This window comes from Exiguobacterium sp. RIT594, assembly GCF_003339585.1.
Classification (GTDB): domain Bacteria; phylum Bacillota; class Bacilli; order Exiguobacteriales; family Exiguobacteriaceae; genus Exiguobacterium_A.
Map to the genome: position 1 here is coordinate 519,045 of NZ_QPKF01000001.1, position 57,671 is coordinate 576,715.

The following is a 57,671-nucleotide window of genomic DNA, read 5'->3' on the forward strand; positions in this document are numbered from 1 at the left end:
TATCCTTTCGTCTTGTCACTCAGCTAAAAATATGCCAAACTTATTGTCAAGTCAATAGTAAATATTTAAGTATAGAGGTGTTTGTCATATGTCTTTACATAATGTAAAGGAAGTTGATGTCTTAATCATCGGCACAGGATTAGCAGCCGTTTCAGCTGCCCTGCATCTCCCGGCTCACTTGAACGTTGTCCTCGTCTCAAAAGGGTCAAAGACAGAAACGAATTCGATGCGGGCACAAGGCGGGATTGCGTCGGCATATCTGGAGGAGAACCATTTCAGTCATCAAGCTGACACGGAGCAGGCCGCGAAGGGACGGACAGATGAAACGATGATTTCATTCATCACCGCGACCGGCAGGCAGGTCATTCAAGAACTTGAAGCATTTGGTGTCTTGTTTGACCGTGAAGTGACGGGCGAATATGCCTTAGGTCAGGAAGGGGCGCACTCAAGACCCCGTATTTTTCACAGTGGAGGCGACCGGACGGGTGAACGAATGATGACACAACTGCTTCAGCAATTGGATCATCCTGTCATCGAGGATACCGTCATTACGGAATTGTTGATGAACAGACAACAGGTCGTCGGCGCACGCGGGTATCGCGGTCAAACGCCGGTCGTCTTTTCCGCCCGGGCTGTCATCCTGGCGACAGGCGGAATCGGCGGTTTGTTCACGGCTTCGACGAACGAACCGGACCTGACGGGTGACGGTCTGGCACTCGCGGCGCAGGTCGGAGCACGTCTATCCGATTTAGGGTACATCCAGCATCATCCGACCGTGCTTCTTCACGACGGTGTCAGTCAAGGCTTGATTACGGAGGCATTACGCGGAGCGGGTGCGTATTTGATGACAACAGACGGTCGCCGTGTGATGGCGGATCATCCGCAAGGAGACTTGGCCGCCCGGGATGAAGTCGCAAGGCGCATCACGACAGTAGGCGAACAAGAACCGGTTTATCTCAATACGACGCCTGTCGAACAACTGCATACACGCTTTCCAACGTTTGTGAAAAAATGTGAAACATTGAACATATCACCTGATATCGTCGAAGTGACGACCGGTGTTCACTTTTTAATGGGCGGGATTAAAACAGACCGTCTCGGGCGGACGACTGTTCCGGGACTGTATGCCGTCGGCGAGACGGCATCAACAGGATTGCATGGGAAAAATCGATTGGCCTCGAACTCGCTGCTCGAATGTTTCGTAATGGGCAAAGAATTGGCATTACGGCTTCGGTTGCCGGCACGTCAGGCGTTACCGGACTTAGAGATCGGACAGGAGAGAGCGGCGGAACCACTCGATTCCTCCTGGGCAGAAGCGTTAAGCGTTCAGCTCGATGAACGTCTGCTTAAACAAACACTGGAAACCTTCCAACATCAACCGGATGAACAAGGATCCGGACGGGACGCTGAACTGAGCCGTCTGCACCGGATGACGGCCAAGCTGTTACTTGAAGGAGCAATTCAACGATTAAAAGGAGAACAACCACATGAACAAATGGTACCTACGACGACAGCTTGAAGATTTTTTAGTGGAAGATATCGGTCGTCAGGACGTGACGAGTGAAGTGTGTCTGATTGGCGATGAACAAGGAACCGGTCAATTCATGGCGAAAGAGTCCGGTATTTTTTGCGGAGAAGCTGTATTGGGCGAATTGGCCCGACTGCTCGAAGTTGAACACGAAACGATCGTCCGGGACGGACAACCAATTTCCCGCGGACAAGTAGTCGCGAAATGGTCCGGTCGCCTGCAGGCGATTCTGACGGGAGAGCGGGTCGCTTTAAATCTCATTCAACGAACGTCGGGAATTGCGACCTTGACGCACCGGGCTGTAAGTCTTGTCGATGGGAAAGTCCGGATTGCCGATACACGGAAAACAACACCGGGTCTCCGGATGCTTGAAAAACATGCAGTTCGGATCGGGGGCGGATTTAATCACCGCGGTCGACTCGATGATGCCGTCATGATCAAAGATAATCACATCACCGTCGCCGGTTCAATTACAGCTGCCGTCAGTCGGGCGAAGGCACAAGTCGGTCACACGACACCGATTGAGGTGGAGGTCGAGACAAGTGAAGAGGTCAAGGAAGCAGTCGCAGCCGGTGTCGATATCATCATGCTCGACAACCGAACACCGGAAGAGATCAAGTTGTTCCGGTCATGGATTCCGCGAACGATTACGGTCGAAGTATCAGGCGGAATCACACTGGATACGTTACCGGCATATGGTGAGTGCGGAGCAGATTATATCTCACTTGGTGCATTGACCCATTCGGCACCGGCGTTAGACATCAGTATGAAAATTGCGGGAGGAAAAAAAGATGAGTCTTAATTTATTTACAGAGCAAGGGATTCCGAGAACATACTTAGAAAAAACAGATGCAGAATTAGTGGCAATCATCGAAGGGGTCAAACAGCGGATGGGATCAAGGCTATTTTTACCGGCGCATCATTATCAAAAAGATGAGGTCGTTCAGTTTGCGGATGCAACAGGAGATTCACTCCAACTCGCGCAAGTGGCGAAACAGATGACGGATGCCGACTATACAGTTTTTTGCGGTGTTCATTTCATGGCAGAGACGGCGGATATGCTGACGGATCAACAGCATACGGTCGTCTTGCCGGATATGCGGGCCGGCTGTTCAATGGCTGATATGGCGAACGGCTTTCAGACGGAACGGGCATATGGCGTGTTGACGAACCGGTTGGGACGATCGATTCTCCCGTTGACGTATGTCAATTCAACAGCTGAAATCAAAGCGTTTGTCGGTCGTCACGGCGGAGCAACCGTTACTTCCTCGAATGCAGTTCGAATGGTCGAGTGGGCACTTGCTGAACGCGACATCCTCTTCTTCCTGCCCGATCAACATCTCGGACGGAATACGGCGCATGCCTTGGGAATTCCGCTCGAACAGATGGCTGTCTGGGATCCGATTACCGATCAGTTGGTGTTTGACGGATCGGATGAGGACATCCGGGTCGTACTGTGGAAGGGACATTGTTCTGTTCATGAGAAGTTCACGGTCGAACAGATTGAGCAGTTCCGTAAAGCAGATCCCGAACGGAAAATTCTTGTTCACCCGGAATGTTCCTTTGAAGTCGTCGCAGCGTCAGATTTGAATGGTTCGACAGCGTATATCATTGATCAAATCAGACAGGCGGAACCTGGAACGAAGTGGGCCATCGGGACAGAAATGAACTTAGTCCAACGGCTGGCAAAAGATTATCCGGAACTCGACATCGTGTCCTTGAATCCATTCATGTGTCCGTGTCTGACGATGAACCGGATTGATTTACCGCACCTCGCCTGGTCACTCGAACAAATTGAATCCGGTCAGCCGGTCAATGTCATCACCGTCGATCCGGAAACGACACGCTATGCAGTCCTCGCACTCGAACGGATGCTGGAACGCTCGTAACAGTACGAAAAGTAAAGCGGGCTCGAACAATTCACGCACTACGAAACAGGGCAACGGAATGCGACATCCGTTGCTCTGTTTCATTTTTTTGAGAGAAGTAGAATACGCAAATTTCCATCGTGACAGTCTCAGTTATGGAGAATTACGTTTTGAAGAGCCTCCTCGTTATATGCTACAATAACACGAGAGTTTGTTAATGGATGGGAGCGTTCAAAAGTGATAGAATTCGTACGCGGCGAAGTCGCTTATGTCTGTGCGGAATTCGTGACGATCGAGGTCGGGGGGATTGGCTACAAAATCGTAGCACCGAACCCGTTTTTTTATCGGACCGGAGACGAACAGGTTATCGTATATACGTATCATTATGTCAGAGAAGACCAGGAAGTCTTGTTCGGATTCCGTTCAAGACGTGAACGGGCGCTGTTTACGAAATTGCTTGGCGTAACAGGGATTGGTCCTAAAGGATCACTTGCCATCGTGGCGTCAGGAGATGTCGATGCGCTTGTTGAAGCAATCGAGCAGGAGAAGGAAAGTTATTTGATTAAGTTCCCGGGTGTCGGTAAAAAGACAGCGAAGCAGATGACGCTTGATTTAAAAGGGAAACTGGCTGAGCTCGCACCGGACTATATTCCAAGTGAAGGATTATTTGCCCAGGGAAATGCGGAATTGAATGAAGCATGTGAAGCCTTGACGGCACTCGGATACAGTGAACGGGAAGTCGAGAAAGTCAAAAAAGCACTTCAAGGTGAAGTGTTGTCGACGGACCAATATGTGAAGCGGGCGTTGCAGTTGTTATTGAATGTGAGGTGAGAACGTGGAAGAACGGATTTTGTCAGAATCCGCACATGCGGAAGATCAGGAAGAGTGGAGTTTACGTCCTCAGACACTGGATCAGTACATTGGTCAGGAAAAGGCGAAAGGCAACTTGAGTGTCTTTATCCAAGCGGCAAAAATCCGTCAGGAAACACTGGATCACGTGCTTTTATACGGTCCTCCCGGTCTTGGGAAGACGACACTTGCGACAATCATTGCCAACGAGATGGGCGTCGGCATCAAGACGACAGCCGGCCCGGCGATTGAACGGCCGGGGGATCTCGCGGCAATTTTGTCTTCGCTTGAACCGGGAGACGTCTTGTTTATTGACGAAATTCACCGGTTGAGCCGGTCGATTGAGGAGATTCTTTATCCGGCGATGGAAGACTATTGTCTTGATATCGTCATCGGTCAAGGGGAGTTGGCACGCAGCGTACGGATTGATTTGCCGCCGTTTACGCTAGTCGGAGCAACGACACGGGCAGGCATGTTGTCGGCTCCGCTTCGTGACCGCTTTGGTGTGACGCTGAAACTGGAGTACTATACGATGCCGGAACTGTCGGCGATTGTCACACGGACATCCCGTTTGTTTGGCTTTGAAGCAGACCGGATGGCAGCAGAAGCCATTGCGCTTCGTTCCCGCGGGACACCACGGGTTGCCAACCGTTTGTTACGGCGTGTCCGTGATTTTGCACAAGTCGCGCATCAGACCGCAATCGACGCGACACTTGCGACGAGTGCCCTCGATCGTTTACATGTCGATGCGCTTGGACTGGATGATGTCGATCACCGTCTGTTACGTTCGCTTGCCGAACGTTTTGCCGGTGGACCGGTGGGCCTTGAGACGATTGCGGCGACGATCGGCGAAGATGCTCAGACGATTGAAGACGTCTATGAACCTTATTTGCTTCAACAAGGTTTTTTACAACGGACACCACGCGGTCGTGTCTTGACGCCGTTTGCGCGGCAACATTTAGGATTGAAAGAAGGAAACTAAAGATGGATGTAAATTTATTTGATTTTCATTTACCGGAAGAACAGATTGCCCAAGTGCCATTGCTCGATCGGACAAGTTCAAAGTTGATGGTCGTCAATCGGGAAACAGGCGCTCTTCGTCATGAAAAATTTCATGATATCGTCTCGTATTTTAATGCAGGGGATACGCTCGTCATCAATGATACGAAGGTCTTACCGGCCCGGCTGTTTGGTGTCAAAGAAGAGACCGGCGGCAAAATCGAACTGTTATTGCTCAAGCAGACGAGCGAAGATGTCTGGGAGACGCTCGCAAAACCGGCGAAACGCGTTAAACCGGGAACTGTCCTGTCATTCGGTGACGGATTGCTCCGGGCGGAATGTGTCGAAGCACTCGACGATGGCGGGCGAATCCTGAAGTTCTCGTACACCGGCATTTTTTATGAAGTACTCGATCAGCTCGGGACGATGCCTTTGCCACCTTATATCCATGAGCAACTCGAAGATCAGGACCGTTACCAGACGGTCTACGCCCGGGAACGGGGGAGTGCGGCAGCCCCGACGGCAGGTCTGCATTTTACACCGGAACTGTTGCAGGCACTGACTGATAAAGGCGTTCAGCTTGCACCGTTAACATTACACGTCGGACTCGGGACATTCCGTCCGGTCTCCGTCGATGACGTGGACAGTCACAAAATGCACAGTGAATACTACGAATTACCGGAGTCCTCTGCGAAGATTTTACGGGAGACCCGTAAAAACGGCGGACGGATCATTGCCGTCGGAACAACTTCGACCCGGACACTTGAAACCGTCATCCGGGATCACGGGGATTTCGTCGAAGCATCCGGTTGGACGGATATCTTTATCTATCCGGGGCAGGAAATCAAAGGAATCGACGGCTTGATCACGAACTTCCACTTACCGAAGTCGACGTTGATCATGCTCGTATCCGCTCTATCGACCCGTGAACACATATTACATGCCTATGAAGAAGCTGTTGCGCAAAATTACCGATTCTTTAGTTTCGGAGACGCAATGTTCTTAACGAGAGAGGAATTAAACCGATGACAAAACATGCAGTAACGTACGAACATATCAAGACTTGTAAACAATCTGGTGCGCGGTTAGGAATCGTCCATACGCCGCACGGCAGCTTCGAGACACCTGTTTTCATGCCGGTCGGTACACAAGCGACAGTCAAGACGATGGCGCCGGAACAGATTAAAGACATGAATGCGAACATCATTTTGTCCAATACCTATCACCTGTGGGTCCGTCCGGGCCATGATGTCATTAAAGAAGCCGGCGGCCTGCATAAATTCATGAATTGGGACGGCGCCATCTTAACCGATTCCGGTGGATTCCAAGTCTTTTCTCTCGCTGATTTACGTAACATCACAGAGGAAGGTGTCCATTTCCGGAACCACTTGAATGGAGATAAACTGTTCCTGTCACCGGAAAAAGCAATGGAAATCCAAAATGCCCTCGGTTCTGACATCATGATGGCGTTTGACGAGTGCCCACCGTTCCCGGCTTCTCATGAATACATGAAAGCTTCTGTCGAGCGGACAAGCCGCTGGGCGGAACGTTGCCTTGAAGCACACGAACGGCCGCAGGATCAAGCATTGTTCGGTATCATTCAAGGCGGCGAGTATGAAGACTTACGCCGTCAAAGTGCCCGTGATCTTGCATCACTTGATTTCCCGGGTTATGCGGTCGGTGGTCTTTCAGTCGGAGAACCAAAAGACGTCATGTACCGCGCTCTTGATTTTACGACACCACTCATGCCGGAAGACAAGCCGCGTTACTTAATGGGCGTCGGTTCACCGGATGCCTTGATCGAAGGTGCCATTCGCGGTATCGACATGTTTGACTGTGTCTTGCCGACTCGAATTGCACGCAACGGTACGTTAATGACATCAAGCGGACGTCTTGTCGTCCGGAATGCGAAATATGCCCGTGACTTCCGTCCACTCGATGAGAAATGTGATTGCTATGCGTGTAAGAATTACTCACGTGCTTATATCCATCACTTGATCCGGGCACAGGAAACATTTGGTCTTCACCTCTGTTCGACACACAATCTTCACTTCCTCGTCAAGTTGATGGAAGGCGTCCGTCAAGCGATTCGCGAAGACCGTCTGCTTGATTTCAAAGACGAATTCTTTGAAGAATACGGTTATAATTTACCGAACGCAAAGAATTTCTGATAAATGGTCTGACAATTCCATTCTTTTTACGGTATAATGAACGTGATTTGAATGAAAAGGAGCTGACTCAGATGCAACAACTATTGACTTTCCTCCCGATGATCTTGATCTTCGTGGTGTTTTATTTCTTGTTGATTCGTCCACAGAACAAACGCCAGAAGCAAGTGCGTGAGATGCAAACCCAATTATCACGCGGTGACTCGATCGTAACGATCGGTGGCCTTCATGGGGTCGTACAAAAAGTAGATGAGACAACCGTCACATTGAAGTCGGGTAACGCGCAATTGACGTTTAACCGTAGTGCGGTCGCAGAAGTTACGAAAAAAACTACGACTGTCATGGACGACGAAATCGTCGAATAAGGCTCGAAAAAGACGCTTTCCGAATTCGGAAGCGTCTTTTCTGTTTATATATGAGAAAAACGATTGCTAAGATTACCAATTCTTATGTAAGCTAGGATAGGATAAGAAAGTTGTCTGAAAATATACAGGGATTGAGAGAAAGGACAATGTAGCATGATTAAGAAGGGAAAACTGGCCACGTTCTTCATTATCGTCGCCGCGCTGCTCGTTTTGATTGGCACGACATCGAATTGGCTCTTAAAAGACACCAAACTCGGTCTAGACTTAAAAGGCGGATTTGAAGTCTTGTATGAAGTACAACCACTAAAAGAAGGCGATGTCATCGATTCCAATGCGATGAGCGCGACGCTGACGGCAATCGAAAACCGGGTTAACGTACTGGGTGTTTCGGAACCGGACATCCGGATCGAAGGAGACAACCGGATTCGTGTTCAACTGGCAGGTGTCAAAAATCAAAGTGAAGCCCGTCAGATTTTATCCTCGACTGCCGAACTGTCATTCCGGGACATCAACGACAAAGTGTTACTTGATGGATCAGACTTAAAGGCAAAAGGAGCGAAAGTCGGATACGATCCGCAAACAAACGCACCGCTCGTCGAACTGACAATGAAGTCGAAAGAAAAATTTTATGAAGTGACACAACAAGTGTCTAAAATGCAACCTCCTGCAAATCGTCTTGTCATTTGGCTCGACTATGAAAAAGGGGATACGTACGAAAAAGAGATTCAAAAAGAAAATTCAAAAATCGTCTCCGATGCTTCGGTCCAACAGCCGATCAACTCGGATAAAGCCATCATCTCTGGTGGTGACATTACAGCAGAATACGGAAAACAACTATCGTCAATCCTGAATGCCGGAGCACTACCCGTCAAACTGGATGAAATCTATTCGACGTCTGTCTCGGCCGCGTTTGGTCAAGATGCCCTCGATCAGACATTGTTTGCATCAATGATCGGTGTTGCAGCCGTCTTCCTCTTCATGTTGCTGTTCTACCGGGTATCTGGTTTAGTGTCGATCATTACATTGTTGTTCTATATCTATCTCGTCATGATTTTCTTTAACGGGATTAATGCAGTCTTGACATTGCCGGGTATCGCTGCGCTCGTACTGGGTGTCGGGATGGCAGTTGATGCGAACATCATCACGGCAGAACGGATCAAAGATGAACTCCGAAGCGGGAAATCCGTCTTGTCCGCCTTTAAAGCCGGTAACCGCCGCTCATTTGGTACGATTCTTGATGCCAACTTGACGACGTTGATTTCAGCAGGCGTGTTGTATTACTTCGGAACAAGTACCGTCAAAGGATTTGCCATCATGCTGATGGTCTCGATTGCCGTTACGTTCATCACGAATGTTTTCATCTCACGTTACTTGATGCAACTTCTCGTCAGCAGCCGCTGGTTTGATAAGAAAAAAACCTGGTTTGGCGTAAAGGAGGATGAAATTCGTGAACTTTAATCCAACGAAATTTGATTATGTGAAGCATCGGAAAGTTTACTTTGCAATCACGATTGCGCTTGTAGTCATTTCGATTCTACTGTTGGCCTTCCGCGGCTTGAACCTCGGAATCGACTTTACAGAAGGAACACGCGTTGAAATTTCTTCAACGAACACGATCAAAGAAGCAGAGGTTCGTTCCGTCATTGAAGAGGCCGGAATTGATGCCGCTGAAATCAATGGTGTGCAATTCGCGCAAGGCGGAAAGCTCGCGAACGTGACGTTCGTCGGAGAATTCGATCAGGAGCAAATCTCGAAAATGAAACAAACGATTGAAGCAAAATATAAAAAAGAACCAAGCATCTCGACAGTGTCGGCACAAGTCGGTCAGGAAATCGCCCGTAACGCGATTTATGCCGTCTTGCTGGCTTCACTCGGAATCGTTATTTACGTCTCGTTCCGTTTCCAACCGCTATACGGGATTGCGACTGTCCTTGCTTTGCTCCATGATGCGTTGATGATCATTGCCTTCTTCTCGTTGTTCCAGATTGAAGTTAATCTGTACTTCATCGCAGCGATTTTGACGATCATCGGTTATTCGGTCAATGATACGATTGTTACCTTTGACCGGGTCCGGGAAAACTTGGGTCTTGCTGAAAAAGGTGGCCGTCAAGTGACGTTCAGTGAATTGTCGCATATCGTCAATGAATCGATTCAACAGACAATCATTCGTTCAATCAACACGGTCGTCACAGTCATCATGACGGCAGCGGCACTCTACATCTTCGGTAGTGAAGCGATCCGTGGATTCAGTCTTGCCTTACTCGTTGGTCTGATCATGGGCATGTATTCTTCGATCTTCATCGCAGCCCAACTGTGGCTCGTCATGAAAGGTCGGACGCTGAAATCAACAAAACAAGCCTCATAACCTGACCCGTGTTAGCTATCGCTAACGCGGGTTTTGTTCTATAATGATGAAGTTGATTGGAGGGATTAGATGTATCATTCAAAGAAAACATGGATCGATAAGCAAGTCGATTCCGTTAAAATAGACGAACTGGCTGGCCAGGTGAACGTTTCCCATCAAGTCGCACACTTGCTCGTGCAACGTGGCTTTGAGACAGCGGATCAAGCTAAAGCGTTTTTGGAAACCGATCAAATGGCGTTTCATGATCCGTTCCTGTTCCAGGACATGAACAAAGTAGTCGCCCGGATCCAGCAAGCGGCTGATGAAGGTGAGATGATTTTGATTTACGGAGACTATGATGTCGACGGCGTCAGTTCCGCTGCGATTTTATGGCATGCGTTGATTGAAATCGGTGCGATGGCGGAATGCTACATTCCGAATCGGTTTACAGAAGGTTACGGACCAAACGAGGCAGCGTTCCGCTGGGCGGCAGAAGAAGGATTCGGTCTCGTCATCACAGTCGACTGCGGAATTTCCGGTATCGAGGAAGCCGCCGTCTTAAAAGAACTCGGCGTTGATTTAATCATTACCGATCACCATGAAGCAAAAGACGTCTTGCCGGACGCTTTCGCCATGATTCATCCGGGTGTTGATTCCAATTACCCGTATTCGAAGCTTGCCGGTGCCGGTGTTGCCTTTAAGGTCGCCCATGCGTTATTGGGACGTGTGCCGGAAGAATTGCTTGATTTGGCTGTACTCGGAACGATTGCCGACTTAGTGCCGCTCGTCGGTGAAAACCGGTTGCTTGCAGCGAAAGGGATTGAAGCGTTAAATGCCAGTGAACGACCGGGTATTTTAGCGTTACGGAAAGTCTGCAGTCTCGTCGAAGACGAGTTGACGGAAGAGTCGGTCGGGTTTGCCTTCGGTCCCCGGATCAATGCAGCCGGTCGACTCGACTCGGCGATGCCGGCGCTTGAGATGTTACTCGCGGAAACAATAGAAGAAGCCAGCCTGCTTGCAGAACAACTCGACCAACAAAATAAACAACGGCAGGATATCGTCAAAAAGATTGCCGAAGAAGCGACCGACCTCGTGGAACAGCATTATCTGGCAGACCGTGTCTTAGTCGTCGATTCGGATCAATGGAATCCGGGTGTCGTCGGAATCGTAGCGTCCCGGCTTGTTGAAAAGTATCATCGACCTGTGATTCTTTTGTGTCATGATGCAGAAAAAGGGACGGCAAAAGGTTCTGGCCGTTCGATTGCCGCATTTGATCTCTTTGCCGAGTTGAATCAGTCGGCTGATATACTACCGCACTTCGGAGGACATCCGGCTGCTGCCGGAATGACATTGTCATCAGAAAACGTCAGTGTTTTACGGGAACGATTGAATGCCCAAGCGGCAAGTTTGCCGGAAGAAGCGTTCATCGCGACGACAGAAATTGATTTACGCCTGAATGTTTCGGATGTCTCCATCGGCTTGATTGAAGAGATGGGACGACTCGCACCGTTCGGTATGGGGAATCCGTCACCGCGTGTCGTCGTGGAAGATGCCAGCATCCGAGACTTAAAACGGATTGGCCGTGATTTGACCCACCTGAAGGTTCTCGTGACCGACGGAAAGACCGAACTGGATGGAATCGGATTCGGTTTTGGTGACGCCGTCGACGAAGTGTCATCACTCGCAGAAGTGTCGTTAATGGGGAGTCTGAATATCAATGAATGGAACGGTTTCCGTAAACCGCAACTGATGATTCAGGATTTAGCAGTCGTCGATTACCAACTGTTTGATTACCGTGGTGGCAAGAAACCGTTGACGGATGTGTTTGAACTTCCGCATGATACGACGACGTTTGTCGCCTTCTCGGAAGAAACACAAACCAAATATGCCGAGCGTACGCTAAATGGATCTGCTAAGGCAAACGTCGTCTTTTTGGATCTGCCGGAAGAAGAATCGGCCTTCTTGCCTTATTTGAACGAAGCCGAACGGATTTACTGTGCGTTTAAAGACGAAGGATACTATTTCGAGACGATTCCATCCCGGGAAGAATTTAAGCATTACTTTAATTACTTTGCGAAATGCCCCCGTGATGAGCTCCGAATTGGACTTGTTCGTTTGTCGAAATCGCGAAAATGGTCGAAACGTTCGATTAACTTTATGCATTCAGTGTTTTCGGAACTTGATTTTCTTGTTACAATGGAGGACGGGCTGCCGGGTGTGAACCCGAACGCTGAAAAACGAGACTTGACGGAAGCTGCGACGTACAAGCGTCATGAGGAACGTCAACGTCTTGAGCAACAATACATTTATTCGTCACTCGCTCAGTTGAAAGAGCGTTTTGATACTTTGGTAGAAGCGGCGAAGCAGGAGGAAATGACATGGAGTTCAAACAGCATATAAAAGAGGTCGAAAACTGGCCGAAAGAAGGAATCAGTTTCAAAGATATCACATCCCTGATGCAAAACGGTCCTGCTTACAAGCAGTCGGTCGATGCCTTGATCGATTATGCCCGTAAACAAGGAGCGGACGTCATCGCTGGACCGGAAGCACGCGGATTTGTTGTCGGCTGCCCGGCAGCATACGCGATGGAAATCGGATTTGTACCTGTCCGTAAAGAAGGAAAATTACCACGTGAGACGGTCCGTGTCGAGTATGGCCTTGAGTACGGAAAAGATGTCTTGACGATGCATCACGATGCGATCCAACCAGGACAACGCGTCGTCATCCTGGATGACCTACTGGCAACAGGCGGAACAATCGAAGCGACAATCAAAATGATCGAGCAACTTGGTGGAACGGTTGCCGGAATCGGATTCTTGATCGAGCTCGACGGTTTAGGTGGACGTGAAAAATTAGAAGGATACGATATTCTTTCCTTAATTCGTTACGCAGATTAATGAATCGCAAGTACCTTCCCGACAGTGGTCGGGGGGGTATTTCTTTTTATTTTGACATATTATCAAAATTTCACGATAATAGAGGATATATATTAGGGATTCAGCGTAATCAATCCCGGGGACTGGGTGAGGATAAGGGATGACAAATAAACAAATCGTAAATGTAGAAGACCTTCTCGCTCGATGTGCGGAGTACATGACAGAGGCAGAAGTTAAAGATATCGAACGCGCCTATCAATTCGCAAAAGACGAGCATGACGGACAATTTCGTCGATCGGGTGAACCTTACATCATTCACCCCGTTCAAGTAGCGGGGATACTAGTGGATATCGGTTTGGATGCGACAACGATTGTTGCCGCGCTTCTTCATGATGTCGTCGAGGACACCGATATTACGCTGGAACAACTGACGGAACGATTTGGAGCAGATGTTACGATGCTCGTCGATGGTGTGACGAAGCTTGGTAAAATCAAATACAAGTCGAAACGGGAAGAACTGGCTGAGAATCATCGGAAGATGTTCATCGCGATGGCCGAGGACATTCGGGTCATCTTGATCAAGCTGGCCGACCGTTTGCACAATATGCGGACTTTGCAACACATGGTCAAAGAGAAGCAAGTACAAAAAGCGGAAGAGACACTTGAAATCTTTGCCCCGCTTGCTCATCGTCTCGGGATTTCGACGATCAAATGGGAACTGGAAGACATCAGTCTGCGTTATATCAACCCGCAACAGTACTACCGGATCGTCTCGATGATGAAACAAAAGCGGACCGAACGGGAAGCACTCGTCACGTCTGTCATCGATGAAGTCAATGAGGTCCTGGAAGAAGTTGAGATTGCAGCTGAGGTCGATGGTCGTCCAAAACATATTTATTCCATCTATAACAAGATGCAAAACTCGAAAAAAGAGTTCAGTGAGATTTATGACTTGATGGCGGTCCGAATCATCGTCGATTCGATCAAGGATTGTTATGCGGTGCTCGGAATTATTCATACGCAATATAAACCGATGCCCGGTCGCTTCAAGGATTATATTGCGATGCCAAAACCGAATATGTACCAGTCGTTGCATACAACGGTCATCGGGCCGAAGGGTGAACCGCTTGAAGTGCAAATTCGGACACGCGATATGCATTTCATCGCCGAGTACGGAATTGCCGCTCACTGGGCGTATAAAGAAGGAAAAGAGCAGGAAGCCAAATCAGGTTTTGAAGATAAAATTGCTCATTTCCGTGAAATCTTGGAACTCCAAAAAGATACGGCGGACGCGGAAGAATTCATGGAATCAGTCAAAGTCGATTTCTTCAGTGATATGTTATACGTCTTTACGCCAAAAGGAGACGTCATCGAGCTGCCGAAAGGTTCGGTCCCGATTGATTACGCGTACCGGATTCATACAGAAATCGGTCACCGGACAATCGGTGCCAAAGTCAACGGACGGATGGTGCCGATTGACTATAAATTGAAGACCGGTGACATCATTGAAATCGTCACATCCAAACACAGTTATGGTCCAAGCAAAGACTGGCTGAAAATTTGTGTGTCGAGTCAGGCGAAAAATAAAATCCGTCAATGGTTCAAACGCCAGCAACGGGAAGAAAATGTCTCAAAGGGCCGCGAATTAATTGAGGCGGAAGTGAAGAAACTCGGTTTCGAGCCAAAAGACGTCATCAATGAAAAGACGCTCGAAGACGTGACACGGAAGTTTAACTTCGGTCAGGAAGAAGATATGTATGCGGCAGTCGGCTATCATGGACTGACCGCGGCTCAAGTCGCCCATAAATTGACGGAAAAATTGCGCAAAGACAAAGAATCGAAGAATATGGAATTAAACGAAGCCATCAGCGGGATGAAGACATTTGACCGGCCGCAGAAACAGAATCCGGAAGGGGTTCGCGTCAAAGGGATCGACAATATGTTAGTCCGCATGAGTCGTTGCTGTAATCCGGTTCCGGGTGACGACATCGTCGGCTATATCACCCGTGGCCGCGGGGTTTCGATTCACCGGTCCGATTGTCTGAACGTCATTCATGAACAGAATCCGGAACGGTTGCTTGAAGTCGAATGGGAACACGAAGGAAAAACAGTCAAGAGTTATAACGTCGAAATCGAAATCTCCGGTTTTGACCGGGCAGGTCTGTTAAATGACGTTCTCCAATCGGTATCCGCGATGAATACGAATATCGTAGCCGTCAGCGGGAAGGGAAACGACAGCAAACAGGCGAAGATTTCAATGACGATTGCAATCGACAACGTCAACCATTTGCAAAAGGTCGTTGATCGGATTAAACAAATATCAGACGTCTATGCGGTGCATCGCGTCATGATGACATAAGGAGCGGATAGAAATGCGAGTCGTATTACAACGGGTCAAAGAAGCAAGTGTGACGGTCGAAGGGGCAGTTACCGGTCAAATCGATCAAGGATTTCTTTTACTCGTCGGGATCACGCATGACGATACGCTGGAGCAAGTCAACTGGTTGGCGGACAAAATTGCCGGTTTACGGGTGTTCGAGGATGAAGAAGAGCGGATGAACCGTTCGTTGCAGGATGTCGAAGGGGAAATCTTATCGGTGTCCCAGTTCACCTTATACGGAGACATCAAAAAAGGCCGTCGTCCTGCCTTTACGGAAGCGGCAAAACCGGATCTTGCGAACGAGTTGTATGAAGCGTTTAACGCGCGTTTACGTCAGCAGGGAATTGTTGTTGAAACGGGACAGTTCGGAGCGATGATGGACGTCGCACTCGTCAATGACGGACCGGTCACGCTGATTTTAGAAAAGTGACCAAAGTCTTGACAGGATCTTTTGAACGAGGCAATATAAAGGATAACAGAACGAATTAAGAACCGATGACGAAGAAGAGTAATTTAGATCTCGGCTGCATAGAGAGTCGCCCCCCGGCTGAAAGGGTGATCAGACGAACTAGATGAAAGACCCTTTTGAGGTATTTTCCTGAAACGAACAGAGTAGGGAAAATCGTAGGCAGGCGTTAACTGCACCGAGTGGCTGAGAATTTTCAGCAACCAGGGTGGTACCACGGGATCTTCAGGTTCTCGTCCCTTTGCGGACGAGGACTTTTTTTGTATTCAAAAAGGAGGAATTAGGATGAAATTACCACGCGGAACGTTTGATGTACTTCCGGGTACAGTAGAACGTTGGCAGTATATTGAAAACCAATTGCGGGAGATCAGTAAACGGTACAACTATAAAGAAATCCGGACACCGATCTTTGAAGAAACAGAGTTGTTCAAACGGGGTGTCGGTGAGACGACGGACATCGTTCAAAAAGAGATGTTCATGCTTGAAAAACGCGGGAAGGAACAATTTACGCTTCGTCCGGAAGGGACAGCAGCCGTCGTTCGTTCATTCGTGACGAATAAACTCTACGGCGCCGCCAATCAACCGGTCAAACTCTTTTATATCGGACCGATGTTCCGCTATGAACGTCCGCAAGCCGGTCGTTTCCGCCAGTTACACCAATATGGCGTCGAGGCACTCGGCAGCGAAGAACCGGCAATCGATGCAGAAGTCATCAGTCTTGCGATGAGTATTTACCGCTCGTTTGGTCTGAAAAAACTGAAGCTCGTCATCAACTCGCTCGGAGACAGCGAAAGCCGCGCCGCGCACCGGGAAGCACTGGTCAATCACTTCAAACCGGTCGCCCACGAGTTATGCCAGGATTGTCAGAACCGTCTCGAAGCGAATCCGCTCCGGGTACTGGATTGCAAAGTCGACCGTAATCACCCGAGCATGGCGACAGCGCCGTCGATCCTCGACTTCCTGAACCCGGCTTCGAAAGACTATTTCGATCAAGTCCTGTTGCACCTGGATGCGCTCGGCATCGAATACGTGATTGATCCGACACTGGTTCGAGGACTTGATTACTACAATCACACGTCGTTTGAGATCATGTCGGAAGCAGAAGGATTCGGCGCAATCACGACGCTTTGCGGCGGCGGACGTTATAACGGACTCGTCGAACAAATCGGTGGACCGGCCACACCGGGAATCGGATTTGGAATCGGGATCGAACGTCTGTTGATGGCGCTTGAAAATGAAGGTGTCCTGCCGGAAATCGATGATGCGATTGATGTCTTCATCGTCGCGCAAGGCAACGAAGAAGTTGAAAAAACGGCAACACGCCTGCTGCAATTGATGCGTCTCGAAGGACTTGCCGCTGACCGTGATTATCTCGGACGGAAGTTCAAAGGACAATTCAAAGCGGCCGATCGGATGAAAGCCCGCTTTACTGTCATTTTGGGAGACGAAGAAGTCGAACGTGGAGCAGCAGCGTTAAAAGACATGTCGACCGGTGAACAGATTGATGTGCCATTATCAGCTGTCGCCGATACGATTGTCGCGAAATTAAAGGAGGAAGCATAATGATCGGACGTACACACATGAACGGAACCGTAACAGAAGAAACAATCGGCCAAGCCGTTCAATTAAAAGGATGGGTTCAAAAACGACGTGACCTCGGAGGATTAATTTTCCTTGATCTTCGTGACCGGACCGGGATCGTCCAAGTCGTCTTCCAACCGGAAAACGAACAGGCGCACCGCCTGGCGGAATCGATTCGTTCGGAATACGTACTCGACATCAAAGGGACGGTCGTCCAGCGTGAAAATCCGAACCCGAACATCCCGACCGGACAAGTCGAAGTCGTCGCAGACGAAGTCATCATCTTGAATGCTTCGAAAATGACGCCGTTCCCGATCAGTGAGGAAGCGGAACAGACGTCAGAAGATCTTCGTCTGAAATACCGTTACCTCGATCTTCGCCGTCCGTCGTTACAAGAGACATTCCGTTTGCGTTCGAAAGCCTCGAACATCATGCGGAACTTCCTTGACGAACAGGACTTCCTCGAAGTCGAGACACCAATCTTAACAAAATCGACACCGGAAGGCGCACGGGATTATTTGGTTCCGAGTCGTGTTCACCCGGGGGAATTTTACGCTTTGCCACAATCACCGCAATTGTTTAAGCAATTGCTAATGGTTTCGGGCTTTGAGCGGTACTTCCAAATTGCCCGTTGTTTCCGTGACGAAGATTTACGGGCCGACCGTCAACCGGAATTCACACAAGTCGATATCGAAACGAGCTTCATGGACGTCGAAGATTTATATGCAATGATGGAATCAATGATGACACGTGTCATGAAAGAAACGCTCGGAAAAGAGATTTCGACACCGTTCCCGCGGATGCCGTATGCAGAAGCGATGAGCCGATTCGGTTCAGATAAACCGGATACGCGTTTTGGTCTTGAATTGATTGATGTCGCAGAAGCGGTCACAGGAGCCGGCTTTAAAGTCTTCGATATGGCGCTAGAATCAGGCGGCGAAGTCAAAGCGTTGAATGTCAAAGGCGCAGCCGATCAGTTCTCCCGCAAAGACATCGATAAATTACAAGAATTCACAGCGATTTATGGAGCAAAGGGTCTTGCCTGGGTCAAAGTGACAGCAGAGGGACTGAACGGTCCAATCGCGAAGTTCTTTGACGAGACAGCCACAGCTCGACTCGTCGAAGCGACGGCAGCAGAAGCTGGTGACTTACTTGTTTTCGTCGCAGCAAAAGCTTCGATCGTTGCCGACAGCCTCGGTGCACTGCGACAAAAACTCGGGAAAGAACTCGGTTTGATTGACGAAACCGTCTTCAACTTCCTGTGGGTAACAGACTTCCCACTCGTAACGTTCGAAGAAGCGGACGGCCGTTTTTATGCGAACCATCATCCGTTCACGATGCCGCGCCGGGAAGATCTCGAGAAACTCGAGACAGACCCGGGCAGCGTCCTTGCCGTAGCCTATGACCTCGTCTTGAACGGGTATGAGCTCGGTGGCGGATCACAACGGATTTACGAACGTGATATCCAGGAGCGGATGTTTAAATTGCTTGGCTTCACGGAAGAAGAAGCAAACGAACAGTTTGGTTTCCTGATGGAGGCGTTCGAGTACGGCACGCCGCCACACGCAGGTATTGCACTCGGTCTTGACCGTCTTATTATGCTGCTTGCTGGTCGGACGAACTTACGTGATACGATTGCGTTCCCGAAAACAGCTTCGGCAAGCGATCTGCTGACAGCGGCACCAAGCCCGGTTTCAGATGCACAACTGAACGAACTGTCGATTCGGACAGCTGTCAAACAATCATAATACCAACAGATTTCCTTCAGTCATGAGGGGAATCTGTTTTTTTAATGGAGGAGGATTCGTGATGGAGCGCACTTTTTTTGAACGGTCACCGGTTGAGGTGGCGCCGGAACTGTTAGGGAGTCTGTTGACGGTTGATGAGGTCACGATGCGGATTGTCGAAGTGGAAGCATATCTCGGACCGCACGATCAAGCCGCCCATTCTTACAGTGGACGACCAACGAAACGGACGGCACCGATGTTTGGACCAGCCGGTCATATTTATGTATATTTTACCTACGGCATGCATCATTGTTTGAATATCGTCTGCGGGGAGGTTGGGGAAGGATACGGAATTTTGTTGCGCGGAGCGGAAGTCGTCCACGGACATGATCTCGTTGCAAGCCGCCGTTTTGGAAAAATGTATGCGGACCTGACGAAAACCGAGCAAAAAAACCTCGTTAACGGTCCCGCTAAATTATGCCAAGCGTTCGGGTTGATGACAGAAGATTCCGGAACCGATCTCTATACGGATCACCGTTTTCAGATTGAAGCCGGTCCAGTCACTGAAGTCGTCCAGACAACCCGGATCGGGATTCCGAATGCAGGAGAAGCGACAGCCTATCCGTGGCGGTTTTATGAGGCGGGAAGCACCGGGGTCAGTAAAAAATAAACGGAATGACAAACAGACGTGTCGCTGATGGACACATCTTTTGCAAAAAAAAAACGTGTTTCTCAAAAAAGAGAAGCACGTTTTGCTGTTTTATCGTTTTGGTGTATTGATTGATTTTTTAGATTGCTGTTTTTTATAAAATTTGTAGACGATTGGTCCGACCGTCGTAGCAAGTGTGATTAATGTTCTTAATTTACCTTTTTTAGCAGCCATGAAATAATTCACTCCTTAGTAAGTTGTACTAATCATATTCCACGAAAACAAAAAGTTAAAACCTTTCCGGCACATCGGTTCTTTGCGAAAGGAAATAAGATTGAGATAGTACGGGTAGAAAAGAGAAAGGAGCTGATGACGTGGCAGGAGTCGTATGGTATCGAAAAGATTTGCGGGTCGACGATCATGAAGCATTGATGCGTGCATGCAACGAACAAAATACGGTCCGTGCAGTATTTATCCAGCAGGAATCTGGAGACCGTGGAAAACAGCAAGTAAGGTTTGAACAGGAAACGCTTCAGTCCTTGCGGGAACACTTGGCACAACTCGGCGTCGAACTGACGATTTTACAAGGGGAGACAGTCGAACAACTGACATCGTTTGTTCAACCGGATGACGTCGTTTATTTTCACCGGATGACGGGTGAATACGAAGCACGACAGGAAAACGAAGTACAGAAGCGTTTTACCACGCGGATGTACGAGACCCAAACGCTCCATCTCCGGGAAGATATCGGCAGTGACGAACTGAAACGTGTCTTCACGGCATTCCGGAAAAGAGTTGAGCATGACGGCCGCTTTGCGGATCCAATCGAAGCACCGGAGGAAGTTCGGTATATTGAACCACCCGGTAAGCAAACGGTGGATTCTCGAACGGCATTCCCGTTTGCGGGAGGGGAAACGGCAGGACGTAATCGCTTGGCTGCTTACTTGGAAGGTCCTGTCTTTACCTATAAAGAAACACGAAACGGATTTGACGTCGATGACTCTTCGAAATTATCCGCCTGGCTGGCAAACGGTTCGCTGTCCCCGCGACGGGTCATGGCAGAACTTCAACGGACCGAACGGGAACACGGCGCTAATGAATCGACATACTGGTTGTATTTCGAATTGTTATGGCGCGACTTTTTCCATTTGACGATGCGCGAGACGGGACACCGGCTGTTTCGTTCTAATGGATTACGGGACGGGCATATGACGTGGAAGACGGATCAAGCGGCGATTGATTGCTGGATCGCCGGCGAGACGGGCGAACCGTTTGTTGATGCCTTCATGCGGGAAATCAAGGAGACCGGTTGGATGTCGAACCGTGGACGTCAGATTACGGCCAGTTATCTGATTCATGATTTAAATCAGGATTGGCGGATCGGCGCGCGATACTTTGAACAGCAGCTGATTGATTATGATGTCGCCTCCAATTACGGGAACTGGGCGTATATCGCAGGAGTCGGAAATGCGACCCGGACACCCCGGTTTAATCCTGAATTTCAACAACAAAAATATGATCCGGCCAAAGCATTTATCCGACGCTGGATGTCAAGCGAAACGACTGAAAAATGACCAAATTTTAAGAGTCAGAACCAGTTGCATTTCGATAAGGGGAATGCTATATTAAATGCAACAGATGGGGTTCCTGAGATGTACGAGAGCCGCCTTTTATCTTTGAGCCACTCTTTTTTGATAGGGAGTTTGACGTTCCAACTAGTAGTACATGCCTCGTAACACAGCAGGAGGACGTACGAATAGGAATCGGATAAGACACCCACCTGCGCAGCAGGTTCAAAAATAAGGTATCGACACGGCACTTCGGGTCCCATCGTTTCTTTTTTTAGATGAATCACACCATACGTCGCATGACGTTTTTTTTTATGATATAATTCCGAGTAAAACAGTATGAGTATTGTGAGGTTATGAGATGTTAAATCAATTTTCACGTAATGAATTAGCAATCGGTAAGACCGGACTTGACGCATTGGCATCCAAGTCTGTTGCGATTTTAGGAATCGGCGGCGTCGGCTCGTTTTCAGCGGAAGCCCTGGCCCGCAGCGGCGTCGGCCGTTTGATTCTTGTTGATAAAGATGATATCGATATCACAAACGTCAACCGTCAGATCCATGCCTTGTTACCGACAGTCGGTCAACCGAAAGTCGATGCCATGGCGGATCGTTTGATGCAAATTAATCCGGATTTAGAAATTGTCCGCTTGAAAATGTTCTACAACGAAGAAACGTACGAAGCCTTTTTTGCAGAAAATCCGGATTATGTGATTGATGCTTCGGATACAGTATCGTTTAAGATTCATTTGATTAAAGAGTGTAAACAACGTCAGATTCCAATCATCTCGAGTATGGGAATGGCAAACAAGATGGATCCGACACGAATCAAGATCGTTGATATTAAAGATACGAGTTACGATCCGCTTGCAAAAGTGATCCGGACGCGTCTGCGTAAGGAAGGAATCCATAAAGGAGTCCCCGTCGTCTTTTCAGATGAACCACCGGTCAAAATCATCGAAGAAGTCCGTCAAGTCGTCGGTAACGATGAGGCGTTTATTCGGAAAGCTAAAATGCCGCCGAGTTCAAACGCGTTTGTTCCATCGGTTGGTGGATTGATTGCGGCAAGTTATGTCATCAATGAGATTGTCCGGGAAGCTGGCGTCATCATCGAACGTGTCCGTTAAAAAAGCGACCTCAGCAGGTCGCTTTTTCTAATCGTTTACGGTTGTTTTTTCCAAAAATCGAGCCGTGCCTGTAATTGTTTTTCAAATCCGCGTGGACTCGGCTTATAAAAAATCGGTTTGGTTCGTGCCAGGTTCTCCGGCCAATAGTTCTGTTTGACATACGCATGGGGAAACTGGTGCGGATACTGATATTCGACACCATTGCCGAGTGCTGCGGCCCCAGCATGATGTGCATCTCGTAAATGCGGAGGAACCGGACCGCCATCTGATCGACGGACGAGTTCAAGTGCCTGATCAATCGCTGTAATGACAGTGTTTGATTTCGGTGCGGTCGCGAGATACAGCACAGTTTCAGCGAGCGGAATCCGTGCCTCCGGAAATCCGATGTACTCACAGGCCCGGGCACACGCATCAACGATCAGTAGCGCTTGCGGATCGGATAATCCGATGTCTTCTGCTGCATGGACGTAGAGGCGACGAACGATGAAGCGTGGGCTTTCCCCGGCTTCAATCATGACAGCAAGCCAGTAAAGGGCAGCGTCGGGATCCGAGCCGCGAATCGACTTGATGAAGGCCGAGATGACATCGTAATGCCGGTCTCCGTCTTTATCGTATTTCAACGCTTTTTGCTGAATCGATTCTTCGGCTACAGCAAGGTCAATCGTGATTTCACCGTCAATTTCCGGTGTTGTCAGAACGGCGAGTTCGAGTGCGTTGAGCAGTGCCCGGTAGTCACCGTCCGAAAGCTTCACATAATGCTCGACGGCCTCCTCGGTGACAGTGACCGGATACTTGCCGAGACCGCGGTCCGGGTCTTCTAAAGTCCGGTGCAGAACAACGCGCAAATCGTCTGTCGTCGGTGTCTCGAACCGGAAAACAGTCGCCCTGGATAACAGGGCAGCATTGACTTCAAAACTTGGGTTTTCCGTCGTTGCGCCAATCAACGTGATTGTTCCGGCTTCGAGGGCCGGCAGTAAGGCATCCTGCTGCATTTTATTGAAACGGTGGATCTCATCTAAAAATAAAATGGTTTTTTGTTGGTCAAACTGCAAACGGGATTCCGCTGCTTTTAAGACTTCACGCAACTGATCCAGTTTTGCCGTGACGGCATTCAACTGTTCAAACGCTGATTTCGTATAACTGGAAATGACACGGGCGAGCGTCGTTTTTCCGGTTCCCGGGGGTCCGTAAAAAATAACGGTTCCGAGCCGGTCGGCGAGAATAGCCCGGCGTAACAGGGTCGATTCTCCAATCAAATGGCGTTGGCCAACGATTTCATCCAGTGATTGAGGGCGCATCCGATTGGCGAGCGGCCCGGCCGGAGAATGTGATTCAAATAAATTAGCCATAGGTAGCGTTCCTTCTTTCAACTTTTAGCTACTACTATACTAGAAAGGATGTCTTTTCGCATGATGAAAATCTCGACAAAAGGCCGTTATGGTCTGACAATCATGATTGCACTCGCCAAAGGAGGCGAGGCAAAGCCATTGTCTTTAAAAAAAATTGCCCAGATGTATGATCTGTCCGAGCACTACCTGGAGCAATTGATTGCCCCGCTCCGAAATGGCGGTCTCGTCAAAAGTGTCCGCGGAGCATACGGTGGATATAAATTAGGCCGTTCAGCCGAAGACATTACCGCAGGGGATATCATCCGTCTGCTCGAAGGTCCGCTTGTCGTCGTCGAAGGCGACAATTGTGATGAAGTGACGAAACGGAAATTGTGGGATAAAATTCAAAGTGCCGTCGATCAAGTACTTGATACGACGACATTAAAGGATTTAGCGGAAGAAGACGATACAGGTTATATGTTTTATATATGAGAGGTGAAAAACGATGATGTATTTTGATCACGCTGCAACGACGCCGATGCGCCCCGAAGTGCTCGAGAAGATGACACCATATATGCTGGAACAATTCGGAAATCCGTCAAGTGTCCATGCATTCGGACGAACAGGGCGGGCTGCGATTGACACGGCACGACGGGTGATGGCGACGGAATTAAACGCCAAACCGACGGAAATCATCTTTACGAGCGGTGGCACGGAATCCGATAACTATGCCATCCTCGGTGCGGCCATCCAGTATCAATCGAAAGGACGTCATGTCATCACAACGCGATTTGAGCACCATGCCGTACTTCATGCTTTCGAGGAACTGGAGAAACGTGGATTTGACGTGACGTATCTTGATATTCCGGAGTCGGGCATCGTGACGGAAGAGGCTTTGCGTGCAGCCGTTCGACCGGATACGATTTTAGTATCGATGATGTTCGGGAATAACGAAGTCGGAACGGTCCAGCCGATTGCGGCATGCGGTCGTTTCCTGCGGGAACAACAGATTGTGTTCCATACGGATGCTGTTCAAGTATTTGCGAAGTCGCCCATCGATGTAGAAGCGATGCACATCGATCTGCTGTCGGCATCGGGTCATAAAATCAATGGACCAAAAGGCGTCGGATTATTATATGTCCGGTCTGCTATCAAGTTAGCGCCTCAATCGTATGGTGGGGAACAAGAACGCAAGCGTCGTGCCGGAACGGAAAACGTCGCCGGAATCGTCGGGTTTGCGGAAGCTGTCCAACTGACGGTAGCGGAGCGGGAAGAGCAGACTCGACAGTACCAGCTGTTACGGACGATCTTGCTCGAACGGTTGCGAACCTCAACGATTGATTTTGAAGTCAACGGGGCGGAAGGCTTGCCGCAAGTCCTCAACCTGTATTTCCCAAACGTCGAAATTGAGCCGTTTTTAATTATGCTCGACATGCGAGGGATTGCCGTTTCAAGCGGAAGTGCCTGTACGGCAGGATCGGTTGAGCCGTCGCATGTCTTGTCAGCGATGTACGGTGAAAATCCACGGACGAAACAATCGGTCCGGATCAGCTTTGGCCGGGGAAACGACGTGTCACAAGTCGAACTGCTCGCACAAGGCCTGATAGATGTCGTAAAATCGTTTCAGAACAATTAAGAGGTGAAAATAATGAATACACGCGCTAAAGCACCGGAGGAAACAACGGTCGTCGTCGGGATGTCCGGCGGTGTCGATTCGTCCGTTACGGCTTATTTATTAAAACAACAAGGGTACAACGTCATCGGAATCTTCATGAAGAACTGGGACGATACCGACGAAAACGGATTTTGTACAGCAACGGAAGATTACGAAGATGTCATCGCCGTCGCCAATCAAATCGGCATTCCGTATTACGCAGTCAATTTCGAAAAAGAGTACTGGGACAAAGTCTTTACGTACTTCTTGGATGAATACAAACTAGGCCGGACACCGAATCCGGATGTCATGTGTAATAAAGAAATTAAATTTAAAGCATTTCTTGACCATGCGATGCGCTTAGGGGCAGATTTTGTTGCGACGGGCCATTATGCACGGGCTGTATATGAAGACGGTGAGCATAAATTATTACGCGGCGTCGATACAAACAAAGATCAAACGTATTTCTTGAACCAACTGTCGCAGGATCAAATCGCTAAAGCGATGTTCCCGATTGGACACATGGAAAAATCAGAAGTGCGGAAAATCGCCGAAGAAGCGAACCTCGCGACGGCGAAGAAAAAGGATTCGACCGGTATTTGTTTCATCGGGGAACGGAATTTCAAACAATTCCTCAGTCAGTATCTGCCGGCGCAACCGGGTGAAATGCGGACACTTGACGGGACAACGATGGGGCGGCATGACGGTCTGATGTATTACACGATGGGACAACGCCACGGTCTCGGGATTGGTGGAGACGGAGAACCATGGTTCGTCGTCGGGAAAAACCTCAAAGAGAATATCCTGTTCGTGGAGCAGGGATTCCATAATGAATTGCTTTATTCAGAAGGATTATATGCGTCTGATATCAGCTGGACGGCAACGATGCCGGTCGGGACAGAATTCCGTTGTACAGCGAAGTTCCGTTACCGTCAAACGGATACACCTGTGACGGTTCGTATTTTGGACGGCGGACGGTTAGACGTCGCGTTCGACGAACGGCAACGGGCGATCACACCGGGACAAGCAGTCGTTTTCTATGACGGAGACATCTGTCTTGGCGGGGCGACGATTGACGATGCATACAAAGCCGGCAAACAGTTAACGTATCTTGCGTAAGGGAGAGAATGAAATGAACTACAACGAAGTCGGGTTCCGACATCTGGAGTCCGGGAATTATGAACTGGCGGCTCAAGCTTTTAACGATGCCATCGAAGAACAACCAAATGATCCGACGGGTTACGTCAATTTAGGGACATTGCTCCAATCAATGGACGATGCTGATCGGGCACTCCGGTTTTACGATAAGGCATTGACGATTGATCCAGCGTTTGCCAGTGCCCACTATGCCAAAGGGGCATTATATTTCTCGGCGGATTTACTGGTGGAAGCCGAAGAATCATTGCGCCTTGCCTTGTTACATGGACTCGATGACGCGGATCTTCATTTCATGCTCGGTCTGACATATCAAAAGCTCGGTGATCCGGTCCGGGGAATTCCGCGTTTGAAGCAAGCGACGGAACTGAACGGGGTAGATGTTGAAATCGCCTTCCAGTACGGTCTTGCCCTTGCTCAGAACGAACAGATTGAAGAAGCGGCTGAAATCTTCGAGCAGGTCTTATTGCTGGAAGAGACACACACGGATGCCCGTTATAACTATGCCATTGCACTGGCTTTTTTAGGTCAGCAGGAAGCATGTTACACGGAACTTGAAACTGTTCTTGCCTATCAGCCGAACCATACGATGGCACAGGATGCGAAAGCGAAGATGGATGCCTTATTGAACTAAAAAAAGCGTTGCGACCGATGAACATCCCGGTTTCGCAACGCTTTTTTCGTCAATGTCCGACTTCACGTACAATCCGTAACGGTGGACCGGAAAAGTCTTCATACGCTTCGTCCATGTTTTTCGTATACAGTTCGATGACATTTTGTTCCGTATCTTTAAAGTAAGCGGAGTATTCCTTATCATTCGATGTCTCCTGTTCATCCCATTCACGAATTTTGACATCAATTGAAGCAGTACGCAACAGATCAAGGGCTTCTGTGAATTCATTTTTCTCGACATAAAAGGCGCAATGGACATGGACTCCGCCTTCATCGTACAAACTGTCCCACTCTGTGACAGGAAGGTGTTTGACTGTCCGTTCTTCCATTGTAAAGTCACGTTTGAGCCAAAGGCCGAGACGGGTGTTTCCGCCAATATACAACCACGTCGCCCAAACACCGTCCTGCTTTTCCTGTTCATGACTCGGCTCGGCATCTTCCGGTGCCCACTGTTCAACAATCGGAATACCAAGCGTCCCATTCCAGAAGGCAACAGCCCGTTCCATATTTTCCACTTCCAGCACTAATTCACATAATCCGGCAATTGGCAATCGTCCCATGATTTGTTCCTCCATTCAATTATTGATTCAAGAAATGTTTCCCTCATTTAAAATCCCTTAAACGAATGCTATGATTGGAACAGCGTAACGGAGTTCAGACAGAAAGCAGGTGGAGTGATGGAGCACCCCCATCAAGTAGTCGGCCGCATTAAACGTGTGCTTTTTTCCTCCGAAGAAGAAGCCCATTCCATCGTTTTGATGGCAATTAAAGAAAAGAACTTTGAATTAAAAGAAACAGAACTCGTCGTCACAGGAACCGGTGTCGGAATCGAACTCGGCGGAACGTACCAAGCATTCGGACGATTGATTGATCATCCGCGATTCGGTAAACAACTAAAAGCAGAGTTAATCCGCCGGTCGGTTCCGATGACGAAACACGCAGCCGTCCGTTTTTTGACGAACGGTTCGTTTACCGGCATTGGTCCGAAAACAGCGAAAAATATCGTCGATGCTCTTGGTGAAGATGCCATCGATATCATCTTAAAAGACAGCAAGGCGCTTGACCGTGTTCCGGGACTGAAGCAAAAACAAGCGGATGTCATCTTCAGTCGCCTGGCGACACTATACGGGGTCGATCAACTGATGCTCTTTTTAGCACCGTTTGATGTTACGCCGAAACTCGCGGCGAAGATTTATGCGGCATATGAAGGAGACGCGATGGCGAGAATTCGCGAAAATCCTTATTCTTTAATGTACGAAGTCAGTGGCATCGGTTTTAAGACAGCCGATCAAATTGCCTCGCACTTGGGGCTTATCGGCTTGCATCCGGAACGGGTCGCAGCGTCCATCATGCATATACTCGAACAGGAGGCGGGAGAGGGGCATGCGTTTGCAACCGTCGAATCACTGCTGCAACGGGCACCCCGTCTGCTTGGAGAAGATCCCGGCGAACGTCTCGAACAAGCGATCGAACTGTTGTTGACCGAAGAGAAGGTCAAACTTGAAGAAGGCTGTTTATATTTGCCGACGATTTTTTATGCGGAAGTTCGGGCGGCAAAGGAACTGGCCCGTGTCATGGCGAACGGAGCGGAACAGGAAGTTGATGTCGCGACGATTCTGTCGGCCATCGGTCAGCTCGAAGAACGATTCGGTATGGAATATGCCGTCCAACAACGGGAAGCCATCGAACTGGCGGTCAAAGCACCGTTGATGGTCTTGACGGGTGGACCGGGTACCGGGAAGACGACCGTCATTAAAGGGATTTTGCACGCGCTTCAGGAAATTCATGATTGGCCGCTTGAAAAAAGTCAGGTCAAGTCGGGTGAGGTCTATCCGTATGTGCTTGTCGCCCCGACCGGACGAGCGGCAAAACGCTTGTCGGAAGCGACGGATGTTCCGGCGATGACCATCCATCGTTTGTTAAAATATGACGGGTCAAATTTTCAATTGGACGAAGATCAACCGATCTCAGGCAAGGTTTTGATCATTGATGAATCATCGATGATAGATATCTACCTGTTATCGAGTTTGCTACGAGCAGTACCAAATGGGATGAAGATTTTATTTGTCGGCGATCGTGATCAACTGCCGTCGGTCGGACCGGGACAAGTCCTGGCCGACTTAATGGACACAGACGGCATTCCGGTCGTTCGGCTCAATGTCGTTCACCGGCAAGCCGAGGATTCCTCGATTCTTCGGCTGGCTCACGATTTGAAAAACCGGGTCACTTCAGCTGACTTGCTTGCTCCGTTATCCGACCGGCGATTTTATTCGCTCGCCCCGCAAGAGTCGTTACGCGGTATCGCCGCCTTCGCGGAAAAAGCACTGGCGAAAGGTTATTCGAAGTTTGATGTCCAAATCCTGGCACCGACGTATCGTGGACAGGTAGGGATCGATGAACTGAACATCGTCCTGCAACAGGTCTATAATCCGGAAGCGCCTAAAAAACGGGAAGTCAAACAAGGGACGCGGATTTACCGGAGCGGAGACAAGATTCTTCAGCTCGTCAATAATGCCGAAGAAAATGTCTACAACGGAGATATCGGCGAAATCGTCAACATCTTTTTTGCAAAGGAAAATGTCGACAAAGTGGATAAAATCATTGCCCGGTTCGATCAGACGGAAGTCGAATACAACCGGAGTGAGTGGGATCAATTCACGCATGCGTATGCGATTACGATTCATAAAGCGCAAGGGTCGGAGTTTCCGATTGTCCTGATGCCTGTCTTTTTCACCGGAGCCTTTAAACATTCCCGTAATCTCATCTATACGGCCGTCACACGGGCAAAAGCCAGTTTGTTGTTGTTCGGAGATCCCCGTGCCTTTTATAAAGCTTCCCAGGAGGAAGAACCACGGCGGCGGACCCGGCTGATTGAACGGCTCGGCGGTATGACAAAAACTTGACTGAATGCACCAGATAGGTAATAATCACGGTAGATGAATGGACGCAAAACGTTGATGGAAGATAAGTAAGTCGTAATCTTCATGACCAGAGAGAGATGGATCTGCTGCAACCATCTTCATGACGATTCGATTGAAGCTCCTTCCGGAGTCGAGTGTAAACACTTGCGGGTAATCTCCGTTAACGGATTTTTCGAGGTAAAGAGAGCACCTGTCTTTACGAACGAGGGTGGTACCACGAAAGCGATGCTTTCGTCCCTTTTCAGGGATGAATGTATCGTTTTTTTGCGTTCAGGACAAATTAATCAATGGGGGTATTTTCGATGAAACCATTAAAACCGTTGACGGGTGCACAAATCCGTCAGATGTATCTCGACTTTTTCCAGTCTAAAGGACATGCAATCGAACCAAGCGCATCGCTCGTTCCAATCGAGGATCCAACATTACTGTGGATCAATTCGGGTGTCGCTACGTTAAAAAAATATTTTGATGGACGAGTGATTCCGCAAAATCCGCGGATTGTCAACGCGCAAAAATCAATCCGGACGAACGATATCGAAAATGTCGGAAAAACAGCACGTCACCATACATTCTTTGAAATGCTTGGAAACTTTTCTGTCGGCGACTACTTCCGTGAAGATGCAATCAAATGGGGCTGGGAACTCTTGACGAGTGACGAGTGGTACGGACTTGATCCGGACCGTCTTTCCGTGACGATTCATCCGGAAGACGACGCAGCACGTCAAATCTGGCTCGAACTTGGTGTGCCGGCTGAACGCATCATTCCGTTGGAAGATAACTTCTGGGAAATTGGTGAGGGTCCTTCAGGTCCGAACACAGAGATTTTCTTCGACCGTGGACCGGCTTTCGGCGACGATCCGAACGATTCTGAATTGTATCCGGGCGGCGAAAACGAACGGTATCTCGAAATCTGGAACATCGTGTTCAGTCAATATAATCATGATGGACACGGCAATTACACAGAATTACCGCGTAAAAACATCGATACCGGGATGGGTCTTGAGCGGATGGCGAGCGTCATGCAAGATGTGCCGACGAACTTTGACACGGACTTGTTCATGCCAATCATCCACAAGACAGAAGAACTCAGCGGTAAACGTTACCGTGAAGACACGAAACTCGATGTTGCGTTCAAAGTCATTGCTGACCACATCCGGACGGTTGCCTTTGCAATCGGAGACGGCGCGTTGCCTTCGAACGAAGGACGCGGTTATGTCTTACGCCGCCTGCTTCGTCGTGCTGTCCGTTATGCAAAAATGCTCGGAATCGAACGTCCGTTCATGTACGAGCTCGTTGATACGGTCGGTAACGTCATGGTCGATTTTTATCCACAAGTTCCGGAAAAAGCAGATTTCATCAAACGTGTCATTAAAAACGAGGAAGAACGATTCCACGAGACGTTACATGATGGTCTTGCCATCTTAAACACCGTGGCACAAGCAGCGAAGGAGAATGGTGAACACGTCATCAGCGGAGAAGATGCCTTCCGTTTGTATGATACGTATGGTTTCCCGCTCGAATTGACGGTTGAATATGCGGAAGATCATCAGATGTCTGTCGATGAAGAAGGATTTAAACGGGCAATGGATGAGCAACGGAAGCGTGCCCGTGCTGCCCGCGAAGACGGCGGTTCGATGCAACAACAATCAGAAGTGTTGGCAACGTTGACTGTTCCGAGCCAGTTCATTGGTTATACGGACCTTGAGACGGATGCTAAAATCATTGCTTTGTTGCATGATGGAGAACGAGTGACAGAAGTCGCTGCCGGCGAAGAAGCACAATTGTTGCTTGATATTACTCCGTTTTATGCAGAAAGCGGTGGAGAAGTGGCGGACACAGGAACCATTACAGGTCCCGATTTTGTCCTCGATGTCAAAGATGTTCAAAAAGCACCGAACGGTCAAAACCTGCATACCGTTGTTGTTCGGACGGGGATTGTTTTGGCAGATGCGACAGTTCATGCAACAGTCGAAGCGTCGTCACGTCAAGCCATCACAAAGAACCATACGGCAACCCACCTGTTGCACAAAGCATTAAAAGATACACTCGGGACACACGTCAACCAAGCCGGTTCACTCGTTTCGGCAGATCGTCTCCGGTTCGACTTCTCGCACTTCGGAGCAGTCACGGCTGAAGAATTGACAACGATCGAACAGGATGTCAACCAAGCAATTTGGGCATCACTTGCAGTCGACATTGAAGAGATGAACATTGCTGATGCGAAAGCAAAAGGTGCAATGGCCTTGTTTGGTGAAAAATACGGTGAGACGGTTCGTGTCGTTTCGGCCGGAACATATTCCATTGAACTATGTGGCGGAATCCACGTCCGCAATACGGCAGAAATTGGTCTGTTCAAGATTGTTTCCGAATCAGGAATCGGAGCCGGAACACGACGAATCGAAGCAGTCACAGGCGCTGGAGCATACCATGTGATGAACGGTCATCTGCAGACACTCGAGCAGGCAGCACGCGTACTGAAAACGAAGACGACTGAAGTACCGGGACGGATTGAAGCACTTCAAGTCCAGCTCCGCGAAACGGAACGGGCACACGAATCCCTACAAGCAAAACTGGCAAACATTGAAGCAGCATCATTGAAAGACGATGTCGAGCAAATCAATGGAGTCCAAGTCCTTGCGAAGCAAGTCGACGTCTCGGATATGGATGCGCTTCGCGGTATGATGGATGAATTGAAGTCGAGTCTCGGTTCGGCAATCATCGTCCTCGGCAGCGCGCAGGGAGATAAAGTCAACCTCGTTGCAAGTGTCTCGAAAGACTTGATTGATCAAGGATACCATGCCGGTAAACTGATCAAGGAAGTAGCGACGCGTTGCGGCGGTGGCGGTGGCGGCCGTCCGGACATGGCACAGGCTGGCGGAAAAGATCCAGCAAAATTAAACGAAGCTCTTGCGTTTACTTCACATTACGTGCAATCACTGGCATAATAGAGAAGTAGTGTAAATGAAAGAGGTGATTAACGTGAGTCAGATGGATCAAACGATGAAATTTAATTTTCCAGAAGACGATAGCCAGGCGGCAACACGCGAAGTATTGCTGACGGTCTATCATGCTTTAGAAGAAAAAGGCTATCATCCGATCAACCAAATCGTCGGATATCTACTTTCCGGTGATCCTGCTTACATTCCTCGTCATAACGATGCACGTAATATGATCCGAAAGATTGAGCGTGATGAACTACTGGAAGAACTCGTGAAATCTTATCTATCGGAGAGTGGAGACAAAAAATGAAGCGTGCCATCGGACTTGATGTCGGTTCGAAGACGATTGGTGTTGCGGTGAGTGATTTGATGGGCTGGACAGCACAAGGCATCGAGACCATTAAATGGACAGAACCTGAATATCCGGTCGCCTTCAAGCGACTCGAGGCAATTATTAAGGAATACGGTGTCGAAATCATCGTCATCGGACATCCGAAAAACATGAATGGATCAATTGGTCCTAGAGCTGAGGCGAGTGAAGCGTTCGCGCGTGAAATCGAGACACAGACAGGCCTTTCGACTGTTCTTGTCGACGAGAGATTGACGACGATGCAGGCAGAACGTATGCTGATCGATGCCGATGTCAGTCGAAAAAAACGGAAACAAGTCATCGATAAGATGGCAGCAGTCATGATCCTGCAATCTTATTTGGATCGGGCAAATCGATAAGGAGGAAATGAGATGTCTGAAGAAAAACGGCAGTATCTCTTTCCTGATGAAGACGGTGGCGAACATCTTTTCGAAGAATGGTACCGTTATGTCAGTGAGCGAACCGGCAAGACCTATCTATTTCTCGAAATGATTGGTCATCCGGAAGAGGGCGCAGATGATTTGATCATTTGTGAAATCGACGAGTTTGGCGAAGGCGAAGATGATTTTGAATTGAGCCTGATTGATGAAAACGATGAGCAGACCTGGGATGAACTTGAGGCTGCACTAAAGGAGCGGATGAATGATGCAACAGAATGAACCTACACATTACGTAATTCCCGATGGAGAAGGTAATGAATTTAAATTTGCCGAGCGTTTACGGTATGAAAGCCCGCGCTCAAGCAAAACGTATATTTTCCTTGAGCCAGTCGGCGCGGATTATGATGAAGCGGAAGAAGTCGACATCTTTGTTTATGAGTTAGAAGAATATGGTGATGGTGATGATGACTTCAACCTTGTTCCGATCGCAGAAGACGATGCAGAAACTTGGGATGAAATCGAAGAAGTCTTTAATACATTAGAAGACGAGCTTGACTAAACCGACTCGTGTATAAGGTGGTGTCGTCAGAGCAGTAGCTCTTTCGATATCACCTTGTTTTAAGAGAAGAAGGAGGAACCGATGGAGAATGAATGGAAGAAAAATGCTGAAATCGAACAGAAACGTCGCCGGACATCGCGCCGGATTACGTTAATCATCCTTTCAGTATTATTCACGATTTTCTTAGTAGCAGGAGCAGCCATCTACATCTTTTTAAAGAGTTCACTCGAGCCGGTCAACGAAGAGGCAACGAAGTCCGTCAAGGTCGAAATTCCCTTAGGCGCCGGAACAAGTACGATTTCAAGCATTCTCAAGGAAAAAGATTTAATCGCGAACGAAACGATTTTCCGCTATTATGTCCGCTATAAGAATGAATCGTCATTCCAAGCCGGGACATACACATTGACGCAAGCGATGACACCGGATGAAATCATCAATGAGTTAAAGACCGGAACGATCATGAAAGCAGCAGATGTTAAAATTACGATTCCTGAAGGGATTACGATGGATCGTCAAATTGCCATCATTGCGAAAGCAACCGGTTTTAAAGCTGACTCGATCCGAAAATCATTGACGGATGAGGCGTATATCAAGACATTAATTGACAAGTATCCGATGTTAACGGATGAAGTGACGAAACAGGGAGTCCTTTATTCACTCGAAGGATACCTCTTCCCGGCGACATACGAATTCGACAAAGGAAAAAGTATCAATCAAATTGCCGAAACGATGTTAGATGAGACGGAAAAGATTTATGATGAGAACACCGATGCGATTAAGAAATCAGGCATGACCTTCCATGAAGTGTTGAGTCTCGGATCGATGGTCGAGCGGGAAGCCGCGACACCAGACGATCGTCGTGAGATTGCCGGTGTCTTTACGAATCGCCTCAACGACGGGATGAAACTTCAATCGGATCCAACGGTCTGGTACGGTACAGGAGAAAACACAGCACTGACGACATTGAAGGATCTGGAGAACAATTCGAAATACAATACGTACAAGTATGAAGGTATTCCGATTGGTCCGATTTCAACGGTCAGTAAAGATTCGATTCTTGCCGTCCTTAATCCGAAAAAGACGAAATATGTTTATTTCTTTGCCCGACCACCAAGCGATAAAAATCCACGGGGTCAAATTCTTTATGAAGAAACCTATGAGGAACATCAACGAAATGTTGTGAAGTATAAACCGGAATGGGTCGAATACGAAGCAAGTAAAGAGCAATGAACAAGGGGTTGATCGGGAACGGTATGTTCGTTCCCGGTCAACCTGTTTATGCGCAGAAGGAGTGAATTCCGAATGAATGATTTTACAGCGTATGTCGAAGGGATGATTCGACCGCGTGATCCCTTGTTACAGGAAATGGAAGTATACGCGAAAGAGCACCATATTCCAATCATTGAACTGACGGGATCGGAAGTTTTGTTATCGTTGTTGACGTTACAACAACCGAAACGAATTCTCGAACTTGGAACAGCGATTGGTTACAGTGCAATTCGGATGGCTCGTGCCTTACCGGATGCCCGGATCACGACGGTTGAACGAAATGCGAAACGATACGCCGAAGCCAAGATGTTCATTGAACGTTCAGACGTCGCGGACCGGATTGACATCGTTTTTGCGGATGCAGTAGAATTAGCCGAAACCCTTGAACAGCAGTTCGATGCCGTATTCATCGATGCAGCGAAAGGACAGTATAAAAAATTCTTTAACGGTTATGGGCGATTGGTGCCAATAGGCGGAGTTTTATATACGGATAACCTGTTTTTGCACGGAGATGTCCTCGAGACAGATCCGAAGACCTTTGACCGGAGAAGACGGCGTCTTGTCCGTCTGGTCAAAGAATTCACGGCATGGATGATGGAGCAAGACCAATATGATACGACGATTTTCCCACTTGGAGACGGAGTCTCCGTCAGTCGGAAAGTAAAGTCGGAATGAATGATGGAGGTATGAATTCAATGCAAAAACCGGTTGTAATTGGTGTGGCTGGAGGAACAGGTTCAGGAAAGACGACAGTTGCACGGTCACTTGTCGACGCGTTCCCGAGTGAATCCATCGTCATGATCGAGCAGGATGCTTACTATAAGGATCAAAGTGAATTATCGATGGAAGAGCGTTATCAAACGAACTATGATCACCCGTTTGCCTTTGATAACGATTTATTGATCGAACACATTAAGGCACTGCGAGAAAATCAGGCGGTTGAAAAACCGGTCTATGATTACGTTGCACACACACGGGCAACGGAAACGATTCCGCTTGATCCACGCGACGTCATCATCGTCGAAGGTATTTTGGCGCTTGAAGACGAGCGTTTACGGGAATTGATGGATATTAAAGTCTTCGTGGATACAGATGCCGATGTTCGGATTCTGCGCCGGATGCAACGTGATATGAATGAACGGGGGCGGTCAATTGATTCCGTCGTCGAACAGTATACGAAGGTCGTCCGTCCGATGCATCTTCAGTTTTGTGAACCAACAAAACGATATGCCGACATCATTGTTCCCGAAGGTGGCGAAAACCATGTGGCAATCGATTTACTCGTCACGAAGATCCGGGCAATTCTCGATTATCGGTCTTCACTTGATCAAAGAGGATATTGATTCCAAAAAAGATGTGAATATACTATACTAGTGGAATAAAAAGGAGCGTGACAAAAATGGCAGAAAAACAGTATTACATGACGCTTGAAGGTAAAGCGAATGTTGAAAACGAATTAAACGAACTGAAGTCAGTCCGCCGTAAAGAAGTTGTCGAAAACATTAAGATTGCCCGTTCATTTGGTGACTTGTCGGAAAACGCGGAATATGATTCAGCGAAAGAAGAACAAGCAATGGTCGAAGGCCGGATTGCTCAACTGGAAGAGATGTTACGCAACGTTGCCATCATCTCGGAAGATGAGAAGGATATCTCGGTTGTTGGGATCGGGACGACAGTTACCTTCCTGATCCTTGAAGACAATGAAGAAGAGACGTATACGATTGTTGGTAGTGCAGAAGCCGATCCGTTCACGGGTAAAATCTCGAACGAATCACCGATTGCGAAAAGTCTGTTCGGTCACAGCGTCGGTGAACAAGTATCCGTTCAAGCACCCGGCGGAGATTTCGCTGTAAAAATTACATCAATCAAGTAAATACGAATTAACAGCAGCCGGAGCAATCCGGTTTTCTGTTTGAACGGGGGGAAAAGACATGCCAATCGCAATCATCGGAGCGATGGAAGAAGAAGTAAACTTACTTCGAAATGAATTATCGGAACGAAAAGATACGGTCATTGCCAACTATCATTTTTATGAAGGGCTGTTGAACAGTGTCCCGGTCGTCATCTTAAAATCCGGTATCGGAAAAGTCAATGCCGCAATCGGAACGACATTACTGCTTGATCATTTCAAGCCAAGTGCCGTCATCAATACCGGTTCAGCCGGCGGATTCAGAGCCGGTTTAAAAGTCGGTGATGTCGTTGTTTCGACGGAAGTCCGTCACCATGATGTCGACGTGACGGCGTTTGGTTACGAGTATGGTCAAGTCCCGGGGATGCCGGCTGCCTATACAGCTGATCCAAAATTGATTGCAACAGCGGAAGCTGTCATTGAACGAATGGATGCGATTCGGGTCGTCCATGGTTTGATCGTGACAGGTGATTCGTTCATCCATGATACGGAGCGTTCAAACCTCATTAAAACGAACTTCCCGGATGTCGCGGCAGTTGAGATGGAAGCAGCACCGATTGCACAAGTCTGCCATCAATTTAATGTCCCGTTCGTCGTGACACGTTCGATTTCTGACAGTGCCGATGAAGAAGCATCTCTGTCATTTGATGAATTCCTGGAGATTGCTTCGATTAATTCGGCGAAGATGGTCATGGAAGTCGTCCGTACATTAGCTGATTCAGAGTAATCTGGATGACGTAAAAGAAGGTCTCTCAACGGGAGGCCTTCTTTTCTCTTTGACAAAATGTGTTTAACGCTTTATATTAGTACCAGATACTAATTTCAAAGGAGCAATCATATGAATATCGGAATTGTAGGACTCGGTACATCATTACCCGAACACCGGATGACAAATGATGATTTAGCAGCGACACTCGATACGAGTGATGAATGGATTCGGACACGTACAGGAATCGGCGCACGGCGGATTGCAGATGATGCAGTCGATGTCACGGATTTAGCGACGGAAGCAGCGGAAAAAGCATTGGCAGATGCCAACCTGACAGCCGACGATATCGGACTGATTGTTGTCGGAACGGCAACCGGGCGTGCTTTCCCGTCAACGGCCTGTATCGTTCAGGAGCGGATCGGCGCACTTGGTGCGACAGCTTTTGATATTAGCGCAGCCTGCAGCGGATTCATTTTTGCCCTACAGACGGCTTCGAGTATGATGACGGCAACGGGATCAAAACACGCACTCGTCATCGGAGCAGAGAAGATGTCCAGCATCGTTGACTGGTCAGACCGGTCGACAGCCATCTTGTTCGGTGACGGTGCCGGAGCAGTTGTCCTCGGTCCAACCGAGCAACAAGGATTGAATGCCTTTGAACTGGGCACGGATGGCCGCGGAGCACATCTGTTATTTAAAAACTTGGATGGTCCGATTGAAATGAACGGCCGGGAAGTGTTTAAGTTCGCGGTCCGCAAGTTACCGGACATCGTGGAAAAAGTCATTCAAAAAGCGGATGGAACGCTGGCGGAACTTGATTTACTGATTCCGCATCAAGCGAATTTACGGATCATCGATGCAGCACGTGAACGGCTTGGGATTGCAGAAGAAAAAGTGATTGTGACGATTGACGAACATGCGAATACATCTGCTGCGTCAATACCACTTGCACTAGAAGAGGCACGGCGACAAGGAAGATTGTCACCGGGGACGACACTTGTCCTCGCCGGATTCGGCGCAGGTTTGACATGGGGAGCAGCTTATATTACTTGGACTAAAGGGGAGAACACATAAAATGATGAGAAAACGTGTAGTAGTAACAGGTATGGGCGCACTGACGCCAATCGGTAATGACGTCGACACATTTTGGAACGCTTTAAAGGCCGGAGAAAACGGGATTCGTCCGATGGAGCGTCTGGATATCGATGAATATCCAACGAAAGTCACGGGAGAACTACAGAATTTTGATGTTACAGAATTCATAGAAGCAAAAGAAGCACGGAAAATGGACCGTTTCGTTCATTATTCACTTGTTGCCAGTATGGAAGCAGTCAAAAATGCTGATCTGGATGTTAAAGCCAATGCTGAACGTATCGGCGTCTGGATCGGATCAGGAATCGGCGGCGTCGAAACAATCGAAAAACAGGCGAAAATTTATTTTGAACGGGGACACCGCCGTGTCAGCCCATTCTTCATTCCGATGATGATTCCGAACATGGCCAGTGGTCAAGTTTCGATTTATACAGGTGCAAAAGGACCGAATAACTGTTCCGTCACCGCATGTGCTTCCGGTACGAACGCGATTGGCGAAGCGTTACGCGTCATTGAACGCGGCGACGCGGACGTCATGATTGCCGGTGGATCAGAAGCACCGATTACCAATCTTGCATTTGCCGGTTTTTGTGCCAATAAAGCGATGTCGACGAACCATGATCCAAACACGGCAAGCCGTCCGTTTGATGAAGGCCGTGACGGATTCGTCATGGGAGAAGGTGCCGGAATCCTGGTACTGGAAGAGTATGAACATGCGATTGCCCGCGGTGCCAAAATCTATGCAGAAGTCAGCGGATACGGATTAACGGCCGATGCATACCATATCACAGCACCAGATCCAGATGGTGACGGCGGAGCGCGCGCAATGGCGATGGCGATTCAAGATGCAGGTATTGAGCCGGCTGCCGTTCAATATATCAATGCGCATGGAACAAGTACGCCGATGAATGATGTACTTGAAACGAAAGCAATCCATACCGTATTTGGAAATCATGCTGAAAAATTAGCCATCAACTCGACGAAGTCGATGATTGGTCATTTATTAGGCGGTGCCGGTGGAGTGGAAGCCATCGCGACGATTAAATCATTGCAAGAACAAATCGTTCACCCGACGATTCATTTGGAGAATCCAAGTGAAGGATGTGATCTTGATTACGTGCGCGAGGGAAGCCGGTCATGGGATGTGGAGTATGCCCTCAGCAACTCGCTTGGGTTCGGTGGTCATAATGCTTCACTCGTCTTTAAACGCTATCACGCGTAATTGCGCATAGGAATAGAAGAAGGAAAAGCGATTTAACGGTTCAGATGACCGTTAAATCGCTTTTTTTGAATAAAGAAATTTAGCTTTATTTTATAAAAAGTCACACAAAAAACTAAAAATTCCACTTATTTTCAAATTGTTTTGAAAAAATATTTAGAAAAATCGGATAAAAGGTTTGCAAAATTATCAGAACATTGTAAACTATTTGTAACGAGAGGTTTTGGTCGAATAAAAGTAACGACTTTTTTTTTCGCTCAAAAACCTTAGATTACTAGCTTTGGAAATTTTAGGGGGGTCATCGTATCATGAAAAAGAAAAGTTTTGCACTGGCTACATCTGTAGCCCTCGTTTCAAGCGCGTTCCTTGCAGCTTGTTCGACGACTGATTCAAATGACACATCATCGGGCGACAAAAGTTCAGACAAAAAATCAAGTGAGCAAACGCTAAACTTGATCGAAAGTGCTGATATTCCGACGCTTAACCCAACAACTTCTACGGATGCCGTGTCGTTCAACGTCTTGAACAACACGATGGAAGGTCTTTATCGTTTAGATGACAAGCAACAGCCGACACCAGGTATTGCTGAAAGTCACACAGTTTCTGACGATAAATTGACATACACATTCAAGCTACGTGATGCTAAATGGTCGGACGGTACACCAATCACAGCAAAAGACTTCGAATATGCTTGGAAAGAAGTCTTGAACCCGGAAAATGCTTCGCAATACGCGTATGTTTTCTACAACATCGAAGGTGCTGAAGAATACAACACGAAAAAAGGCGAGCGTGATGCGGTTGGCGTCAAAGCAGTTGACGACAAGACATTCGAAGTCAAATTAAAAGCACCAGCTGATTACTTCCTCGGTTTAACTGGATTCGGACCATTCATGCCGAAATCAGAAGAACTTTCGAAAAAAATCGGTAAGGACTTCGGTTCGACAGCAGATAAATCACTTTACAACGGACCATTCAAGTTAACAGAATGGACACGTGAACAAGGCTGGAAAATGGTCAAAAACGACAACTATTGGGATAAAGATAGCGTCAAGTTGAACACAATCAACGTCAAGGTCGTTAAAGAAACTTCAACAGCAGTTAACCTTTACGAAAAAGGCGATATCGACCGTGCTGGTCTCTCTTCAGAATTCGTTGCTCAGTATCAAGATAATGACGAGTTCAAAACAAAGGGTGAATCTACAATCTTCTACCTTTACTTGAACACGAAAGTCAAAGCATTAAACAACGAAAAAATCCGTCGCGCAATCGACATGGGTTACAATAAAAAAGGAATCACGGACGTCATCTTGGCGAACGGATCACTTCCTGCAAACTATCTCGTACCAAAAGATTTCGCGAAAGATGCTGACGGAAAAGACTTCCGTGAAAAGTACCCGACATTCAACGAGTACAATGCAGACGAAGCGAAAAAACTATGGGAAGAGGGCTTAAAAGAAATCGGTCAAAAATCGGTTGAACTTGAGCTTCTTAACTACGATAGTGATGACGCGAAGAAAATCGGTGAGTTCTTGAAAGGTGAGCTTGAGAAGAACCTTCCAGGCATGAAAGTCACAATCAAGCAACAACCGTTCAAAAACAAACTTGATCTCGAAAACAAAGGCGACTTTGAGTTCTCATTCGCCGGCTGGGGTCCTGACTACCAAGATCCAATGACGTTCCTCGATCTCTTCTTGACTGACGGACCATACAACCGTGGTAAGTGGTCGGATAAAGAGTACGATAAACTCATCAACGATGCAAAAACACAAACGGATGCTACAAAACGTTGGTCAGAGCTTCAAGAAGCAGAGAAAATCCTTCTTGATTCTGCAGCCATCTCGCCTGTTTATCAGCGTGGACGTGCATTCATGGTTAAACCATACGTTAAAGGAATTGTCGAACATAACTTCGGCGCAGATTTCTCGTACAAATGGGCTTCAATCGAAGGTAAATAAGTATAAAAAGTGTTCCCTTAACCGGGAGCACTTTTTTTTGTTGTACAAATAAAAAAAACCTTTCTTCTTAAAACATAAGAAGAAAGGCAAGGATCGTTGAAAGCCAGCTGAAATTATTTCTTTACTTTTGCGCGCTTCCGTTGGAGTCCCATCGCTTTTTCGACTTTCGCCAATTTACGTGAAGCAACCAGATCTGCTTTGTCGCGACCGTTGTCGAGAATCAGGTCGAGTTCTTCTGAATCAATTAAGTCGTAATAGCGTTGCTGGATCGGTTCTAGTTCCGCCACGATGACTTCTGCGACATCTGCTTTAAAGACACCATAGTTCAACCCATCATACTTTGCTTCCAAGTCTTTGATTGAAATACCAGCCAGCAATGAATAAATTTCGAGCAAGTTTGAGACGCCCGGTTTGTTTTCCCGGTCAAATCGAACGATCCCCTCGGAATCCGTTACGGCAGACTTGATTTTTTTGCGAATCACGTCCGGTGCGTCAAGCATCGAAATATAGCCTTTTGGATTCGTATCCGTTTTTGACATCTTTTTATCGGGAGACGTCAAGCTCATGATACGGGCGCCGGTTTCGGCGATGACCGGCTCCGGCATTTTAAATGTTTCGTAATAGCGGCTGTTAAAACGTTGCGCTAAATCACGTGTCAACTCGATATGTTGTTTTTGATCGTCGCCGACTGGAACAAGCTCTGCATCATATAAGAGAATATCGGCTGCCATCAAGGTCGGATAAACAAACAATCCGGCACCAATCCGGTCTTTGCCTTGCGACTTATCTTTATATTGTGTCATACGTTCCAGTTCACCCATACCGGACAGACATGTCAGCATCCAACCGAGCTGAGCGTGCGCTTTAACTTCCGACTGGACGAAGATTGTTGATTTTTCAGGATTGAGTCCGCTTGCGATATAAAGTGCTGCAAGCGCACGTGTGTTGTTCATAAGTTCAATCCGGTCAATTTCGACCGTGATGGAATGTAAGTCGACGATACAGTAATATGCATCGTGTTCGTCCTGCAGATTAACAAAGTGTTTCATCGCGCCAATGTAGTTACCAAGCGTAACCGTACCGGTTGGTTTAATGCCTGAAAAAATCGTTTTCATGAGAATCCCTCCAAAAAAATGAAATAAAAAAAGATGACACATCCCTTGAATCATTCAAGGGACGAGTCATCGCGTTGCCACCCAAGTTGCTAGAAAACTAGCCGCTCATTTGCTGTAACGGGCAGACCCGTCTGATTCTACATCATTTCGAATCAGCCACTCCGAAGTCCATTCCATCTGCGCCGACTGTCCATTTCCACCATCCATGGACTCTCTGTAAGTGGTTATCAGATGTACTACTCTCCATCACTATGTTCTCGTATAACGTTATCTCCACTTTAGCACATGTTTCTTCTAATCGTCATCAAAATTCCGTCAAATGAACGATAAGAGTAAAGAGACGACGATACAAATAAAACCACTCGAGAGATAAGGAGCCGTCCGATTAGAAGCTCGTTTCTGTTTTGCTTCTAAAAGTTCACTTTCTTCATCCTCGTCTTCGTAATAATCCCCATCGACTTCCCGTAACTTTGCTTCCCGTTGTTTTTTAAAGCCGGCAGTGATGCCTTTGAAAAATCCATTGGCAGACATATTGGAGAAGAATCCGATAGCAAGTAACAGAAAACCGGCAATGAACAAACCACCTGACAAATGATAGATCAATGTATGGGTAGAATCAGTAACGACAGCCCAAATCGTATAAATGGTGGTTAAAACCAAAGCAGCAAGAAGCGGACGAAATAATTTAGCAGACATGTTGAACCTCCTACAACAAGATATTAATTTCATTATACGCAAAGTCAAGAGCAGTTACGACTCTGTACTATTCATTACGTATAAAATAGCAAATAGTGTGACTATTCACTTGACGTTATTGTTATTCTCACATAAAATCAATTTATCACTTCGTTTAAGTTTTTGAAACTAGGTCAATGCGTTTTGGGGAACGTTGTGGCAGTTTCGACGAGATGTCTAAAAATCGTTTATATTAAGCGGTTTTGAAAATGAAAAGGAGATGACTCACCGATGAATAAAAAAACAGTCGGTCTCGCGTTATCAGTTATGCTTGCAGGAAGTGTTGTACTTGCAGGTTGTTCAACAACAGGTGACGGAGATAAAGATGCAGGTTCTTCTGAAGGCAAAAAAGTATTACGTTTGACGGATACGTCGGACATTACGACAGTTGATCCGGCGCAAGCAACGGATGCAGTCGCATTCAACATGATCGGAAACACGATGGAAGGTCTCTACCGGTTAGACAAAGACGGGAAAGCGATTCCGGCACTTGCTGAAAAAACAGATATCTCAAGTGATAACCTCACATACACATTCACACTTCGTGATTCGAAATGGTCAGACGGTACACCGGTTAAGGCACAGGATTTTGAGTTTGCATGGAAACGCGCTGTCGATCCAAAAACAGCTTCCGGTTATGCATACATCTTTGATACGGTCAAAAACGGTGCTGATGTCTCGCAAGGAAAAAAACCAGTCGACGAGCTAGGTGTCAAAGCGATTGACGACAAGACACTTGAAGTTAAACTCGAGCGTCCGGCACCATACTTCCTTTCACTCACATCATTCGGAACGTATACACCAATCAGCGAAGATTTCTATAACAAAAACAAAAAAGACTTCTCGCTTAAACCGGATAAGTTGCTTTACAATGGTCCTTTTGTTTGGACATCTTGGAAAACGGATTCAAAACGTGTTCTGACGAAAAACGAAAATTACTGGGATAAAGACAATGTAAAATTGGATGAAGTATCTATCCGCGTCGTAAAAGACAACTCAACCGTTGTGAATCTCTATGATACGGATGAAATCGATTATGCCGGATTGACATCTGAACAAGTAGCAACATATGAATCAAAACCTGAATTCAAGACAGCGCTTCGTTCATCAATCGCTTACTTGAAATTCAACAACGAAGATGCAACGATGAAAAACGTCGATGCACGTAAAGCCATTGCACGGGCTATCGATCCGAAAGGGATTACAGATACGCTACTTGCGAACGGTTCGATCCCGACAACAAGCTTCATTCCGAAAGAATTTATTAAAGATGACGCAGGAAAAGATTATACAAGCGACATCAACTGGTTCGACCGGGATGGAAAAGAGGCAGCTGATCTTTGGAAAAAAGCAAACGGTGATAAGAAAGCAACGATTGAACTCTTGTCATTCGACAGCGAAGACGCGAAGAAAATCAGTGAATACATGAAGGGGCAAATCGAGAAGAACCTTCCGAATGTTACCGTTTCAATTAAACAACAACCGTTCAAAAACAAACTGGATTTAGAAGCAAAAGGCGATTACCAAATGTCTTATGCGCTTTGGGGTCCGGACTATCAAGATCCAATGTCGAACTTATCGATCTTTGAATCGACGAACAGTCAAAATGACGTCAAATACAAATCGTCTGCCTACGATAAATTGTTGAACGCTGCCAACGAAGAATCAGATGTCGCAAAACGTCTTGATCTCTTTAAACAAGCAGAGTCACAATTGATCGAAAAAGACCAAGCGATCGCACCGATTTATCAAGCGGGTGCTGCATTCTTGAGTCGTCCGACGGTCAAAGACTTTAACCGTCAAGTCTTTGGTGCTGACTTCCAGTACAAATATGTTGATGTGAAGTAATTGAAAATGGGAGCGTCCTTGAGAACGTTTTCAAGGAACGCTCCTGTTTTATACGATTTTTTCTGAATGGAAACTCATTTTGTTAGCAGAAATGTGAACTTTTCGTAAAAAATGGGTTCTAATTACTTTGTTAGCAAAGTATAATGGAATCAAACGAAAAATTCTGAAATATTGGTTAACTGTGAAAAAACAGCGGCCAGGGGGGCGTCAATCAGTCCAAAATAAAAAAGAATTTTAATTTTTACAACAAAATTCTTGAATGTTCCGACAATTTTGGGTCATACTGATTTTATTGATGTTTCGAAAAAAACAGAAAATCTTTATAGGGGGTGCCATCTATGGGCCGTTATTTAGCTCAACGCCTTGTTTACGGCGTACTGACGTTTTTACTCATCGCTTCGTTCACTTTCTTCCTAATGGATCTGTTACCAGGTTCACCGTTCCAAAACCAGGAGAAACTTTCTCCTGAACAGTTAGATATCCTGCGGGATAAGTACAACTTGAATGATCCGCTTCCACAACGCTATGCAGCGTACATGGTCAACTTAGTTCAAGGAGACCTCGGTGTATCATTTAAATATGACAGCCGTCCAGTAACAGATTTGATTATGGAACGAATTGGACCATCCGCTCAATTAGGTATTCAAGCCCTTGTTCTCGGTGTATTACTTGGTCTTGTCCTCGGTGTTGTCGCGGCACTTCGCCACAATACAGCAGTTGACTACGGTGCGATGTTCATTTCGGTACTAGGAATTTCCGTGCCATCATTCGTATTTGCGTCACTTCTTCAATATTATATCGGAGTGAAATGGGGCGTATTGCCAGTAGCCTTCTGGGAAAGTCCAGCACATACGATTCTTCCGACCGTTTCCTTATCGCTTGGAGTAACGGCCTCGATTGCCCGTTTCGTTCGAACGGAGATGCTTGAAGTCACCGGTCAGGATTACGTGACGCTCGCTAAGGCAAAAGGCCTAGACGGTCAATCGATCACTTGGAAACACATGGTGCGTAACGCGTTGATTCCAGCAATCACGATTCTTGGACCAATGACAGCGGCCTTGATTACCGGAACATTCGTCATCGAAAAAATCTTTGCCGTACCGGGTCTCGGTGAATTGTTCGTTTCGTCCATCACACAAAATGACTATACGGTTATCATGGGGACAACGCTGTTCTTCTCGGCAGTCTTTATCTTTATGATCTTGCTCGTCGATATTCTGTACGGTGTCGTCGATCCACGGATTCGTTTGGGGGGTAGCAAATAATGGCAGAACAAAATTCAAATGCAAAAGCAGAACAGTTCGATTCATCGTTGTTCCAACCAGTAGAATTTAATGAACAAGCGGGTGAGCGGATTGCCGGAAAAAGTTTAAACTTCTGGCAGGATGCATGGACACGACTGCGTAAAAACAAAGCGGCGATCCTGTCGCTCGTTATCATCGTCATCATCGCATTGTTATCACTCTTCGGACCGATGTTATCCGGTAGAGATGCATATACCCAAACGATTACTCAAGCTAAACTTCCACCTAAAATCACAGGTCTCGAATGGGCCGGTTTTGACGGAATGGCAACGCTTGGTGAAAAACCAATCGATTTTTATGAAACGAAACAAGTGAAAGATACATTCTGGTTTGGTACGGACCATCTCGGTCGTGACTTATGGTCACGTGTCTGGGAAGGAACACGGATTTCACTCTTCATCGGTCTTGTCGCAGCAATCATTGATGTTCTAGTCGGTGTCACGTACGGCGGAATTTCTGCTTACTACGGTGGACGCGTCGATAACATCATGCAACGGATTGCGGAAATCCTGACAGGGATTCCGAACTTGATTTTAATCATCCTGTTCATCTTGATTCTTGAACCCGGAATCACGACCATCATCCTCGCGATGACGATCACCGGCTGGATTGGGATGAGTCGACTCGTCCGCGGACAAATCCTGAAACTTAAGAACCAGGAATTCGTTCTTGCAGCACGTACACTTGGTGCTTCTAGCGCACGTTTAGTATTCAAACATTTGATTCCAAATACACTCGGTACAATCATCATTTCATTGATGTTCACGATTCCAGGTGCAATCTTCTTCGAGGCTTTCCTAAGCTTCATCGGTCTTGGTCTTGCTCCACCACAACCGTCACTGGGTACATTGATCAATGAGGGATATAAAGAATTAAAAACATTCCCTTACTTGCTCGTCATCCCATCGACAATCCTCGTACTTGTCATGATCAGCTTTAACATGCTAGCCGATGGATTACGTGATGCGTTCGACCCACGTCTGCGTCGCTAACGGAAATAAGAGAGGAGTTCATCCACAATGGAAACTATTTTATCAGTACGCGACCTGACTGTCGCTTTCCATACGTATGCCGGGACGGTTCAAGCCGTCCGTGGCGTATCGTTTGATTTAAAAAAAGGCGAAACACTTGCCATCGTTGGTGAATCCGGTTCAGGTAAGTCGGTTACGTCAAAAGCTATCATGCGTTTGATTCCGAATCCACCCGGTGAAATCACAAAAGGTGAAATCATGTTTGACGGCCGTGACCTGGTCAAACTCTCTGATAAAGAGATGCAGAAAGTCCGTGGTCGTGACATCGCGATGATCTTCCAGGATCCGATGACATCATTAAACCCGACGATGACCATCTTCAAACAGATTGCAGAAGGCTTGAAGCGTCACCAGGGACTAACGGGTGATTCAGCTAAAAAACGGACGCTTGAATTACTGACACTTGTCGGAATTCCGAACCCGGAAGCACGTCTGAAACAATATCCGCACCAACTATCAGGTGGTATGCGTCAACGGATTGTTATCGCGATTGCACTGGCTTGTAATCCTAAAGTCTTGATTGCCGATGAGCCGACGACAGCACTCGATGTTACGATTCAGGCACAGATTCTTGAGTTGCTAAAAGACATCCAGCAAAAAACAGGGACAGCTATCATCTTCATCACTCACGATTTAGGTGTCGTAGCGAACATGGCAGATCGTGTAGCGGTTATGTATGCTGGGAAGTTGATTGAAAAAGGAACAGTCGATGAGATTTTCTATGAGCCACGTCATCCTTACACGTGGGGACTTCTTGGATCTATGCCGCGACCGTCTGACGATCGTTCGCAAGACTTACCGGCAATTCCTGGTACACCACCAAACTTATTGCACCCACCGGTCGGTGATGCATTTGCACCACGTAATCAGTACGCAATGAAAATTGATTTCGAGAAAGAACCTCCGTTCTTCCCGATCACAGATACTCATGAAGCGGCAACTTGGTTGTTACATCCGCAAGCACCGTATGTAGAACCACCAGTAGCCATCCGCGATCTTGCGCTGAAGTATCGTCCAGATAGCACATTCGCGAAATCGCTTCTGAAAGGCGGTCTAAAGTAATGGAGAATCGTAGTAAATTACTTGAAGTAAAAAACCTCAAACAACACTTTAATATCGGTCGTGGCCGTGTCGTCAAAGCCGTTGACGGGTTGTCGTTCGATATTTATGAAGGAGAAGTTCTTGGTCTTGTTGGAGAGTCAGGTTGTGGGAAATCGACAACAGGACGTTCAATCATCGGCTTATACGATGCGACAGACGGAGAAGTCCTTTTCAAAGGTGAAAATGTTCATGGTAAAAAATCGCGTAAAGAGAAATTGAAATTCAACCGTTCGATGCAGATGATTTTCCAAGATCCATATGCATCGTTGAATCCTCGGATGACAGTTGGAGATATCATCGCAGAAGGGATCGATATCCACGGACTTGCGAAGTCGAAAGACGAGCGGAATAACCGTGTATATGATCTTTTGGAAACAGTTGGTTTAACGAAAGAACACGCGAGTCGTTATCCGCACGAGTTCTCAGGTGGACAACGTCAGCGGATCGGGATTGCCCGTGCGTTAGCCGTCGAACCAGACTTCATCATTGCCGATGAGCCAATCTCTGCACTGGATGTATCGATTCAAGCACAGGTCGTCAACCTGATGAAACAATTACAACGTGATCGCAGTCTGACGTATCTGTTTATTGCCCATGATTTATCAATGGTCAAATATATCTCAGATCGAATCGGAGTCATGTATCAAGGTCACCTCGTTGAATTGTGTGACGCGGATCGTCTCTATGAAAATCCAGTCCACGCCTATACGAAATCCTTGTTATCAGCAATTCCACTTCCGGACCCGGAGCATGAGCGGACACGTAAGCGGATCATTTATGACCGTCCGACAGGCGGAGCGGTCGGGAAATCGAGTGAAGACTCAAGTATCCCGCCATTGCGTGAAATCGAACCGGGCCATTATGTCTCAATGACAGATGCAGAACTCGAAGCGTATCAAGCACAGCTTGTGTAATTGAACCAAATTAAAAGGCATTCCTGAAGTTATTCGGGAATGCCTTTTTTTAATTTTCGGAAGCAATACGGGGAAGGTTGTTGAAACGGTGGACAACCGAGTCAAGAGCATGCAGACGGCTGACAGCTTCTTCGAATGGAATTTTCTCATAATGATGGAGACCACCTGGCTGTTCTTCAAGCGTGTCGGCATCATGGACCAATTGTTGCAACGGAGTCCGGTTGATCGTACCCGGTGGTAAATAGGAATCCGTATGCAACAGAACGGCAAGAGCAATTTCTTTTGCCCGTTCCGGTTCTTCACCGAGCCGAATCAGTAATTTATGCGCCCGTTCCGCTCCTTTGATCGCATGGATGTCATTTTGACGGTAGAGATCATAATTCCAAGTGCCGTCTGTATACCATTCATAATGACCAATATCATGAAGCAGGGCAGCCTTCGTTGCCGTATCTGCATCCAAACCGCGCTGGGTAGCGAGTGTCAATGCCTGTTCTGCTACGGAAATGGCATGATTCAAGCCGGATCGTTCTAAATATTTTTGGGCAATCGGGTGTTCAATGATAGTGACAAGGGTAACTGACATAAAAAATAACTCCTTTCACGAGTAAGTATTTCTATACACTTTACGTGAAGTGGCGAGCAAATGCAACTATTTACTAAAGACAAATCGACAATCTCACATAATTAATTGCTTCAAGTAGGAATAGAAATCAGGTAAACGTGGTATACTAATTAATGTAGAAGATGATAATTTAGCTTTCGTTGGTTAACAGTTCTTTTTTCGGACCGAGTGAGGTGTCGGAGTATGAAAGAACGTGATAAAAAGAAAAAGTTGAAAAAACGCCTTTTGCGGGACATTTTCGAAAAAAAATTAAAAGAGATTAAACTCCCGAAAGCAAAAGAGACGATTTCTCAACCCTTTGATCACACACCAGCTTGCTGAAGCCACCTGGTGGCTCTAGCAAGTTTTTTTACGAAAAGTTCTTTCATCTCAAAACATATATCGGGTTTTATTTTTAATGAAAATCAAAGTAAACTGTCAAGTAATAGAATCATCAACTACTGGGTAATAAATTTACGCAGGAGAAATGATGTGAAATCAGGGGGAGGATGTTTTTCAATGGTAACACTCTATACTTCACCAAGCTGTACTTCTTGTCGTAAAGCGCGCGCGTGGCTTGAAGAACATGAAATCCCATTTGTGGAACGTAATATTTTCTCAGAGCCATTATCGCTTGATGAAATTAAACAAATACTTCGTATGACAGAGGACGGAACAGATGAAATCATCTCGACACGTTCGAAAGTCTTTTCAAAATTAGATGTATCAGTAGAAAATTTATCGTTACAACACTTGTATGACTTGATTCAAGAATATCCAGGTTTATTACGCCGTCCAATTCTGATCGACGAAAAACGTCTTCAAGTTGGATACAACGAGGATGAAATCCGCCGCTTTTTACCGCGAAAAGTCCGTACCTTCCAGTTGTTGGAAGCTCAGCGCCTTGTCAACGAGTAAATTGTAATGAGCACGCTGCTTTCTGAGCAGTGTGCTTTTTGTTACCGCCTAAAAAGGTTAAAATAGAGATAACAAAGGAATATACCCTATATGTTTAATGATTCTTTTGAATCTATGTGAAGTGCTCGTTCGTATACTAGATAAGAGCGAGAGGAAAGGAGTGGACATATTGAAAATCGAACGCGTCAATGACAACACCGTCAAGTTCTTCATTACGTACACGGACATCGAACGCCGCGGCTTCGCCCGAGACGAGATTTGGTACAACCGTGAACGTGGAGAACAGTTATTCTGGCAGATGATGGATGAAGCGAATGAAAAAGAGTCCATCTCCTTCGAAGGTCCACTATGGATACAAGTACAGGCATTTGAAAAAGGTTTAGAAGTCACCGTTACAATCGCTAAAACAACGATTGACGGAGAACAAGTTGACGAAGATGAGTTGGATTCGTTACTTCGTTCCGCGATGTCTGATGCGGAAGAAAAAGAAACGGAACTCAGTCAAGATGTCTTATTTGAAACAACAGATTTCGAGCATATCATTGCCCTTAGCCAATATGCGGAAGCACCGATCTTCGAAGAAGTGAAAACGTCTCTTTATCAAAAAGACGGACTCTACCTGTTGCACCTTCACTTTAAAGAAGAAGCAGAAGTCGAAGAACAGGAAAATGTAATGAGTCTGATTGCAGAGTACTTGAGCTTTAGTGAACAGACGATTCATCCCGTAGCAGAGTATGGAAAAATAATCGTACCTGACGATGTCTTTACGTTCATTCGGAAACATTTTCCGAATTAACAGAATCAAACGGTACAATCAAAAAGGACTGCTCCAATTTGTTTGGAAGCAGTCCTTTGTTGTGTAGAAGAATCAAGTGAGGGTGTAACCACCATCGACAACTAAGGTTTGTCCATTGATGTAACTGGCTTTGTCGGATAATAAAAAGCAGACGACTTCTGCGATTTCAGACGGTTGAGCTGCTTCACCACGTAAATGATGTTTCATCGCTAAATCAAACTTATCTTTTCCACCATATAAGGAATGACTTAACTTCGTGTCGACAGGACCGGGACAGATAGCATTAAAACGATATTTTCCGTGAAACCGAGCAGCGTATGTTTTCGTAAGCGTAAGAAGAGCACTCTTGGAAGAAGCATACGGCAAGAGCATGGCAGGGAATTTGACATGCCCGACAATTGCACTGTTATTGACGATGGAAGCACCACGACTCAGACGTTTGACTGCATGTTGAATGATCTGCTCCGGTGCATGATAATTGACTTGGAACACTTCTTTTTGCTGATCGGTTACGCGTTCCGGCGCCACTGGTTTTCCGAATGTACCCGCATTGTTAAAAATGCCGTCAAGTGTCGGGAATTGTTCTTTTGTATCTTCGAAAAATCGATTTATGTCGGATGGAATCGACAAGTCGACTGGAAAGAAATTGATCCGTCCTTCACCGCGACGTTCTAAATCGCGACCACGTTCCTCATTTCGTCCAAGCGCAAGGACCGTATGTCCTTCCTGTGCCAATTGTAAGGCGGTAGCTTCACCAATTCCGCTTGTTGCACCAGTCACTAGATACGTTTTCATTTTGAATCGTCCCTTCTACATAAAAGTATGTCATTCATAAAAAATTACAGGAGGGGATACCATGTTGCGACGTGTCCAATTACTTATGACGCTGCTTTTGACAGTCAGTCTGATCGGATTTCTTTCTTATTACTGGAGTGTGTACATGGTAGGATGGCTTTCTCTCGTCATCATTCTTGTCGTACTGAGTGTCTTCGTCATCATCCTGCTTGAGAACCGGAATCCGGAACGGACGCTTGTCTGGGCACTTGTCATGATGGCATTACCGGTCGTCGGTGTTTTCGTGTATTTCACCTTTGGTCAAAATTATAGACGAAAAAGAATGTTTCGTCTGAAAGCGATGCTCGATGAAGAGTCTTACATTAAATATCGTACCCAGTTTGATCATGGGATACACAATCGGGTGTTCAAACATGGACATTACACGAAAGTTGTTAAACTTATCGATTCGATCAGCCGCTTGCCGATTTCGTATAATAGCCATACGAAAGTATTGACGAACGGACAAGAGAAATTTCCGTTATTGTTAGCTGAAATCCGTCAAGCAGAACACCATATCCATTTGGAGTACTATATCGTCCGGGATGACGCACTTGCGCTGGAATTGCAAGAAGCATTGATCGAACGTGCAAAAGCCGGAGTAGAGATTCGTTTTTTGTATGATGCTGTCGGTTGTTTCTCAACGGACAAAAGCTACTTTAAAAAGATGGAGACGGTCGGAATCGAAGTCCGTCCATTTTTCCCTGTTGTCCTTCCTTTTATCTCGAGTAAATCCAATTACCGGAATCATCGGAAAATCGTTGTCATTGACGGTACAGTTGCTTTCACCGGTGGAATCAATGTCGGAGACGAATATATGGGAAAAGATAAGATGTTTGGATTTTGGCGAGATACCCACCTGTTGGTCAGGGGAGAAGCCGTCTCGGAGTTGCAGCTGATTTTCCTTCAGGACTGGTACTACATGACGGGAGAACGGTTGTTTACACCGTATTACATGAAACCGCTCGAAGTCGTGGAGGAAGCGACAGGGGGTGTTCAAATCATTGCGAGCGGACCGGATGAACCACATGAAACAATGAAGTCTTTATACTTTGGTTTAATCACGGAAGCCCGCAGTTCGGTTTATATCGCTTCTCCGTATTTAATTCCGGATGAGGACTTGATGACAGCTTTGAAGACCGCCGCCATGTCTGGTATCGATGTCCGAATTCTCTTGCCGAGTTTTCCGGACCATAAAGTTGTTTTTTATGCCAGCCGCTCTTATTTTGACGACTTATTATTAGCAGGTGTAAAGATTTATGAATACAACAAAGGATTCATGCACTCCAAAGTCATCGTAGTCGATGATGCGATTGCGACGATCGGCACAGCGAATATGGACTTAAGAAGCTTCCATTTGAACTTTGAAGTAAATGCCTTTTTGTACGGGACAAATTCAGTTCATGAATTGACACGTGATTTTTATGAAGATTTTTCGAATTCTTCACAGGTCGAACGGAGTGTCTTTATTCAAAGAAGTTTTAGTCAACGTTTGATTGAATCCATTTCGCGGTTATTTTCACCGTTGCTCTAATGAGGAGGAGTAAGATGTTTGAGGCGATGGATGAGCAAGGAAATCGAATCAACAGTCAGCTTGAGACCTTACAATCGTTAGCAGGTAAAATACTGTACTGTCCGTATTGCCAAACACGCCTTCGGATCCGGCAAGGGAAAAAACGGCTGCATTTTGTTCACGTAACGGCCTGTACCGGTGAATCGTCAGAACATCAATTTTGGAAAAAGCGACTTGCGGCCCATTTTGAAAATTTACGATTTAAAGTTGAAGTTGAGGCGGTACGGGGGCGAAGACGATTTGACCTTTTAATATGGCCCGGAGAAATCGGGATTGAGATTCAGCGCTCGAAAATGAGCGCTGAAGAATGGCGACGAAGATGGTCGATCGATCAACAAAGCGGATATCAAGTACGGTGGATCGGGTTTCATGAGTCGAGCGGTCAGTTTCTTAAGCTCGATGGCTGGATGAAACCGGCATTTATGAAGAATGGTTATGTTGATTTAATCGAGCAGGAACGAATCGTCCGCTACATGCATCCATTTCCGTTCGCACAACGTTTTGTAATCTGTCAGCGCGTATCCTTGTCAGTGGAGCAATTTCTTTTCCCGCGTCCGGTTCCGCAACAATTCCTCGAACGACCATGGATGACACTGATAAAACACTATCGGCTTCGTCCGTTTTTTTCTTCGTTACCGCATCGTTATGTACGCGATCCTCTTTATCACTCCAATCTTTGTGTCTCTACACTTCCATCCTGGTGTTTTTTGCCCTTATCTGCCTTACTTTCCGTACCCGTCCATCCTTTTGAAATTCAAATAGCAGTTTACCTGCGCTTAAAAGGGAATTATTCCGTGCCCAATCTCCTTTCATTTCTTACAGAATGTCTGACACAGTCGACGATTCGATTCGAGCAATCTGATTTATATGTTCTGATTGAAGAATGGATGGCGATGATCAACTTTCTTCAATACCATCTGTCTAAACTTTTTCAAAACCGTCCTGCTGATTTATCAGCTCGCTTGGAAGAAGATCAAAAGTTAGCAGGAGCGCTTCGTTTGTTTGTCGAAAGGGAAACAGGTATAAATGAAGTAAAGGAGTGATTCAAATGGCAGAAGTATTAACACGAAAAGACGTTAAGAACGAAGAAACGTGGAATTTAGAATCGATTTATGAAACGAACGAGAAATGGGAAGAGGAATTTGAGTCAGTGAAAGCAATGCTTCCTCTACTTGTTGAATATAAAGGGCGTCTTGCACAGTCGGATGCAACTTTATTTGAAGGACTTCAACTTCGTGACGAAATCTCAAGACGGCTGCATAAGCTCTATACATATGCACATATGCGTTACGATGAAAATACAGCGGATAGTTTTTATCAGGCGATGAATGACCGTGCCCGGACGCTGGCTTCGCAAATTGGTGCAACATTAGCCTTCATGACACCTGAGCTGTTGGAAGTTCCGGAAGAAACGATTGCCTCGTACTTGGATCAGAATCCGGATCTCGCACTTTACCGTCATGCGTTTGACGAGTTGAACCGTGAGCGGGAACACGTCTTATCGGAAGCGGAAGAGGCGATTCTTGCAAAGGCAGGAGAAGTCCTTGGACAGTCGGGAACGACGTTTGGCATGCTGAATAATGCGGATATGAAATTCCCGAAAATCAAAGGCGAGGACGGGGAAGAGGCAGAATTGACGCACGGACGTTTCATCACGTTCATGGAGTCAAAAGATCGTTCTGTCCGCGAAGCTGCGTTTAAAGCGATGTATGGGACGTATAGCCAGTATACGAATACCTTAGCTTCTACTTTAGCCGGTTCCGTCAAAAAAGATAACTTCTATGCCGAGGTCCGGAAGTTCAAAACGGCCCGCGAATCAGCATTACACGGAAACACGATTCCGGAGCAAGTATATGACGGGTTGATTGAAGCGGTTCATGAACACCTTCCGTTGTTACACCGTTATGTTGCTTTACGTAAACGGATTTTAGGCGTCGATGAATTGCATATGTATGATATGTATACACCGCTCGTCAGTGAAGTCGAGATGAAGGTGACGTACGAAGAAGCCAAACAGTTGATGGTGGATGGATTGGCTCCACTAGGACCTGAATACAAACATATTCTTGAAGAAGGTCTTGCGGAACGCTGGGTCGATGTCCGTGAAACACGTGGCAAGCGGAGTGGTGCCTATTCGTCAGGCGCATACGATACACAGCCGTTCATCTTGATGAATTGGCAGGATAACGTCAACAACTTGTTTACATTAGCACACGAGTTTGGTCACTCCGTCCATAGCTACTATACACGTCAGAATCAACCATACGCTTATGGTG

The 57,671-nt window shown here is 47.0% G+C and carries 53 protein-coding genes, 1 other RNA gene, 1 pseudogene and 3 other annotated features (1 of these 58 only partly in view); of the genes and pseudogenes, 48 read left to right on the forward strand and 7 right to left on the reverse strand.

Annotated features, from left to right (window positions below; translation table 11 throughout):
- The first annotated feature begins 88 nt into the window (after positions 1–88).
- From DVG79_RS02550 to DVG79_RS02630, 16 genes and pseudogenes are all read left to right on the forward strand, one after another.
- Positions 89–1,519, forward strand: coding sequence for an L-aspartate oxidase (locus DVG79_RS02550; RefSeq protein WP_114595332.1), 1,431 nt, complete (start codon positions 89–91; stop codon positions 1,517–1,519).
- Positions 1,488–2,330: a carboxylating nicotinate-nucleotide diphosphorylase gene (gene nadC, locus DVG79_RS02555; RefSeq protein ID WP_114595333.1), complete on the forward strand. Its 843-nt coding sequence runs from the start codon at positions 1,488–1,490 to the stop codon at positions 2,328–2,330. The genes DVG79_RS02550 and nadC overlap by 32 nt, the downstream gene beginning before the upstream one ends.
- Positions 2,320–3,417, forward strand: coding sequence for a quinolinate synthase NadA (nadA, locus tag DVG79_RS02560; RefSeq protein ID WP_114595334.1), 1,098 nt, complete (start codon positions 2,320–2,322; stop codon positions 3,415–3,417). The genes nadC and nadA overlap by 11 nt, the downstream gene beginning before the upstream one ends.
- A 216-nt stretch (positions 3,418–3,633) precedes the next feature.
- Positions 3,634–4,227 carry a Holliday junction branch migration protein RuvA gene (gene ruvA / locus DVG79_RS02565; RefSeq protein WP_012370967.1) on the forward strand — a complete coding sequence of 198 codons (594 nt, stop codon included), beginning with the start codon at positions 3,634–3,636 and terminating at the stop codon, positions 4,225–4,227.
- Between the two features lie 4 nt (positions 4,228–4,231).
- Complete coding sequence (gene ruvB / locus DVG79_RS02570; protein WP_026832440.1) at positions 4,232–5,227, forward strand: Holliday junction branch migration DNA helicase RuvB; 996 nt, start codon at positions 4,232–4,234, stop codon at positions 5,225–5,227.
- A gap of 2 nt (positions 5,228–5,229) precedes the next feature.
- Positions 5,230–6,273: a tRNA preQ1(34) S-adenosylmethionine ribosyltransferase-isomerase QueA gene (gene queA / locus DVG79_RS02575; RefSeq protein ID WP_114595335.1), complete on the forward strand. Its 1,044-nt coding sequence runs from the start codon at positions 5,230–5,232 to the stop codon at positions 6,271–6,273.
- Positions 6,270–7,415: a tRNA guanosine(34) transglycosylase Tgt gene (tgt, locus tag DVG79_RS02580; protein WP_114595336.1), complete on the forward strand. Its 1,146-nt coding sequence runs from the start codon at positions 6,270–6,272 to the stop codon at positions 7,413–7,415. Before queA ends, tgt begins: the two co-directional genes overlap by 4 nt.
- Before the next feature lie 71 nt (positions 7,416–7,486).
- Entirely contained in the window at positions 7,487–7,777 is a 291-nt protein-coding gene (yajC, locus tag DVG79_RS02585; RefSeq protein ID WP_012370963.1) for a preprotein translocase subunit YajC, read from the forward strand.
- A gap of 153 nt (positions 7,778–7,930) precedes the next feature.
- Positions 7,931–10,142 (forward strand): annotated as a pseudogene (gene secD, locus DVG79_RS16225) (protein translocase subunit SecD).
- Positions 10,143–10,211: 69 nt separating this feature from the next.
- Positions 10,212–12,521 (forward strand): single-stranded-DNA-specific exonuclease RecJ, encoded by a 2,310-nt coding sequence (gene recJ, locus DVG79_RS02600; RefSeq protein WP_114595339.1) that lies wholly within the window; start codon positions 10,212–10,214, stop codon positions 12,519–12,521.
- Positions 12,500–13,018: an adenine phosphoribosyltransferase gene (locus DVG79_RS02605; protein WP_012370959.1), complete on the forward strand. Its 519-nt coding sequence runs from the start codon at positions 12,500–12,502 to the stop codon at positions 13,016–13,018. The genes recJ and DVG79_RS02605 overlap by 22 nt, the downstream gene beginning before the upstream one ends.
- Positions 13,019–13,157: 139 nt before the next feature.
- Entirely contained in the window at positions 13,158–15,356 is a 2,199-nt protein-coding gene (locus tag DVG79_RS02610) for a RelA/SpoT family protein (RefSeq protein ID WP_114595340.1), read from the forward strand.
- Positions 15,357–15,369: 13 nt separating this feature from the next.
- Positions 15,370–15,807 carry a D-aminoacyl-tRNA deacylase gene (gene dtd, locus DVG79_RS02615; RefSeq protein WP_114595341.1) on the forward strand — a complete coding sequence of 146 codons (438 nt, stop codon included), beginning with the start codon at positions 15,370–15,372 and terminating at the stop codon, positions 15,805–15,807.
- 56 nt (positions 15,808–15,863) lie between these two features.
- Positions 15,864–16,087 (forward strand) — a binding site (T-box leader).
- A gap of 41 nt (positions 16,088–16,128) precedes the next feature.
- Positions 16,129–17,406: a histidine--tRNA ligase gene (hisS, locus tag DVG79_RS02620; RefSeq protein ID WP_114595342.1), complete on the forward strand. Its 1,278-nt coding sequence runs from the start codon at positions 16,129–16,131 to the stop codon at positions 17,404–17,406.
- A complete protein-coding gene (aspS, locus tag DVG79_RS02625; protein WP_114595343.1) occupies positions 17,406–19,172 on the forward strand; it encodes an aspartate--tRNA ligase in 1,767 nt (588 codons plus the stop codon). The genes hisS and aspS overlap by 1 nt, the downstream gene beginning before the upstream one ends.
- A gap of 61 nt (positions 19,173–19,233) precedes the next feature.
- The gene (locus DVG79_RS02630; protein ID WP_114595344.1) at positions 19,234–19,821 is read left to right on the forward strand and encodes a DNA-3-methyladenine glycosylase; all 588 of its coding nucleotides are present in this window, start codon (positions 19,234–19,236) and stop codon (positions 19,819–19,821) included.
- A gap of 90 nt (positions 19,822–19,911) precedes the next feature.
- Here DVG79_RS02630 and DVG79_RS16285 read toward each other — a convergent pair whose 3' ends face one another.
- Complete coding sequence (locus DVG79_RS16285) at positions 19,912–20,034, reverse strand: hypothetical protein (RefSeq protein ID WP_012370953.1); 123 nt, start codon at positions 20,032–20,034, stop codon at positions 19,912–19,914.
- A 140-nt stretch (positions 20,035–20,174) separates the two neighbouring features.
- Between DVG79_RS16285 and DVG79_RS02635 the strand changes: the two genes are divergently transcribed.
- From DVG79_RS02635 to DVG79_RS02645, 3 genes are all read left to right on the forward strand, one after another.
- On the forward strand, positions 20,175–21,374 hold the full coding sequence (locus DVG79_RS02635; protein ID WP_114595345.1) for a DASH family cryptochrome: 1,200 nt from the start codon (positions 20,175–20,177) through the stop codon (positions 21,372–21,374).
- Positions 21,375–21,441: 67 nt separating this feature from the next.
- Positions 21,442–21,631, forward strand: a non-coding RNA gene (gene ssrS / locus DVG79_RS02640) — 6S RNA.
- Between the two features lie 98 nt (positions 21,632–21,729).
- Positions 21,730–22,494 carry a tRNA threonylcarbamoyladenosine dehydratase gene (locus tag DVG79_RS02645; protein ID WP_114595346.1) on the forward strand — a complete coding sequence of 255 codons (765 nt, stop codon included), beginning with the start codon at positions 21,730–21,732 and terminating at the stop codon, positions 22,492–22,494.
- Between the two features lie 35 nt (positions 22,495–22,529).
- On the opposite strand, the gene DVG79_RS02650 is transcribed toward DVG79_RS02645, so the two are convergent.
- Positions 22,530–23,843, reverse strand: a complete 1,314-nt coding sequence (locus DVG79_RS02650; protein ID WP_114595347.1) for a replication-associated recombination protein A — start codon at positions 23,841–23,843, stop codon at positions 22,530–22,532.
- 63 nt (positions 23,844–23,906) lie between these two features.
- On the opposite strand from DVG79_RS02650, the gene cymR reads away from it, so the two are divergent.
- The 4 genes from cymR to DVG79_RS02670 are packed head-to-tail and all read left to right on the forward strand — an operon-like array spanning position 23,907 to position 27,265.
- Positions 23,907–24,314 carry a cysteine metabolism transcriptional regulator CymR gene (gene cymR, locus DVG79_RS02655; protein ID WP_026827839.1) on the forward strand — a complete coding sequence of 136 codons (408 nt, stop codon included), beginning with the start codon at positions 23,907–23,909 and terminating at the stop codon, positions 24,312–24,314.
- Between the two features lie 13 nt (positions 24,315–24,327).
- Positions 24,328–25,458 carry a cysteine desulfurase family protein gene (locus DVG79_RS02660; protein ID WP_114595348.1) on the forward strand — a complete coding sequence of 377 codons (1,131 nt, stop codon included), beginning with the start codon at positions 24,328–24,330 and terminating at the stop codon, positions 25,456–25,458.
- 12 nt (positions 25,459–25,470) lie between these two features.
- Complete coding sequence (mnmA, locus tag DVG79_RS02665) at positions 25,471–26,595, forward strand: tRNA 2-thiouridine(34) synthase MnmA (protein WP_114595349.1); 1,125 nt, start codon at positions 25,471–25,473, stop codon at positions 26,593–26,595.
- A 13-nt stretch (positions 26,596–26,608) separates the two neighbouring features.
- Complete coding sequence (locus tag DVG79_RS02670; protein WP_114595350.1) at positions 26,609–27,265, forward strand: tetratricopeptide repeat protein; 657 nt, start codon at positions 26,609–26,611, stop codon at positions 27,263–27,265.
- Between the two features lie 49 nt (positions 27,266–27,314).
- On the opposite strand, the gene DVG79_RS02675 is transcribed toward DVG79_RS02670, so the two are convergent.
- The gene (locus DVG79_RS02675) at positions 27,315–27,863 is read right to left on the reverse strand and encodes a VOC family protein (RefSeq protein ID WP_114595351.1); all 549 of its coding nucleotides are present in this window, start codon (positions 27,861–27,863) and stop codon (positions 27,315–27,317) included.
- A 117-nt stretch (positions 27,864–27,980) separates the two neighbouring features.
- Here DVG79_RS02675 and recD2 point away from each other — a divergent pair, with 117 nt between their 5' ends.
- The 14 genes from recD2 to DVG79_RS02745 all read left to right on the forward strand — a co-directional run bounded on the left by recD2 (position 27,981) and on the right by DVG79_RS02745 (position 42,625).
- Positions 27,981–30,206, forward strand: a complete 2,226-nt coding sequence (recD2, locus tag DVG79_RS02680; protein WP_114595352.1) for an SF1B family DNA helicase RecD2 — start codon at positions 27,981–27,983, stop codon at positions 30,204–30,206.
- Positions 30,207–30,248: 42 nt separating this feature from the next.
- Positions 30,249–30,466 (forward strand) — a binding site (T-box leader).
- 60 nt (positions 30,467–30,526) lie between these two features.
- Positions 30,527–33,169 (forward strand): alanine--tRNA ligase, encoded by a 2,643-nt coding sequence (gene alaS / locus DVG79_RS02685; RefSeq protein ID WP_114595353.1) that lies wholly within the window; start codon positions 30,527–30,529, stop codon positions 33,167–33,169.
- A 34-nt stretch (positions 33,170–33,203) separates the two neighbouring features.
- Positions 33,204–33,473, forward strand: coding sequence for an IreB family regulatory phosphoprotein (locus DVG79_RS02690; protein WP_026827846.1), 270 nt, complete (start codon positions 33,204–33,206; stop codon positions 33,471–33,473).
- Positions 33,470–33,892: a Holliday junction resolvase RuvX gene (ruvX, locus tag DVG79_RS02695; protein WP_026827847.1), complete on the forward strand. Its 423-nt coding sequence runs from the start codon at positions 33,470–33,472 to the stop codon at positions 33,890–33,892. The genes DVG79_RS02690 and ruvX overlap by 4 nt, the downstream gene beginning before the upstream one ends.
- Positions 33,893–33,904: 12 nt before the next feature.
- Positions 33,905–34,192 carry a DUF1292 domain-containing protein gene (locus DVG79_RS02700; protein ID WP_012370940.1) on the forward strand — a complete coding sequence of 96 codons (288 nt, stop codon included), beginning with the start codon at positions 33,905–33,907 and terminating at the stop codon, positions 34,190–34,192.
- On the forward strand, positions 34,176–34,472 hold the full coding sequence (locus DVG79_RS02705; RefSeq protein ID WP_233494510.1) for a DUF1292 domain-containing protein: 297 nt from the start codon (positions 34,176–34,178) through the stop codon (positions 34,470–34,472). The genes DVG79_RS02700 and DVG79_RS02705 overlap by 17 nt, the downstream gene beginning before the upstream one ends.
- Before the next feature lie 81 nt (positions 34,473–34,553).
- Positions 34,554–35,702 (forward strand): endolytic transglycosylase MltG, encoded by a 1,149-nt coding sequence (gene mltG / locus DVG79_RS02710; RefSeq protein ID WP_114595354.1) that lies wholly within the window; start codon positions 34,554–34,556, stop codon positions 35,700–35,702.
- 72 nt (positions 35,703–35,774) lie between these two features.
- Positions 35,775–36,416, forward strand: a complete 642-nt coding sequence (locus DVG79_RS02715) for an O-methyltransferase (RefSeq protein WP_114595355.1) — start codon at positions 35,775–35,777, stop codon at positions 36,414–36,416.
- A gap of 20 nt (positions 36,417–36,436) precedes the next feature.
- Positions 36,437–37,084: a uridine kinase gene (gene udk / locus DVG79_RS02720; protein WP_012370936.1), complete on the forward strand. Its 648-nt coding sequence runs from the start codon at positions 36,437–36,439 to the stop codon at positions 37,082–37,084.
- A gap of 56 nt (positions 37,085–37,140) precedes the next feature.
- Positions 37,141–37,614, forward strand: a complete 474-nt coding sequence (greA, locus tag DVG79_RS02725) for a transcription elongation factor GreA (protein WP_012370935.1) — start codon at positions 37,141–37,143, stop codon at positions 37,612–37,614.
- Between the two features lie 58 nt (positions 37,615–37,672).
- Positions 37,673–38,377 (forward strand): 5'-methylthioadenosine/S-adenosylhomocysteine nucleosidase, encoded by a 705-nt coding sequence (gene mtnN, locus DVG79_RS02730; protein WP_114595356.1) that lies wholly within the window; start codon positions 37,673–37,675, stop codon positions 38,375–38,377.
- A gap of 111 nt (positions 38,378–38,488) precedes the next feature.
- Positions 38,489–39,433 carry a beta-ketoacyl-ACP synthase III gene (locus DVG79_RS02735; protein ID WP_114595357.1) on the forward strand — a complete coding sequence of 315 codons (945 nt, stop codon included), beginning with the start codon at positions 38,489–38,491 and terminating at the stop codon, positions 39,431–39,433.
- 1 nt (position 39,434) lies between these two features.
- Positions 39,435–40,673, forward strand: coding sequence for a beta-ketoacyl-ACP synthase II (gene fabF, locus DVG79_RS02740; protein ID WP_114595358.1), 1,239 nt, complete (start codon positions 39,435–39,437; stop codon positions 40,671–40,673).
- 305 nt (positions 40,674–40,978) lie between these two features.
- Positions 40,979–42,625: a peptide ABC transporter substrate-binding protein gene (locus tag DVG79_RS02745; RefSeq protein WP_114595359.1), complete on the forward strand. Its 1,647-nt coding sequence runs from the start codon at positions 40,979–40,981 to the stop codon at positions 42,623–42,625.
- Positions 42,626–42,738: 113 nt separating this feature from the next.
- On the opposite strand, the gene trpS is transcribed toward DVG79_RS02745, so the two are convergent.
- Positions 42,739–43,740: a tryptophan--tRNA ligase gene (gene trpS / locus DVG79_RS02750; RefSeq protein ID WP_114595360.1), complete on the reverse strand. Its 1,002-nt coding sequence runs from the start codon at positions 43,738–43,740 to the stop codon at positions 42,739–42,741.
- A 54-nt stretch (positions 43,741–43,794) separates the two neighbouring features.
- Positions 43,795–43,999 (reverse strand) — a binding site (T-box leader).
- Between the two features lie 56 nt (positions 44,000–44,055).
- Entirely contained in the window at positions 44,056–44,436 is a 381-nt protein-coding gene (locus DVG79_RS02755; RefSeq protein WP_114595361.1) for a DUF3899 domain-containing protein, read from the reverse strand.
- 270 nt (positions 44,437–44,706) lie between these two features.
- On the opposite strand from DVG79_RS02755, the gene DVG79_RS02760 reads away from it, so the two are divergent.
- The 5 genes from DVG79_RS02760 to DVG79_RS02780 all read left to right on the forward strand — a co-directional run bounded on the left by DVG79_RS02760 (position 44,707) and on the right by DVG79_RS02780 (position 50,673).
- Complete coding sequence (locus tag DVG79_RS02760; protein ID WP_114595362.1) at positions 44,707–46,323, forward strand: peptide ABC transporter substrate-binding protein; 1,617 nt, start codon at positions 44,707–44,709, stop codon at positions 46,321–46,323.
- A 338-nt stretch (positions 46,324–46,661) separates the two neighbouring features.
- Positions 46,662–47,588, forward strand: coding sequence for an oligopeptide ABC transporter permease (gene opp3b, locus DVG79_RS02765; protein WP_114595363.1), 927 nt, complete (start codon positions 46,662–46,664; stop codon positions 47,586–47,588).
- Positions 47,588–48,619, forward strand: coding sequence for an oligopeptide ABC transporter permease (gene opp3C / locus DVG79_RS02770; RefSeq protein ID WP_114595364.1), 1,032 nt, complete (start codon positions 47,588–47,590; stop codon positions 48,617–48,619). The genes opp3b and opp3C overlap by 1 nt, the downstream gene beginning before the upstream one ends.
- 27 nt (positions 48,620–48,646) lie before the next feature.
- Positions 48,647–49,720, forward strand: coding sequence for an ABC transporter ATP-binding protein (locus tag DVG79_RS02775; RefSeq protein ID WP_114595365.1), 1,074 nt, complete (start codon positions 48,647–48,649; stop codon positions 49,718–49,720).
- Positions 49,720–50,673: an ABC transporter ATP-binding protein gene (locus DVG79_RS02780; RefSeq protein ID WP_114595366.1), complete on the forward strand. Its 954-nt coding sequence runs from the start codon at positions 49,720–49,722 to the stop codon at positions 50,671–50,673. The genes DVG79_RS02775 and DVG79_RS02780 overlap by 1 nt, the downstream gene beginning before the upstream one ends.
- Positions 50,674–50,722: 49 nt before the next feature.
- Here DVG79_RS02780 and DVG79_RS02785 read toward each other — a convergent pair whose 3' ends face one another.
- On the reverse strand, positions 50,723–51,256 hold the full coding sequence (locus tag DVG79_RS02785) for an HD domain-containing protein (RefSeq protein WP_114595367.1): 534 nt from the start codon (positions 51,254–51,256) through the stop codon (positions 50,723–50,725).
- 222 nt (positions 51,257–51,478) lie between these two features.
- Between DVG79_RS02785 and DVG79_RS16150 the strand changes: the two genes are divergently transcribed.
- The 3 genes from DVG79_RS16150 (at position 51,479) to mecA (ending at position 52,988) form a co-directional block, all read left to right on the forward strand.
- Positions 51,479–51,616 (forward strand): hypothetical protein, encoded by a 138-nt coding sequence (locus tag DVG79_RS16150; protein ID WP_012370921.1) that lies wholly within the window; start codon positions 51,479–51,481, stop codon positions 51,614–51,616.
- Positions 51,617–51,793: 177 nt separating this feature from the next.
- The gene (gene spxA, locus DVG79_RS02790; RefSeq protein ID WP_012370920.1) at positions 51,794–52,192 is read left to right on the forward strand and encodes a transcriptional regulator SpxA; all 399 of its coding nucleotides are present in this window, start codon (positions 51,794–51,796) and stop codon (positions 52,190–52,192) included.
- A gap of 169 nt (positions 52,193–52,361) precedes the next feature.
- A complete protein-coding gene (mecA, locus tag DVG79_RS02795; protein WP_114595368.1) occupies positions 52,362–52,988 on the forward strand; it encodes an adaptor protein MecA in 627 nt (208 codons plus the stop codon).
- Between the two features lie 72 nt (positions 52,989–53,060).
- On the opposite strand, the gene DVG79_RS02800 is transcribed toward mecA, so the two are convergent.
- Positions 53,061–53,783 carry an SDR family NAD(P)-dependent oxidoreductase gene (locus tag DVG79_RS02800; protein WP_114595369.1) on the reverse strand — a complete coding sequence of 241 codons (723 nt, stop codon included), beginning with the start codon at positions 53,781–53,783 and terminating at the stop codon, positions 53,061–53,063.
- 61 nt (positions 53,784–53,844) lie between these two features.
- Between DVG79_RS02800 and cls the strand changes: the two genes are divergently transcribed.
- The 3 genes in view from cls to pepF are tightly spaced (at most 14 nt apart) and all read left to right on the forward strand, a layout consistent with a single transcriptional unit that may run on beyond the window.
- On the forward strand, positions 53,845–55,356 hold the full coding sequence (gene cls, locus DVG79_RS02805) for a cardiolipin synthase (protein ID WP_114595370.1): 1,512 nt from the start codon (positions 53,845–53,847) through the stop codon (positions 55,354–55,356).
- Positions 55,357–55,370: 14 nt separating this feature from the next.
- Positions 55,371–56,438, forward strand: a complete 1,068-nt coding sequence (locus DVG79_RS02810; protein WP_114595371.1) for a competence protein CoiA — start codon at positions 55,371–55,373, stop codon at positions 56,436–56,438.
- 5 nt (positions 56,439–56,443) lie between these two features.
- Positions 56,444–57,671: the 5' portion of an oligoendopeptidase F gene (pepF, locus tag DVG79_RS02815; protein WP_114595372.1), read on the forward strand. 575 nt of this gene lie beyond the right edge of the window; only the first 1,228 of its 1,803 coding nucleotides appear in the window; its start codon is at positions 56,444–56,446; its stop codon lies beyond the right edge, outside the window.

Excerpts from the sequence above, each read along its gene's own strand:
- DVG79_RS02645 (WP_114595346.1), top strand. The coding sequence starts at position 21,730 with ATGTTAAATCAATTTTCACGTAATGAATTAGCAATCGGTAAGACCGGA.
- yajC (WP_012370963.1), top strand. The coding sequence starts at position 7,487 with ATGCAACAACTATTGACTTTCCTCCCGATGATCTTGATCTTCGTGGTG.
- DVG79_RS02810 (WP_114595371.1), top strand. The coding sequence starts at position 55,371 with ATGTTTGAGGCGATGGATGAGCAAGGAAATCGAATCAACAGTCAGCTT.
- DVG79_RS02670 (WP_114595350.1), top strand. The coding sequence starts at position 26,609 with ATGAACTACAACGAAGTCGGGTTCCGACATCTGGAGTCCGGGAATTAT.
- trpS (WP_114595360.1), bottom strand. The coding sequence starts at position 43,740 with ATGAAAACGATTTTTTCAGGCATTAAACCAACCGGTACGGTTACGCTT.
- mltG (WP_114595354.1), top strand. The coding sequence starts at position 34,554 with ATGGAGAATGAATGGAAGAAAAATGCTGAAATCGAACAGAAACGTCGC.
- mnmA (WP_114595349.1), top strand. The coding sequence starts at position 25,471 with ATGAATACACGCGCTAAAGCACCGGAGGAAACAACGGTCGTCGTCGGG.
- recD2 (WP_114595352.1), top strand. The coding sequence starts at position 27,981 with ATGGAGCACCCCCATCAAGTAGTCGGCCGCATTAAACGTGTGCTTTTT.
- udk (WP_012370936.1), top strand. The coding sequence starts at position 36,437 with ATGCAAAAACCGGTTGTAATTGGTGTGGCTGGAGGAACAGGTTCAGGA.
- DVG79_RS16285 (WP_012370953.1), bottom strand. The coding sequence starts at position 20,034 with ATGGCTGCTAAAAAAGGTAAATTAAGAACATTAATCACACTTGCTACG.
- DVG79_RS02605 (WP_012370959.1), top strand. The coding sequence starts at position 12,500 with ATGGAGTTCAAACAGCATATAAAAGAGGTCGAAAACTGGCCGAAAGAA.
- DVG79_RS02775 (WP_114595365.1), top strand. The coding sequence starts at position 48,647 with ATGGAAACTATTTTATCAGTACGCGACCTGACTGTCGCTTTCCATACG.
- fabF (WP_114595358.1), top strand. The coding sequence starts at position 39,435 with ATGATGAGAAAACGTGTAGTAGTAACAGGTATGGGCGCACTGACGCCA.
- DVG79_RS02785 (WP_114595367.1), bottom strand. The coding sequence starts at position 51,256 with ATGTCAGTTACCCTTGTCACTATCATTGAACACCCGATTGCCCAAAAA.
- tgt (WP_114595336.1), top strand. The coding sequence starts at position 6,270 with ATGACAAAACATGCAGTAACGTACGAACATATCAAGACTTGTAAACAA.
- DVG79_RS02745 (WP_114595359.1), top strand. The coding sequence starts at position 40,979 with ATGAAAAAGAAAAGTTTTGCACTGGCTACATCTGTAGCCCTCGTTTCA.
- DVG79_RS02660 (WP_114595348.1), top strand. The coding sequence starts at position 24,328 with ATGATGTATTTTGATCACGCTGCAACGACGCCGATGCGCCCCGAAGTG.
- DVG79_RS02715 (WP_114595355.1), top strand. The coding sequence starts at position 35,775 with ATGAATGATTTTACAGCGTATGTCGAAGGGATGATTCGACCGCGTGAT.
- DVG79_RS02755 (WP_114595361.1), bottom strand. The coding sequence starts at position 44,436 with ATGTCTGCTAAATTATTTCGTCCGCTTCTTGCTGCTTTGGTTTTAACC.
- DVG79_RS02610 (WP_114595340.1), top strand. The coding sequence starts at position 13,158 with ATGACAAATAAACAAATCGTAAATGTAGAAGACCTTCTCGCTCGATGT.
- cymR (WP_026827839.1), top strand. The coding sequence starts at position 23,907 with ATGAAAATCTCGACAAAAGGCCGTTATGGTCTGACAATCATGATTGCA.
- DVG79_RS02550 (WP_114595332.1), top strand. The coding sequence starts at position 89 with ATGTCTTTACATAATGTAAAGGAAGTTGATGTCTTAATCATCGGCACA.
- cls (WP_114595370.1), top strand. The coding sequence starts at position 53,845 with ATGTTGCGACGTGTCCAATTACTTATGACGCTGCTTTTGACAGTCAGT.
- queA (WP_114595335.1), top strand. The coding sequence starts at position 5,230 with ATGGATGTAAATTTATTTGATTTTCATTTACCGGAAGAACAGATTGCC.
- DVG79_RS02650 (WP_114595347.1), bottom strand. The coding sequence starts at position 23,843 with ATGGCTAATTTATTTGAATCACATTCTCCGGCCGGGCCGCTCGCCAAT.
- DVG79_RS16150 (WP_012370921.1), top strand. The coding sequence starts at position 51,479 with ATGAAAGAACGTGATAAAAAGAAAAAGTTGAAAAAACGCCTTTTGCGG.
- nadA (WP_114595334.1), top strand. The coding sequence starts at position 2,320 with ATGAGTCTTAATTTATTTACAGAGCAAGGGATTCCGAGAACATACTTA.
- DVG79_RS02780 (WP_114595366.1), top strand. The coding sequence starts at position 49,720 with ATGGAGAATCGTAGTAAATTACTTGAAGTAAAAAACCTCAAACAACAC.
- DVG79_RS02700 (WP_012370940.1), top strand. The coding sequence starts at position 33,905 with ATGTCTGAAGAAAAACGGCAGTATCTCTTTCCTGATGAAGACGGTGGC.
- DVG79_RS02800 (WP_114595369.1), bottom strand. The coding sequence starts at position 53,783 with ATGAAAACGTATCTAGTGACTGGTGCAACAAGCGGAATTGGTGAAGCT.
- spxA (WP_012370920.1), top strand. The coding sequence starts at position 51,794 with ATGGTAACACTCTATACTTCACCAAGCTGTACTTCTTGTCGTAAAGCG.
- DVG79_RS02705 (WP_233494510.1), top strand. The coding sequence starts at position 34,176 with ATGATGCAACAGAATGAACCTACACATTACGTAATTCCCGATGGAGAA.
- aspS (WP_114595343.1), top strand. The coding sequence starts at position 17,406 with ATGATCGGACGTACACACATGAACGGAACCGTAACAGAAGAAACAATC.
- greA (WP_012370935.1), top strand. The coding sequence starts at position 37,141 with ATGGCAGAAAAACAGTATTACATGACGCTTGAAGGTAAAGCGAATGTT.
- DVG79_RS02735 (WP_114595357.1), top strand. The coding sequence starts at position 38,489 with ATGAATATCGGAATTGTAGGACTCGGTACATCATTACCCGAACACCGG.
- opp3C (WP_114595364.1), top strand. The coding sequence starts at position 47,588 with ATGGCAGAACAAAATTCAAATGCAAAAGCAGAACAGTTCGATTCATCG.
- DVG79_RS02630 (WP_114595344.1), top strand. The coding sequence starts at position 19,234 with ATGGAGCGCACTTTTTTTGAACGGTCACCGGTTGAGGTGGCGCCGGAA.
- alaS (WP_114595353.1), top strand. The coding sequence starts at position 30,527 with ATGAAACCATTAAAACCGTTGACGGGTGCACAAATCCGTCAGATGTAT.
- DVG79_RS02675 (WP_114595351.1), bottom strand. The coding sequence starts at position 27,863 with ATGGGACGATTGCCAATTGCCGGATTATGTGAATTAGTGCTGGAAGTG.
- ruvX (WP_026827847.1), top strand. The coding sequence starts at position 33,470 with ATGAAGCGTGCCATCGGACTTGATGTCGGTTCGAAGACGATTGGTGTT.
- DVG79_RS02760 (WP_114595362.1), top strand. The coding sequence starts at position 44,707 with ATGAATAAAAAAACAGTCGGTCTCGCGTTATCAGTTATGCTTGCAGGA.
- opp3b (WP_114595363.1), top strand. The coding sequence starts at position 46,662 with ATGGGCCGTTATTTAGCTCAACGCCTTGTTTACGGCGTACTGACGTTT.
- hisS (WP_114595342.1), top strand. The coding sequence starts at position 16,129 with ATGAAATTACCACGCGGAACGTTTGATGTACTTCCGGGTACAGTAGAA.
- recJ (WP_114595339.1), top strand. The coding sequence starts at position 10,212 with ATGTATCATTCAAAGAAAACATGGATCGATAAGCAAGTCGATTCCGTT.
- nadC (WP_114595333.1), top strand. The coding sequence starts at position 1,488 with ATGAACAAATGGTACCTACGACGACAGCTTGAAGATTTTTTAGTGGAA.
- dtd (WP_114595341.1), top strand. The coding sequence starts at position 15,370 with ATGCGAGTCGTATTACAACGGGTCAAAGAAGCAAGTGTGACGGTCGAA.
- mtnN (WP_114595356.1), top strand. The coding sequence starts at position 37,673 with ATGCCAATCGCAATCATCGGAGCGATGGAAGAAGAAGTAAACTTACTT.